This is a genomic window from Aurantibacter sp. UH7, assembly GCF_056839165.1.
In genome coordinates this window covers 1,153,431-1,211,101 of record NZ_CM166388.1, presented here as the reverse complement: position 1 = coordinate 1,211,101, position 57,671 = coordinate 1,153,431, and the positions used below count along the sequence as shown (strand labels likewise).

Genomic DNA, 57,671 nt, shown 5'->3' with positions numbered 1-57,671 from the left:
ATTGATCTTCCTCCGGGTACCGGAGATATTCACTTGAGTATTATGCAAGCAATGCCAATTACGGGTGCATTGGTGGTAAGTACTCCCCAAGAGGTCGCACTAGCGGATGCTAAAAAAGGAGTGGCAATGTTTCAACAAGATTCTATAAATGTACCTGTATTGGGTATTGTTGAGAATATGGCGTATTTTACCCCTGCTGAATTACCCGAGAACAAATATTATATCTTTGGTAAAGAGGGTGCAAAGCATTTGGCTGAAGACTTAAAGGTTCCTTTTTTAGGAGAAATACCATTGATTCAAAGTATACGTGAAGCAGGTGATGTTGGTAGGCCAGCAGCATTGCAAACAAATACAGCTATCGAAAGTGCGTTTGAAGAATTGACCAAAAATGTGGTTAGAGAAGTAGTAGGTAGAAATAAAAACCTGCCACCAACCGAAGCAATAAAAATAACAACAATGGCAGGTTGTTCTGCTGTTAAGAAAAAATAATATGACACCTGAAGAATTAAAACTAAATGTAGAAAAGGCGCTTGAAGAAATTAGGCCCTTCTTGCAAAGTGATGGAGGTGATATTTCATTAATATCAATTGATAATGAAAATTCTGTCAAAGTAAAGTTAGAAGGTGCTTGTGTTGGCTGCTCGGTTAACCAAATGACCTTAAAAAGTGGTGTTGAAATGACTATTAAAAAATATGCGCCACAAATTGAAGAGGTTATTAATTTAGAATAATCTACTTATTTAACATGTATTTTTCCAATATACCAAACTAATTTTTGCCATTATTTAATGTATTACTAAATGATTAAAACAGATATTTTGATAATCGGTGCTGGTCCGACGGGACTTTTTGCCGTTTTTGAAGCAGGACTATTAAAATTAAAATGCCACCTTATTGATGCTTTGCCGCAGGCAGGAGGGCAGTGTTCAGAAATCTATCCAAAGAAACCTATCTATGATATTCCTGGCTTTCCAGAAGTGCTTGCGGGCGAATTAGTAGATAATTTAATGGAGCAGATTAAAGCTTTTCAACCAGGCTTTACTTTAGGTGAAAGAGCAGAAACGATAGAAAAGTTAGAAGATGGCACTTTTGTTGTAACTACAAATAAAGGAACTAAACATCAAGCACCTATTGTTGCAATTGCAGGAGGACTAGGAAGTTTTGAGCCTAGAAAACCATTACTGGAGAATATTGAGAAGTTTGAAGATAATGGGGTCGCTTATATCATAAAAGACCCTGAAGTTTATCGTGATAAGAAAGTTGTAATTGCTGGTGGTGGCGATTCTGCACTAGATTGGAGTATCTTTTTAGCCGATGTTGCCTCTGAAGTGACTTTAGTTCATAGAAGAAATGAATTTCGCGGTGCTTTAGATTCTGTTGAAAAAGTACAGCATCTTAAAAATGAAGGGAGAATTAATCTTATTACCCCAGCGGAAATTATAGGTTTAAAAGGTGATACTGCTTTAGAATCGGTAATTGTTAAAAAGACTGGCGATGCTGGTAAAGAAATTGAATTAGAAGTAGATAGTTTTATCCCTTTATTTGGTCTTTCTCCAAAGCTTGGTCCTATTGCTGATTGGGGTCTAGATATTGAGAAAAATGCTATTAAGGTTGACAATACATTAGATTATCAAACCAATATTCCTGGTATATATGCAATTGGTGATGTTAATACGTATCCAGGAAAATTAAAGTTAATATTATGTGGCTTTCACGAGGCTACTCTTATGTGTCAAAGTGCTTATCAACGTATATTTCCAGATAAGAAATATGTTATGAAATATACAACAGTTGGTGGTGTTACCGGATTTGATGGTTCTAAAAAAGAAGCACCAAAAGCTGTTGTAAAAGCGATAGAATAAGTAATTTATAAGTACATAACCGAACGGAATAGAATGTCAGATATTAAAATTAAAATTACAGACCGAGATGGTGTAACGCATGAAGTTGATGCACCAACTGATATGAATATGAACCTAATGGAAATTGTTCGTTCTTACGAGCTTGCACCAGAAGGTACTATTGGTATTTGTGGCGGTATGGCTATGTGCGCTTCATGTCAATGTTATGTGAAATCTGGCCACGAATTACCTGAAAAATCTGATGATGAAGATGCAATGTTGGCAGAAGCTTTTAATGTTGAGGATAATTCAAGATTGGGATGCCAGATTCATATGACTGAAGACTTAGAAGGATTAGAAGTTGAGTTGGCGCCGGAATCATAATAAATGACAAGTAGAATAGTTTCGATTTTAATTATTCGTATTAGAGTAATTGAATAAATTTCAATCAAATTTTTTTCTACTTTTTCTTGATGTTTATTTAATACCTGTTTCAGGTATCAATAATGCTTCCTTAATAGCACCGCTCCAAATACGATAACCTTCCTTGTTTAAGTGTAAACCATCACTCATATACAATTCTGGTCTTGGTCTATTCTCCGATGTAATCATTGGGGCAAAAACATTTATAAATTGCGCTTTTAATTCTCCAATAATATATTTTGATAATAATAAATTGGTTTCTATTATTTGAGGGATCATAGCTTCACGCTCCATACTTGGTTTTAGGCTTATCAACGCTAAATTTACTTCAGGATACTTTTTATAAATCAGTGCTACTAATTCTTGGCAATCTGCTAAAACTTGCTGTGGAGATCTTCCTTCATTTAAATCATTTTCGCCAGCATAAAGTACAATTTTATTAGGTTGTACTGCTGTGAAAATTTTATCAAAGTAATGAATGCACCAGGGAAAAGTAGAACCGCCAAAGCCCAAGTTAACAATATTTAAAGGCGCTAAATCCTTTTTCATGCTAATCCATAATCTGATTGAAGAACTACCATAAAATGCAAAGAGCTGATTTTGATGTTCTAATTTGGAGACACGCTTATTTAATCTTTTAATTTCGTTAGACCACATCTCTGGTGGGTCACTTAAATTAGAAATGTTTGTTGCGTTATTCATCATATTATCAGCTGTTTCACGTGCTTCTTGTACATGTTTTGCGTACTCTTTCTGATATTCATTTACAAAAGAAACTAGATTATCTTTTTTATTAGTGGTTACACGTTCATTTAATTTGAACGATGGTAGAATCTTACAATAAAATAAATTATCTTTTATTCTATTATCGAAATTGACAACTACTATTGGCACAATTTTAGGTTGCGGATTCATGTTCATTGCTAAATTAAAACTACCTAATTTAAAGGGGCCTGGTGAGTTTTCAGTGCGATAAGAAGTCCCTTCTGGGCTAATAATAAGATTGTAACCTTGTTTTAAATAATCTTCAGCTTGACTGTAAAATATGCTGCGAGTTATTTTTTTGCTTTCCTTAGTTGATTTTCCAGATTCCTTCGTGTAAACATTTATATGACCTAACTTGTTGTAATAATTTTGATGTCCATATTCTTGTCCACGACCTATTCTAATGGTTCTAATGCCCGAATCATTATATTTATCCTGTAACACCATGGCACTAATAAAATGGGAATCTAATGTGATTTGAAAACTATTATTTAAGGTGTAATGTGTGTCGTTTGCTAAATGATTGTATATAAAAATATGTCCATTACCTTCAGGTAAATTTTCCCAACCGTCAATATGATAGTTTTGTTTGTTGAATAAACTTTTTGTGGCGATAGCACATTCTTTTCTTATTTCTAATACTGAATTAGAATGGTTATCAACTACGGTACTATAGATGTTTTCTAATCCTTTAATAAATTGTAATTCTTCATTGTCATCTTTTAATAATTCCAGGCTTAATGATGCAATATGCCTTTCTAATGAGGTACCTGTAGTTAACAACCTTTTCAATCCTTCATAGGCTATTTCTTTTGTGTTTACGTTTTTTAAAAGATGTATGCTTTGGTGTAATTTTGAATTTAAGGGTAATCTCGACTTATTATTTTCTATTAAATGAAAAACTGCTTGCAAGTTATGTTTTCCAAGAAGTCCTAAATACCTTAAGAAAGCAGCATTTATTTGATTGCCGATTAACCAAAGTAATTGTCTGTAAAATTGCTTTTCGAATGCAACGTCTAATGTAAAAAGGGAAGTAAGTGCTTTATGCGAAATAAAATAAAGTGCACTTTTTTTAACTGTAATGGCTGAACAAATATCTTTATCTCCTAAAAAACTGGACCAACCAAAAATAAAGCCTGGGTCTTTTATTGAACGTTGTTTAATCTCTATATTTCCTTCAATTCTTTTAATACTTACCTCTCCATGTATTAAAATAGATAACCCGTTAGTAAAACGGTCTTGAATATAAAGAAGTTCGTAGGGTTCATATTCTCGGCGTACGGCATGAGCTGCTATTTTTGATAGTTTTTTATCTGAAAATTGATCTAGAAACGGAGAACATCGCATTAGATTTATAATTTCGGCAGTATTCGTTTCAGGAGACATAAAAAACTCTCCATCATCTTCAAGGGGTTTAGAACGCACCGGTTGTAATAATTCTGTTTGTTTTAATAAGGCAGATTTGAGTTGGTGATATAAAGTAGAAGCTATACTTTTTAATAGTTTGTTTTCGCTGTCCTTAGTTATGTATGCTTCTAATGCTGTGATTGGGATTTCGAAAAAGGTTGCTCCATTTGAAGAGGTTACGGCTTTGTAGTGATACCTTTTAGGTATATATAAACCATCTACGCCCAATGTGCTTAATGGTTCTGATATTTGACAAACTAGAATGTCATTTTCCGGCTCTTCGAATTCAATATAATAATTGACTACCCCTGATAGAATCCAACGAAAGGTTTTAACCTTTTTATGAATATTAAAAAGGATATGATTTTTTTTGTAATTCTTAATTTTTCCATCAGGAAAAATTTCTTTTAGTTGTGCAATATGAGAATCTTGGTCCAAGCCTAAATTAATTTTAATTCAAACGAACTTGCTAAAATTAGTTTAGACTAGGAAGTATTTTGGTGTTTACTTAGGTAAAAATGTGATTTTAAAAATTGGGCTTAACTATTTTGTCAAAAGCATATATAAGCATATGAAATTATATTGATTTTCAGAAGCCTAAATATGTTTTAATTATAAATTAATCCTGAATATTTTAAATTCGAGCTTGATATGTGAACAAATTATGATACCTACCTTCTTTCGAGATAAGCTCTTCATGAGTTCCTCTTTCCGCAATTTTACCATCCTCAATTACCAATATTTTATCAGCTTTTCGAATCGTACTTAAACGGTGCGCAATTACAAATGTAGTTCTGCCTTTTGTTAGTTCTGCCAAACTTTTCTGAATCAAAGCTTCACTTTCGGTATCTAGATTTGAGGTTGCTTCATCCAAGATTAATATTTTAGGGTCTGCAAGAACTGCTCTAGCAATGGCAATTCGTTGCCGTTGACCTCCAGATAATTTTACGCCACGCTCTCCTATTAAAGTGTCTAGGCCATCATCAAAACGATCGGTGAATTCATTTACGTAAGCCGATTTAACTGCATTTTGCAATTCTTCTTCATAAGCATTAGGGCGTGGGAACAATATGTTTTCTCTAATTGTTCCTTCAAAAAGGAAATCATCTTGTAAAACAACCCCTAAATTTTGGCGAAAACTACTGAGGTTAACTTTAGATAAATCATTACCATCAACAGTGATTTTCCCTGATTGGGGGTTTAGAAAACTTGCAGCCAATCCTGCTATGGTTGTTTTTCCTGAACCTGAACTACCTACCAGAGCAACGACTTCACCCGATTTTGCGGTAAAACTAATGTCGTGTAAAACTTCTTTGTCCTCTTCATAAGAAAATGAGACATTATCGAAAGCCATATTTCCTTGCAGACCTTTTAATTCTATAGAGCGGTCCGTTTCTTCATTTTCAGAAATTTCATTCATTAATTCTTCGGTACGGTCTAAGCCTGCTAATGCTTCTGTTAGCTGACTGCCGATATTACTCATCTGTACTATTGGGGCTACCATAATGCCTAAAAGTACAGTGAACATTAATAAATCTCCAATGGTTAATTCGCCCTGAATAATTTTATATCCCCCAAAACCCATTACTCCTGTTGTAGCAATCCCAATTAAAAATGTAGAGGCACTGGTCATAAAAGCAGTTGTGGTTAAACTCTTTTTTACATTTTGAAAAAGTTCATCAACGCCTTCCTCAAATATTTTATGTTCTTGCGCTTCAGAATTAAACCCTTTTATCACTCGAATTCCGCCTAAGGTTTCTGTAAGTCTTCCTTTTACTTCGGCATTTATTTTACCTCTATTCCGGAAAATAGGTCTAATAATTTTAAAAGCTTTTAATGCGATTACAGCAAAAATCGCCAATGGTATAAAAGTGAAAAGGGTCATGGTCGGACTAATTCTTAATAATAGAACTAATGAAACTATTGCCGTAATTGTGCCCCCAACTAGTTGAACTAAGCCTGTTCCGATTAGATTTCGAACGCCTTCTACATCAGACATAATTCGTGAAACTAAGGCTCCAGATTTTGTATTGTCAAAAAATCGAATGGGTAAAGAGAGCACTTTTTTCTGTACTTGTGCTCGTAATTCTGAAATTAGAAATTGTGCTTGAACACTTAAAATCCGCGTTAATAGGAATGAGGTAACAGCTTGTACTAAAATGGCTAATATTACTCCACCTACGAGTAGTTTTAGCATTTCTACATCTTTATTTGCTATAACATCATCAATTAAATATTTCGAAGCAATTGGAGTAACAAAACTTGCTGCTTTACTTATTACTATTAATAACAAGCCAATAAAGACAAGATTTTTTTTAGGCCAAATAATGGTTTTAAATGCCTTTAAGATGCTTACTTTTTTATCTGCCATAATCAACTTTTCATTAATCAACAAAGTTAACCTAAAATAGGTGATTGAAGAATAATGCGTTTTGCTGTTAAAAATTAGTATTTAGTTTTAATCTCTGTTATTTTCACAAGATTAGAAATTCCTTTAAACATCAAATAATGATACCACATATGAGACATTTGAATTACATATTCTTTTTGGTAGCTATTTGGTTCGGTGAATTACCAGCACAAAAGGTTTCTAAAGAATCGAGTAAACCTAATATTCTGTACATTCTTACTGATGATCAAGGTTATCACGATGTATCTTATTATGGCACTAAGGATATCCACACACCTAATATTGATAGGATTGCTGCTTCCGGAATGCGGTTTGATAATTTTTATGCCAATTCTACAGTTTGTTCGCCAACGCGTGCTGCGATTCTTACTGGACGATATCAAGATAGAGTAGGTGTGCCTGGCGTAATTAGAACGTATCAAGAAGATAATTGGGGTTATTTAAATCCGGATGCAACACTTTTACCAGAAGAGTTAAACAGGGTAGGATATACCACAGCAATAATCGGAAAATGGCATTTAGGACTAGAATCACCAAATATTCCAACAGATAGAGGGTTTGACTATTTTCATGGATGGTTAGGTGATATGATGGATGATTATTGGAAACATCGTCGACATGATATTAATTATATGCGATTGAACGAAAAAACTATTGACCCCAATGGACATGCTACTGATCTCTTTACCGATTGGTCTGTAGATTATATTAAAAATCAAGCTAAATCAGAACAACCATTTTTTTTGTATTTAGCATATAATGCACCTCATTTCCCTGTTCAGCCGCCTAAAGATTGGTTGGAAAAAGTATTAAAAAGAGAAAAAAATATAGACCCAATTAGAGCATCGTTAGTGGCGTTTATAGAACATATGGATGAAGGAATAGGAAAGGTAGTAAACGCATTAAAAGAAAGTGGGCAATATGACAATACCATTATTGTTTTTACAAGTGATAATGGAGGCCACTTACCTAGTAAGGCTAATAACGGACCTTTACGCGATGGTAAACAAAGTATGTATGAAGGCGGTTTAAAAGTGCCTACATGTATTAGTTGGCCTGGAGTAATTGAAAAAGGAAGCGTTTCGAATAATAATTGGATGACTATGGATATTTATCCTACTTTATTAGAAATAGCAGGAACTAGACCTAAAGATAAAATTGAAGGACGTAGTTTATTGAATGAATTAAAAGGATCGCAATTAAATTTTGATTCGGAACGCTCTTATTATTTTGTTCGTCGTGAAGGTGGTACTTGGTATGGTGGGCAACCCATTTATGCTATCCGAAAAGGTGCATGGAAATTGTTGCAAAACAGCCCTTATAATCCATACGAATTATACAATTTAACAACAGACCCTCTCGAGAAAAATAATTTAATTGAAAAGGAGCCGGAGAAGTATAAAGAATTGAATGCTATTCTAATGAAGCATATTCAGGCAGGAGGTAGTGTACCATGGCAAAAAAGTAAATAGATCAGGAATTTGAAATATTCTTATTTAAATCCATTGCTTTAATTTCATTAAAAAAACTATATTGTGTTTCTTACAATAAACTCATAAAGTGCAACAAGAAAAGGCCTTAGCATTATTAAAATCAGGTAAAAATGTTTTTTTAACGGGTTCTGCCGGTACTGGTAAAACATATGTGCTCAATCAATATATTTCATATTTAAAAGAGCGTAAGGTTCCTGTTGCAATAACTGCATCTACTGGTATTGCGGCTACTCATATGAATGGAATGACCATACATTCATGGGCAGGTTTTGGAATAAAGGATCGCTTGTCGCGAGCAAATTTGGTAACCATGCGTACCAAGAAATACCTTAAAAAACATCTTGAAGAATCTATGATTCTGATTATTGATGAAATTTCAATGTTGCATAAAAAACAACTTGATATGGTGGATCAAGTACTTTGTTTTTTTAAAGAAGATGATAGGGCATTTGGTGGCATCCAAATTATTGTTTGTGGTGACTTTTTTCAGTTACCACCAATAGGGCGAAATGATGAAAGAAGTAAAGATAAATTTGCATTTATGTCGAAAGCATGGCTAGATGCTCGACTGAACGTATGCTATTTAACAGAGCAATATCGCCAAGAAGGGGATAATGTTTTGAATGAAATTTTGAACGAAATTAGGTCTGCAGAAATAACACATCGAAGTATTGAAATACTTAAAAATGCAGAAACAACTCAATTAAAGCAAGAAGAAGTACCAACAAAACTCTTTACGCATAATGCCGATGTTGATCAACTCAATTTAATAGAGTTAAACAAGCTATCTGGGAATGCTAAAAAATTTAAGGCTAAAACTAAAGGAAATCAGAAACTAGTTGAAACGTTAAAGAAATCTGTTTTGGCTCAAGAACATTTAGAACTGAAAGTTGATTCTAAAGTAATGTTTGTGCGTAATAATCCTGAACTGGGTTATGTGAATGGTACTTTGGGTAAGATTATTGAATTTAATTCTGAAGGTTACCCCGTAGTTAAAACAATACAAGGTAAAAGAATAACCGTAAAACAAGAAACTTGGGGAGTACACGATGATCATGGTAAAGTATTGGCAAGTCTTGATCAAATTCCATTACGCCTAGCTTGGGCGATTACCGTACATAAATGTCAAGGGATGACATTGGATTCTGCTATGATTGATCTTTCTAAAACTTTTGAAAATGGACAGGGTTATGTTGCCTTATCTCGATTAAAGGATATTGCAAATCTTCAGCTTTCGGGTTTTAATGAAATGGCGCTTCAAGTGGATGGTTTGGCTTTAAAGGCTGATAAACGTTTTCAAGAACTTTCTGAAATTGTTGATGAAGAAAATGATTTGAAGACCTTAGATGCTCAAGCTAAATTGTTTATAAAGAACTGCGGTGGCCTCACAGATGCTGATGATATTAAAAAACATTCGAATAAGGTAAAAGAGAAAAAACAAAAAAAGAAGTCGACTTATTTGATAACTCTAGATTATTTAAAAAAAGAAATGTCTTTAGATGCTATTGCTGATGAACGTGGACTTTCTCTAGGAACCATATCAGGGCATATTATTCGATTGCGAGAAGATTTTCCTAATGAAGATTTAGATTTTTATCGCCCAGATGAAAAATTAATAGAAAAAGTGGCAGGTGCAGTTAAAAAACAAAAAGATGGACCGCCAAGTCAAAAATATATTTTTGAGGCTCTGAATAGAAAAGTAAGTTACGATGATATTAAATTAGCTTTGGCTTTTATATAAGAAAAATTTACTCTTTTGTTACTATAAAAGTGGCGACCGAACCTTCTGATAATAACCATTTATTAGAATATATAATTCTTCCTTGGTCGTCATAAACATCTACTTGCGCTGTATTTGGGCTAGATGTACCCTCATTAAGGGCTTCAAATTCTATGCGATTAAAGCCTTCTGCTAAATCTACATTTACACCCTTAAAACCTCCGGTTAAGAGAATGTTTGCATCCACAACATGTCCATTGACAGATATTTTTACGCGGTCACCATCAACATACTCATGATCTCTACATACAATACCAATAAACTTTCCATTGTTTTTTATATCCCCTAAATATTGATTTCCAAAATGTTGACTTGTTCCTTCTTTATCGTAATTGTTTCTCACTTTAGAATCAATCTTCATTCCTTCGCCAGCTTGTACCAATTTTCTTTTTGGTAACATGCTAACAGGGTTTTTCTTATTTGATAAATCTTCATCAACAATCGGTTCTTTGTCAATTACGGAAGGTATGTTTAAAGAAGTTCCTTTTTGTTGTGTGCCTTTTTCATCTAATTTGTTGGCAGCTTCAATTTTTATAGGATTATTAACAGGTAGATCACCGCCTTGAGCAAAACTGCTGTATGACAGTAGTATAAAAGAAAATAAGAATAAATACCTCGCCGACATTTTTAGCAATTTATACGCCAATAAAGATAACAAATACCTTGCCACAGCAACTTAAAGCGTTGTTAAAACCATATTTTTTCGATGATTGTACTGGTAATAAGCTGGTGACCTTTTTGATTTGGGTGTATTGGGTCAGAATCATAACAATCAAATCGATTTTTAAAAAGTGGTGTATGTATGTCTATTTTCTCAATTACAGCAGCATGTTTTGTTGATAATACTATGTTTTCAAACTCTTTAAGTACTTCGGTTTCATATTCGGGATATGGATTTAAATACCCATAATCATCGATAGCGTTGGTTTGTATTTTTGAAACCACATCTAATGCTATAGGCGGTGGCGTTAATAAAACTACTCCTACCTTTTCTTTTTTCATTTGATCTAAAAAGGTTTCGAGACCTTCTTTATAAGTGTTAAATAATTTTTCTGAAGGTGGACCATAAATGCCACAATTAATACCATAGCAAAAGAATGCGATATCAATTGGTGCTTTTTTAAGTTCGATATCCAAGCGATCAAAAAGAAAGGGTCTCGGACCCGGGTGTACTTTTTCAGTGAGGCCTGTAATAGTTTCACTTGACCGCCCGTAATTCAAAAACTTTAGGTTTAAATCTGGTTTTAGGATATCAAGTTTATCTTGTAACATTTTTACATAACCATCCTGACTAGCAGTAATACTGTCTCCAAAACAACCGACAACTTGGTTTTTATCAAATGGCACCTTTTTGTCTTCTACACAACCAATTAATGTAGTTCCGGCGAATGCTAAAAGGGAATGCTCTATAAATTGGCGCCTATTCATAATAAGGTGTTTACTAAAGTAACGGATTGTTACTTGTTTTATTTGTGTCTAAAAAGTTAAATTAAAATGGAATCTATTGTGCATTGATTTTAATGTAATTCAAACATGGCTTCAACTTCAACAGGTATTCCACTAGGAAGAATCATGCCAACGGCGCTTCGTACGCCAACACCATTATCAGCACCAAAAACTTCAGACATTAACTCACTAAAGCCATTAATTACTAAAGGTTGGTCTCCAAAATCTGGAGTAGAATTTACCATGCCTAATGTTTTAACTATGCGTTTTATTTTATCTACACTTCCAAAATGTGCTTCTATAGTAGCCAACATAGTAAGTCCAACCTGTCGTGCTCCTAATTTTGCTTGTTCAATATTCATATCATCACCTGCACGACCGACCATTAAAGTGCCGTCTGTTTTCATTGGTCCTTGACCAGATATGTAAAGAAAATTGCCAACTACTAATACTGGTTTGTAGAGGCCAGCCGGTGGTGGAGCTGGTGGTAATATTAAGCCTAAAGCCTTGATTCTTTCTGAAGGAGTATGCATTATAAAAATTTAGATTATTGTATTTTTAAATATAACATATTGCAGGCTAAAATTAGTAGCTACTCGTATTTTTGATTTAAAAATGGCAAAAAAAAAGACCTACTAAGAGGTCTTTTTAATGGTTTAAAAATTGGTTAATTAATTTTCAGGAGAAAGATATTTGTAAACTAAACCGGCGAGAATAGCACCAACAATAGGGGCTACCCAGAATAACCATAATTGACCCATTGCCCATCCGCCGTCCGCAAAAAGGGCTTGGCTTGTACTTCTTGCTGGGTTTACTGAAGTATTGGTGACTGGTATACTTATTAAATGTATTAGAGTTAAACATAGGCCAATTGCTAAACCAGCTAAATACTTTGGAGCTTTGGAGTGTGTCGCACCTAAGATTACAAATAAGAATATAAAGGTCATCACAACTTCTGTAATTAATGCAGCTGTCATATTAAATCCGCCAGGCGAATGTTCTCCAAATCCGTTGGCTGCAAATCCTCCAACTTCAAAATTTACCTGATTGGTAGCAATTAAATACAAAATCCCGGCACCTGCAATGCCGCCAAGTACTTGTGCAACGATATATGGGATTAAATCTTTCGCATCGAATCTTCCGCCCATCCAAAGTCCAATTGATACCGCTGGGTTTAAGTGGCATCCTGAAATATGACCAATGGCATAGGCCATTGTAACAACAGTAAGCCCAAAGGCAAGGGCTACTCCTGCAAATCCAATACCAAGTTCTGGAAATCCTGCTGCGAGTACAGCACTACCGCACCCACCTAGCACTAACCAGAGGGTTCCAATAAATTCAGCTACTAATTTTTTCATCATTCGAGGGTTTTAATGGTTATTAAAATAATCATAACAATTTAATGTAAAAATAAAGAAATCAACAATTTATACAGATTAATATTAGAATATAATAAAATTTAAAGCTTTTCATTGTGTATTACTTTAAGGTTTAAAATTGAAAATGAACTACGAGTTTAAGAAATTTAACAAAAAAAAAGTTCCGTTAACGTTAACGGAATCATTATTTGTAGTAACTTTCTAGTGTTATTATCGAGCTTGAATCTGAGTATTGTGCTTTTTATGTAATCAAAAGCTAAATTTAGATTGTAGCCGAAATGTATAATTTAAAACCAATAAAAATGAAATCAACTAGGAGGTCTTTTATCAAGAAAACCGCTGTCGCTAGTTCTGCAGTAATTACTGCGCCGACGATAATTTCGGCAAGTGTTTTTGGTGCGAATGACCGAATTAATGCCGCAGTTTTAGGAGTTAATGGTCGCGGTAAAAGCCATATTAAAAGTCTTATGGTACAAGACAATGTTCGAATTACTCATTTATGTGATCCCGATATGAACTTGTTACGAGAGCGTCAAAAATCCTTTAAAGAAACCTATAATAAAGATGTGTCTTTAGAACAGGATCTTAGAAGGATTATGGATAATAAAGATATCGATGTTATAAGTGTTGCTACACCAAACCATTGGCATGCGTTGTCTGTAATTTGGGCCTGTCAAGCTGGTAAAGATGTTTATGTTGAAAAACCAGGTTCACATAATATATGGGAAGGTCGTAAAATGGTTGAAGCCGCGCATAAATACAATCGTATTGTACAACATGGTGTACAGTTAAGAAGTTCACCTGCAGTAAATGAGGCTATAGAATTAATGCGTGACGGCTATATTGGAAGAGTTTATATGGCTCGTGGTCTTGTTTTTCGTTGGAGAGGTGATATAGGTGATCAAGGATTTTCACCTGTTCCTAAAGGAATCGATTATGATTTATGGACTGGTCCTGCTCAAAAACGCCCTTTTACTAAAAACTTAGTGCATTACAATTGGCATTGGCATTGGGATTATGGTAATGGTGATGTTGGGAATCAAGGTATTCATGAAACAGATTTATGCATGTGGGGTCTGGATGTTGGACTTCCCACTAAGATTACTTCTATGGGTGGTAAATTTCTTTGGGATGATTGCAAAGAAGTACCTGAGGTTCTAACTTCTGTCTATAATTATCCAGAAGAAAGAAAAATTATACAATTTGAAGTTCGTCCATGGTGTACAAATACTGAAGATGGAGCAACTGTGGGTAATATTTTCTATGGTGATAAGGGTATTCTTGTTGTAGATGGATATGATAAATACAAAACCTATTTAGGTAAAGATCGAACTCCTGGCAAATCTGGAGAAGATGGTGGACCATCTGGTAGCGGAATGGATCGTGGCGATGGAGGTACAGATGGACATTTTGCTAATTTTATAGAAGCGGTAAAAACACGGGATTCTTCAATATTAAATGGACCAGTTGAAACGGCGCATTTATCATCAGGTTTAGCACATTTAGGAAATATTGCTTATCGATTGGATCGCGTACTTACATTTAATCCTAAATCAGAATCTTTTGTAGGTGATACGGAAGCTGATAAAATGTTGAGACGTAATTATCGACCAGGTTTTGAAGTGCCTGAAAATGTATAATTAGCCATTAAGCCTCGTATAAGGGGTATATAAATGGAAAAAGGGAAGAAAAATACATTTCTTCCCTTTTTGTTTTAATTATGAAAAACGAGTTTATTCTCCTAACTCAGTAATTTTCTTTTCATAAAGTTTTTTGCTTTCTACAACAGCAAAATTTAATTCTTGCATAATTCCATCTACGCGGCCTTCTATACTTTTCATTTGGTCGTTAATGTTATCAAAGGAATTTAATGCAGCAGCTACTTCCAAAGCTTTAACTACCTCTACAGCATCACCATGTAATAAGCGTAATTTTTCAATTGCCTTAGATGTATTGGTAAGTGTACCGTTGTATTTAGTACGGGCTTTTTCTATTGCTGAAAGCAATGTTTTTTTACTAGTTTCGTCACTTAAGCTATTGGTTTGTGTATCCATAGCAGTAAATAGATTGGAAGCATGTTCCTTGAGGTCTTCGTATTCTTTATTTAGATTTTCTACACGTTTATTTACCTTCTCCCAATCACCATAAACTTTTGCAAATTCTTTGTCTTCATTTTTGGTGTCTTCTAAGGCTGTTTTAAGTGCATTAAGCGTTTCTAATCCTTTATTAACATTTTTATTTGCTGTTTCTTTCTTTTTTTCAAAAGACGAAACTGATGATTTAAATTTATCTTTTAAACGTATTAAATCTTCAGGACTTTTATTTTTCCAACAGGATACAAATAATAAGGAAACTAAAGTAATAGCAATCGTCTTTTTTAGCATTTTGTAAATAGTTAAATGTGTTAGTGTAAGCCAAAAATAGTCAATTTTGAACTCTTGTAATTTCTTGCACTGATTGTAAATAGAGAAATGTAAGGTTGATTTTAGAATAAAAAATATTCCCAAATAAGGTTTCACTGTAGCATATTGAAGTTTTGGAAACTAATCTAACTGAGCTGATAAATATCATAGTAATTTTCATCTAAGTATTTTAATTTCAGATAATTAAATATTATTATCATGGAAGTAAAAAAGAATCCAAATGTAGATTTAAACAGAGATAGCAGTCTTTTTTTTGTAATTGGTTTAGCGCTAGTGCTTTTTTTAACATGGCGAGCTCTCGAATATAAGACCTATGAAACAATAGATACATTTGAAGAGCATTTGAATATTGCCGATGACTTAAAAGAAGATGTGCCGATTACTGAAACTATTAAGATGCCTCCGCCAGCAGCACCGCCTGCCGCTCCCGAGATTATTGAAATTGTAGAGGATGCTGAAGAAATTGAAGAAACCATTATTGAAAGTACCGAAATTAATCAAGATACAGAGGTGAGTGCAGTGATGGAGGTTGATGAGGTGGAGGTGGAGGAAGTTGAAGAAGAAATTACAGTGCCGTTCTCGGTTATCGAAAATGTGCCTGTATATCCTGGTTGTGATCATTTGACCAGTAATGATGAACGTAGAAAGTGCTTTCAGGAAAAAATTCAAGAACATGTAAGAAAAGAATTTAGATATCCCACTATTGCTATGGAAATGAATATTCAGGGTCGTGTTTATGTGCAGTTTGTGATAGATTCAAAAGGGAAAATTACTAGAGTAAGAATGAGGGGTCCTGATCAAAATTTAGAGCAGGAGGCCAAGCGTATAATAGTGGCATTGCCTAAAATGACTCCAGGGCAACAACGCGGAAAGGCAGTGAACGTGCCTTATAGCATTCCAATCAATTTTAAATTGGAAGAATAGAAAGGGCTTAATTCTAGTTTGTAAGATTCTAAAATAGAACTATTCTTATATCAGAGAATATTAATTCTTTGTTTTGTTAAATGAAAATTACTCAATTGTATTTTTGAGATTAATTATCAATGTAATCGGCTAAATTCTGTGGCCCTTCAAGTAATATGCGAGTTACTTTTAATGTGCCATCTTCTGTAGTTGAAATTTGCCACTTAATTAATGAAATTTGTCCATTTTCTATTTCAATACCGGTTATGCTCCTTGGGTGTACACAGCTGCCGTCATTAAATAATGGTATCTGTCCTGGTTCCGGAAATCTCGGTCGGTGTGTATGACCTACTACCGTTAGTAGTAAGTTTTTAGATAATATCCATTTCTTTAATCGACGTTCAATCTTTCTAAGTTCTGTATAGTTTTTAGCGGGACTAGTTGGATCAGCAATGCCCCATACTTGTAGAGGTTTCCATAAAACACGAACTAAAAATCTGCCCCAACGCCAAAAAGTATAATTCCACCAATCGGCCTGATGGCCATGTGTTAAGAATATTTCCTGATTGTTTTCTGCATGTTTTAAAATAATAGCTTCATTGTAAGTAATACCTTCAAAGAGTTCTTTGTCTTTATCATCAATAGGTTCAAAATAGCTGGAAAGATTTTTTTTTACATAGTTTGGGTCTTTATACACCATATCATGATTTCCCCAAATCATATGCAATCTGTTTTCTAAGTGAAATTGCTTAAGTAATTTGTAAACATTTTTATGTGCTTCAAAAATAGATTCAAAGTATATATTTTCCCATAACTCATCGCCATCACCTAATTCAAAATACTGAAATCCCTCTAAATAATAGTGTTTTAAGGCATGGAAGTAAATATTTCTGTTATTTGCGAATTCATCTGCAAAACTATTATCACCACGATGACAATCGCTAAAAAGAATAAATTTTGAATTGTCATCAAAGGGTACCGTTTTGGCATTTTCATAAGCGCGGGTTAATCTAGAATCCGATGACATGAATAATTTTTATATAAATATGCGAAAAAACGTGCGAAAAATATGGTATTTAATCATTTTAAATAAATCAAGTACACTTAATAAACTCCTAGTTTTATTGCGTAGACACCTATTAACTGTTGAAAAGTACTGATTGACGTACTTTAACATAATTATGTTAATTATGTTGTAATTTTATCCCAATCTTAACGTCAAATAAAGCATGGGATTTTTAGAAGCCAAAGAACTACCAATGCAGCAATTTGTAAGTTTCAATAAATTATTGAAACATTATGAAATTGTAGCAGAGGGAGATGATGAATTTTTAGCTGAAAGAGCTAAATACATCTTGAAGGCACAAAAACCTTATCCTGAATTAAGAGAGGGCTTTACTGATATTTCATTGTTGCAAAAACATGAGAGATTAATTCAGTTGATGTTACGTGATTCTTTTCCAGAAGTGTTAACCAAAAATGAAATTAAAGCAGCATCTCTGCCTTATGAGGATATCGTTTTTAATTCATCTGAACGTTTTCAACAAATAATAAAAGATGCGGGGTTAGATTTTATACCACGAATGCGTGAGTTGCCAGATGATGAAATGTACGTCTTAGCATGTTCCGTAATTCTTAATTTTTATTATGGAATTAATGTTGACTTTAAAAGACCATTTTTCTATGATATTCCAGATGCAAATGGAATAATGAAGCATTATCGTATTTTGTATAATGCAGATTTTATTGAGATACTACCAACTGATAAGGCTTTGAAACTATCTAAGAGTGATATTGAAGAATTATTAGATAGCTATAATGATGTGAAATTATGGAAAGAGAAAATTCCACCAAATAGTTTTATTTCAAGAGGTTTTATTGTTATGAATATGTTCGATGTTACTACCGAACATTCTATTTCTGAAATTAAGTCTAATCTTATATCAAAAGATACTGGTAGCGATAATGTTATTTTAGAAAAATTCACAGAAACATTCCGTTCATTTTTTAATTTAAAGGGTGTTAATGCAAGTTTCGTTGTTTATAATCCATTAGATAACCAATTTGAGCACGTTCTTGGTAAAAATGCTAGAAGTGTTTTATTACAGAATCAAGATTTTGTTTCATGTCATACTGTATTATGTGACGAGTCTTATCAGACCTTGTTAGGCGACAATCAGTATTTGGCAATTTCTGACGTTGATAGGATGTTTAACTCTACGGAGGGCGCTGTACTTTATAAAAACCTAAAGGAAGAAGGTTTTAAGAGTGCTATTTTCGCTCCTATAGCTAGTGATACTGAATTGTTAGGCGTTTTAGAAATAACATCGCCAAACAAAGGAGAGCTTAATAGTATAAATGCACAAAGGCTTGATCAAATTATGCCTTATATTATTTCGGCAGTACTTCGTGCAAAGGCAGAAGAAGAAAATTTGATAGATGCCGTAATACAAAACGAATGCACATCTGTTCATTCTTCAGTTTATTGGAAATTTCAAGAGGAAGCTAAGAAATTTATAAAAGAAAGTAATTTAGGCTTACAACCATCATTTAATGAAATTGTTTTTAATGACGTTAGCCCGTTATATGGTCAAATTGATATACGCGATTCTTCAAAAGCTAGAAATGAAGCAATACAGCGTGACCTTATGATTCAATTGTCAACAATAAGTAGTGTGTTAACAGCGGTTTGGCAACAAGCTAAGTTGCCTATTTATGAAGAACTAATTTTTAGAGTTGGTAATCATCTAGATGAAATCAAAGAATCTTTGCATACAAATAGTGAACAGGCAATTTATAATTTTGTTAATAAGGAGGTCATTCCAATTTTTAAACATCTTAGAACTCAGAATACTAATGTAGCATCACTTGTAGAGGATTATGAAGCAATGATTGATGAGGAAACGAATTCTTACTATGATCATAGAAAAAACTATGATAAAAGTGTGATGATTATTAATAAAAAATTGGCTTCTGTAATTGATAAAAAGCAGCTAAAGGCACAAGCCATGTATCCTCATTTTTTTGAGCGATATAAAACCGATGGTGTTGAACATAACATGTACATTGGTGATAGCATTACTGGTAGCCGAAGCTATGAACCATTGTATTTAAACAATTTGCGTTTATGGCAATTGCAAGTTATGTGTGATATGGAAAATACACATTACCGCTTAAAACCAGATTTACCAGTGCCATTAGATGTAGCTTCTCTAATTTTAGTTTATAATACCTCTTTATCTATTCGTTTTAGAATGGATGAAAAGCAATTTGATGTGGACGGTACTTACAATGCCAGGTATGAAATCATAAAAAAACGTATCGATAAATCTTTTATAAAAGGTACTAATGAAAGACTTACTCAAACTGGTAAAATGGTTATCGTTTATTCTCAAAAAAGCGATGAACTAGAATATTTAAGATATATCAAGTTTTTAAAATCAAAAGGTTACTTCACAGGTAAAATAGAAATTGTAGAATTACAAGGGTTACAAGGTGTATCTGGATTAAAAGCAATACGGGCCGAAATCTTATACAAAAAAAATAAAAAGTCGGAAACAACGTATACTTATGATGATTTAATGGAAGAGCTGAAAGCCTAATTACTTTTATTTTCAATTACAATTGTAATTACAAAAGCAATTTGATTCTACGTACTTGAAAAATCGGCAAAGTGAAATGAGATGCCAAACGCCAGAACCGAGATAATTATACCTACCATAAATACGGTATAGGTCCAACGTAGTATTTTATACTTTCTATTCAATACCAATCCCAAAAAATATAAATCCTTTGTAAGCGAACTGTAGATATATTCTTTGTCTTTTACCAATTCTTGAATTGCCCACTCGTATTCAGCTAAGCTCATTTTATGAAAATTTCCAAAAAACAACAGATTCACCTTTTTGTCTTCTACGTCTTTTTTTGTGAACTTACCACTGGTAATATTTGGTCTTGTGGCTAAAACAGCCATGACCATTGAGACTACACTAAAAATCACAAAAATTGCGGAAGGGTATATAAGATAAGCATTTGATGGATTATCTAATTTCGGAATTAAATTAGCCAATGCTACAGAGATAATAATAGCATTTACAGAAAGTAAAATATTAGCCTTTGTATCGGCAATATCACTTAATGTAATATGATTTTTAAGTGTTACTCTAAACAATGTTTGAATACCCCGATCCGGACTTTCATTTTTATACTTTGCCTTTAATTGTTCTTTTTTGGCAATTGCTTTTTCGTTCTTTTTATCTTTTATAAGCGTCTTTATGTTTTGATTCTTCGTTTCTTGCCAGTTTTCTTTAGCATAATCGGTATAAAAAGAATGCTCATTTTCTAACATATCTATATTAACATCACGCCATTTTTTACTTGAAAATTCGGCTAAACCTAATAATGCTAATTCTTCTCTTAAATATTCTGTAGTTTCAAAATAGCTTCTTTGTCCGAAATGAGAACAATCGGCATCTCGAATTATTTGTTCCGAAAGTGTTTGAGGTTTGTAATTTCTTTTTGTTGCTAGAATAATTTTTTCAACCTTTTTTATGCCTTCAGAATCATAGCCATTATCTACTAGAAATTTGTGGGCTATTTTACAACTACTTTCTTCATGGTCGTTTGGTCCCATTGTATAACCAGTATCATGTAACCAAGCGGCTATTAATAGATGTTCTTTCGTGGTGTCATCTAATTTATTAGCAGCTATTAATTCTTTAGTACTTTTAACAATACGCTGGGTATGTTTTAAATTATGATATAAGTATTTTGAATCAAGCTTATTTGATAATAAATTGCTAGAGAACTGTTCAGCTTTATCAATTATTTCGGACATAATATATAGTTGAAACATCCAAATTACAAAATTTTAAATTTGAAGAATGATTACGCAGTATATTTAATTGTTTTTCATGTATAGTTGATGTTGGATGATTTCGCTTTAATAGTAATTATAATAATTAATTACGTCTAATACTTTTGAATAATCAGTTCTATGCGGTTATTTTGTAGTTTGCTAAAAATTAGAAAAGGCAACCAACTATTCTATATGAAGAATTTCTACCTTATTATTTTGTTTATGCTTTTTTTGAGTAGTTGTGCTACTCAAAAGACAAAATATGCTCACGAAAAATTGGAGATATTGGATAGTAACATAACCAAGCCTGTTCATGCTTTTTATCTTATAGGTGATGCAGGTAAATCGCCTATGGGAGGATTAAATAAGAATCTGAAGCTTTTTAAAGAGCGATTGAAAAAAGCTGATGAAAATAGTACCGCTATTTTTCTTGGTGATAATATATACCCTGCAGGATTACCTTCTGAGAATCATAAAAATTACCTTAAAGCTAAAAATAGTTTGGATGCTCAATTAAAATCTTTAGAAGATTTTAAGGGAAAGTCACTTTTTATACCAGGAAACCATGATTGGTACTCTAATGGGCTTGAGGGCCTTGAGCGTCAACAAGATTATATACAGGATAAACTGGATAGTAAAGATGTGTTTTTTCCTGAAGATGGTTGTCCAATAGAAAAAATTGAAATCAATGATAATGTTGTTGTAATTGTTATTGATACAGAGTGGTATTTAACAAATTGGGACAATCATCCAAATATGAATGACCATTGTGAGATTAAAGACCGTGAAAAATTCTTTGAAGAAATAGAAGGTTTAATTAAAAAGAATGCTAACAAAACGACCTTAATCGCGGCACATCATCCAATGTCCACTTATGGAAACCATGGTGGTCAATATTCATTTAAGCAACATATGTTTCCAACAAATTCTAATTTACCATTACCCATTATTGGTTCGGTAATAAATTTATTAAGGAAAACAACTGGAACTTCACATCAAGATATATCGAACAAGCGATATAACGAAATGCGAAGACGATTAATTACGTTGGCACAGTACTCAGAAAAAGTAATATTTGTTTCGGGTCATGAACATTCGCTTCAATATATAGTTGAGAATAATACTCCACAAATTATTAGTGGCTCTGGCTCCAAACAAGAGGCTACTAAGTTGTTGAATGGGAGTCAGTTTTCAACAGGTGAAATGGGTTACGCAAAATTAGAGGTATATGAAGATGGTTCCTCTAATGTTTATTTCTATGGAGTAGATGATAATGATAAAGAAGAAGATTTGTTTGCTACAAATGTTTTAAAGGCCGATAAAAAAGGAATTGGTCAACACTTTCTTAAAAACTTTCCATCAACAGTTAAAGCATCAATTTATACTAAAGAGGAAACAGATAAAAGTGGGTTGTTTAAGTGGTTTTGGGGTGATCGTTATCGCGATATATATTCAACTGAAGTCACAGCTCCAACAATTGATTTAGATACCTTATTTGGAGGTTTAAGAGTAATGCGAAAAGGTGGAGGACATCAATCAAAATCTTTACGGTTAGTTAATCCTGAAGGGAAGGAGTACGTAATGCGAGCACTTAAAAAAAGTGCAGAGGTTTATTTACAAGCTATGGCCTTTAAAGATCAATATGTAGTAGGAGATTTTGAAGGGACCTACACAGAGGAGTTGTTGTTAGATTTTTACACAGGATCTCATCCTTATGCACCTTTTACTGTTGGCACATTATCTGATGCCGTTGGCATATATCATACCAATCCTATATTGTATTACATTCCTAAACAGGATGCCATTGGTGATTACAACGATGAATTTGGAGATGAGCTTTATATGATTGAAGAGCGAACTGATGATGGTCATGGCGACCAAGCTAGTTTTGGGCATGCAAATAAGATGATTAGTACGGATGATTTGCTTAAAAAATTGCGTAAAGATGAAGAATATACTGTAGATAAAGCCGCATATATTCGGGCACGTTTGTTTGACATGATGATTGGTGATTGGGATCGCCATACCGATCAATGGCGATGGGCAGAGTTTGAGGATAAGCAGAAGGATGAAGTTGTTTATAAACCAGTGCCACGCGATCGAGATCAGGTTTATTCGGAAATGGGAGATGGTTTCTTTATGAATTTGGCGACAAGGGCAATTCCTGGTTTGACTTTAATGGAAGGATTTAATGAAAAAATACGAAGCGTAAAAGGTTTTAATGGTTCACCGAAAGCATTTGCTTTAGACATGGTGTTGTTGCCTGAAACCGAATTAATAGAATGGGAAGAACAAACAGCCTATATTCAAAAAAATATTACTCCTCAGATTGTTGACTCAGCTTTTGAACAATTTCCGGAGGAAATACAAAATGAACGCCTAGCGATCATAAAGAAAAAACTTTTAGCCCGTAAAAAAGGTTTATTACAAACAGCTAGAGAATATTATAATATACTAAATAAGTACGCTATAGTTGTGGGGACCGATAAGGACGATTTATTTTCCATTACAGGATTGCCAACTGGAGAAACAGAAGTTGTTGGTAATCGAATAAAGAAAGGTGAAAAAGGAAAACAGTTTTTTAAAAAAACGTTCAATCCTAAAATCACCAAAGAAATATGGATATATGGTTTAGATGACGATGATCGGTTTGATGTTAGTGGTATAAAATCGAATAATAGCAAAATTAGAATTGTTGGTGGCCATAATAATGATATTTACAATATTGTGGACAGTAAAGGTGTTAATATCTACGATCAAAAATTGAAGAACAATACCTTTGAGAATAAAGAAGGTGCTAGAATTCGGTTAAGTAATGACTACGAAACAAACACCTATCAACCCATTAAACTAAAAAGTAGTGCGAACCAATTTGTACCTACAATAGGTTCAAATCCGGATGATGGCTTTAGAATTGGTTTTTCTAATGTGTATACTAAAAACGGATTTAAACAGAATCCTTTTACAAGTCAACACACTATAAATGCAGCTTTCTACTTTGCGACTCAAGGTTTTGATTTTGGTTATAAAGGTGAGTTTGCGAATGTTTTTGGGAAGGCAAATTTCGAGTTCGATGCGAAGTTTACTAGTCCTAATTTTAGTATTAACTTTTTTGGTTATGGTAATGAAACAGAAAATTTTGATGATGATTTAGAGCTTGATTATAATCGTGTAAAAATTGAAAAAATTCGTTTGGCTCCTTCAATAGTATGGCGCGGAGATATGGGGTCAAAATTTCGTACAGGTATTACTTATGAAAGTATTGAAGTTGAAGAAACAGAAAACCGCTTCGTAAATACATTCTATGTGGCTAACGGAGAAGAAAATCAAAAAGATTTTGTAGGTGTTGAAAGTGAGTATGATTATTCGAATACAGATAATGCTGCGTTTCCAACTATAGGTATGTCAACATCACTGCTGCTCGGATATAAAACGTCTGTTTCTTCAGAAGGAGAAAATTTTGGTTATATAGTTCCTAGTCTTTCTATTGATCATAAACTGATACCAAACGGTAGACTTGTATTGGCAACAAAATGGAAGGCGCATTTTAATTTGGGAGATGGGTTTGAGTTTTACCAAGGAGCGAGTATTGGTGGGGTTGATGGTCTTCGTGGTTATAGAAACCAACGTTTTACGGGTAAAATTTCATATTATCAAAATACCGACCTTAGATATAGTTTACGTAAAATAAAGACTGGAATTTTACCAATGTCTATGGGGCTATTTGGTGGTTTTGATTACGGCAGAGTGTGGATTACTGATCAAGATTCTAATCAATGGCATACCTCATATGGGGGAGGATTTTTCTTGAATGCAGTAGATATATTGTCTTTGAATTTTGCGTTATTTAATAGTGATGATGGTCTGAGATTTTCGTTTGGGCTAGGTTTTGGCTTTTGATTATTATTTCGTTGATGCCATATCTGAATCAGTAGTCATTTTAAGATTGTCTAAAACAAACTGTCCTAAATCACGACCTTGTTTTACTCCAACTTCTACTGCAGCTCTGTAATGGATACCACCATACATTCTACTAATGGCCGCTTCATTCGCAGCTGCGTTAAACGATTCAAAACTACGAACAGGTAAACCATAAGGTAATTCGGTATCATCGTCAAATGAAAAATTGTCGCCGAAAATTTCAGTTAGTGCGGTTCCCGCTGCACCAGAAACAACACTATGTCCACTAGTGTATTCTGGAAAAGGTGGTGTCTGTAAAATTGGTTGCCAACTTTCATCAATATGCTGATTAATTAGTGTCTCGGGGCGTATTAAATTGCTTCTATACTTTTCATCCCAACAACTAATAAAAGCATCAGCAATAGCCATTGAGGTTTTTGTGTAAGCATATAAAGTTTTGTCAAAATCACTGTTTGTTTTTCTGCTAGCAATTTTGGTTATTCCAATCCAATGTGCACCTGGAGTTATTTTTTTTGTCGCAAACATTAAATGTCCTCTTGTTACAGAAACATAGGGGTTACAGTCCCAAAATTGTGCAATTGCTACGCCGTCTGAAGTATCACCTTCTTTGGTGATTTCATTACTTATATTGTACACCTCTATAAGTTCTTTATAAAAATCTGAATCTTTTTCCAATGAAAATTTTGGAGGAGGAATTGGTTTAAATTGTGAAGCCGAATCTATAACAAAAGGTCTTATTTTATCCCAATGTGGTTCTATCCCTTCATGATATGCTGGTGGTGTTGGTTGCCATCTTGTTTCGTCCTCAACATCCACTGTAAATTTAGGCATGGTGCGTGTTTGGGCATAATTATCCTTACCCATCCAATTACCAATATGATCCGCCACCTCAAGGCCATAAGTTTTTGAGGTGTTAAAGAGTGTTGGATTTTTAGAATTCCAATTATTATATAGGCTGTCGCGTAAAGCTTCCATTCTATCTTCCGAAAAAATTAGTCTTTTACTAAGTTCCATATGCGCAACAAGCGCAGCCATTTGGTAATTAATAGTTGTATTTTCTTTGGGTTTTGGTATTGCTTTTAAATCTGTAACCTGTGTTGCTAATGAAATATATTTTGGGTTTTCTAGGGCAATAATTTCATAGGCTGCAATATTAGGATAAGCAAAAATTCGGCTTGCTACTGGAGGCGAAAAAATATCGTGAATCATTATTTCTATAACTTTATCTACAGATGCATGAAGTTCTTCAGGAGAAATAATAATAGATTCTTCTTTCTTTTCTTCTTTACAAGACAAAAACAGCATAACTGTTGCAAGTATAAAAATATTTTTCAACATGACTTATAAAAATTTTTAATCTAAAATAATATAAATGGGCACCTATTGTTAGGAGTTAATTTTGCAATATTACATTAAAATACGCGGTTGTCAAGTGGTCTTATTGTTAAATGCTAAAGTATGAGTTGTAGGTTATCTATTAATTCGATTAAAACGAGGCCCTATTTTTAAAAATGTGGTCAGAAATAACAGTGATTTCCTAGATTTTAGTAAATAATCCGATATATTTAGCCTAACAATCAAACCAAAAATTATATGTTCGGAATACTTTCATTTGTAGGCTTTACAGTATTAGTTGCTGTCATTGCCTATTTAGCAACGAGATCAACAAACGAAAAATCTTCTGATGGATACTTTTTAGGTGGTAGAAGCCTAACAGCAGGCGTAATTGCTGGATCTTTGTTATTAACAAACCTGTCAACCGAACAAATTGTTGGTCTAAATGGCGATGCGTACCGAGATGGAATTCTTGTTATGGCTTGGGAAACGCTAGCAGCAATAGCAATGGTTATCTGCGCTATTTATCTTTTACCACGCTATTTAAAAGGTGGAATAAGTACAATTCCTACTTATTTAGAGCGTAGGTTCGATACCACAACAAAGGCGATGACGTCGGGGTTGTTTCTTAGTGGTTATGCAATTGTGCTTTTGCCTATCGTACTTTATTCAGGATCTTTAGCGATAAGCGGAATGTTTGATTTACCAGGAAAATTGGGAATCTCGGAATGGGCTTCAATATGGGTTTGTGTATGGAGTATTGGTTTAATTGGTAGTGTTTATGCCATTTTTGGGGGACTAAAAGCAGTTGCTGTATCAGATAGTATAAATGCCATTGGTTTGTTAATAGGTGGCTTATTAATTCCTGTTTTTGGATTATATGCAATTAGTGATGATAGTAGTATTTTAGGAGGACTTTCGAAATTAACGGCTGAACACCCTGAGAAGTTTAATGCAATAGGTTCCGAGTCTTCTAGTATTCCTTTCGCAACGATATTTACAGGAATGGTATTGGTTCAATTATTCTACTGGGGTAGTAACCAACAGATTATTCAAAGAGCATTGGGTGCTAAGAATTTGGCTGAGGGTCAAAAAGGTTTATTGTTGGCGGCATTTTTTAAGATTTTAGGCCCTATAATAGTTGTTTTACCTGGAATTATTGCTTTTCATATGTTCGACGGACAATTGGAAAGAGCGGATCAGGCGTATCCGAAGCTGGTGGCAGAGGTTTTACCTCCTGCATTTGTTGGTTTCTTTGCAGCTGTTTTATTTGGAGCTATTTTAAGTTCTTTTAATAGCGCTTTAAATAGCTGTGTAACGTTGTACGGTATTGATATTTACAAACAGTACATTAATAAAGATGCAAACGAGGCCCTGGTGGTGTCTAAAGGAAAAAAGTTTGGTATAGGTTTAGCAATATTTGCAATGGTATTGGCGCCCTTTCTTTACTATGCATCAAGTGGATTATTTGGTTATTTGCAACAAGTAAATGGCGCGTATAGTATTCCGATTCTGTCTGCAATTGTTATTGGTTTTCTAACGAAGAGAGTGCCTGCAATTGCTGCTAAAGTTGGTATAGTTTTCGCTTTTGTAGTTTATGTTGCCTACATTATATTGTCTAGAGGCTTTGACGTAGAATGGTTGCCACATATGCTACATATGCAAGCCATTACTTTTGTGTTAACAATAATTTTAATGTTGGTTATTGGTAAAATGAAACCAAGAGATACCGATTATATTCAAGAATATACAAACGAAGTTAATATCACTGATTGGAAATATGTAAAACCAGCAGGACTACTAATTACTTTAGTAGTAATAAGTACTTACATTATTTTTAGGTAAGTCTGGCTTTTATATAAACCAAAAAAATCCAACATCTATGATGTCGGATTTTTTAGATTATATAAAGAAATATTATTAATCGTGTTTAAATATGCTGATTGATAATATTTTCGAAAAGCTCTTGTTTACCACTTTGTAAATCAAGCTCTCCGTTTTCTTTTGCTATTTCATAAAGATCGTTGAAATCTAATTTACCATTTTCAAAATCACTTCCTTTTCCTGTATCAAAAGAGCTATAACGTTTTTTGCGAAGCGACTCATAAGAAGATGAACTTAGAATTTTATCTGCAGTTAGTAAACCACGAGCAAAAATATCAATACCGCCGATATGTGCATGGAATACATCATCCATATCAGTTGAGTTTCTTCTAATTTTGGCATCAAAATTAACACCACCACCTTGTAGCCCACCAGCTTGTAAAAAGGTAATCATTGCTTCTGTAATTTCGGTAATGTTGTTTGGAAATTGGTCAGTATCCCAGCCGTTTTGATAGTCACCTCGGTTAGCGTCAAGACTTCCTAACATTCCATGAGCAGCAGCAACTTCCATTTCGTGTTGCATAGTATGGCTTGCTAAAGTAGCATGATTGAACTCTAAGTTTAATTTAAAATCGTCTTGTAAACCATGTTCATTTAGAAAACCTACAACCGTAGCCGAGTCAAAATCATATTGATGTTTCATTGGCTCCATTGGCTTTGGTTCAATAAAGAAATTACCTTTAAAACCTTGACTTCTTGCATAATCGCGAGCCATGCCTAAGAAACGCCCCATATGGTCTAATTCTCTTTTTAAATCTGTATTTAAAAGAGACATGTAGCCTTCACGACCGCCCCAGAACACATAGTTTTCACCATTAAGTGCAATAGTTGCATCCAAGGCTAGTTTTATTTGTCCACCAGCGCGCGCCAAAACATTGAAATCGGGATTGGTAGATGCCCCATTCATGTATCTCGGATTTGAGAAACAGTTGGCTGTACCCCATAAAAGTTTTACGCCTGATTCGGCTTGTTTTCCCTTTAAAATATCAACAATTGTTGCTATTCTTTTTTCAGATTCTGCAAATGTTGCTCCTTCTTGTATTAAATCAAAATCGTGAAAACAATAATAATCTACACCTAGTTTAGTGATAAATTCAAAAGCTGCATCTGCTTTTGCTTTCGCCGCATCAATTGCATCAGAAGGTTGATCCCATGGAAAGTTTTGAGTGCCAGGTCCAAATGGATCTGCCCCTTGTCCACAGAATGTATGCCAGTAAGCTACGGCAAATTTAAAATGCTCGCGCATTGTTTTACCAGCTACTACCTGTTCCGGATTATAATATTTATAAGCAAATGGATTATCAGATTCTTTACCTTCAAATTTAATTTCGCCTATACCTTTAAAATATTCTTTGTCTCCTATGAGCGCCATATTAGTTGTTTTTAAGTAGTTGTTCTAGTTCTTTTTTCCATTTTTGGTATGCTGTGTTATACATGCCTTTATTATCCGATGGCTTAAAACCCATCACAAAATCATTATTCATTATTTGTTTGCCAAAGGTGTCAAAATCACCATTATACAATGTACATGCTCTTGCTGCGCCAATGGCCCCTGTGGTTTTGTATATTTCAATTTCTTGGCCTATAAGGGTGGCTATTGTGTTGGAAAAGATGTCTGAACGAAAAAGATTATCATTTCCTGCTCGAATTACTTTGGGCTTTATTCCGTCTGAAGACATGATTTCCATTCCGTAAACGAAAGAAAAAGCAATACCCTCCAATGCAGCTCTACACAAATGTGCTTTTGTATGATTGTTTAAATTAATATTAGACATTTGCGTGCCTATTGTTTTATTATTCAACATACGTTCTGCACCATTACCGAAAGGATGTACAGTTACACCATCGGAACCAATAGCAATTGTAGCAGCTAAATCATTCATTTCTTCATACGAGGAAACATCTAAGTTATTTAATAACCATCGATATTGAATACCTGATCCGTTTATACAAAGTAGCTTACCAATTCTTGTTTTTTGCCTATTGTAATTTACATGCGCAAAATTATTAACTCTAGTGCTTTCTTTGCTAGAAAGGCTATCTGTTATTGCATAAACCACTCCTGAAGTTCCACCTGTTGCAGCTACCTCACCTGGATTAAATACATTTAAAGAAAGTGCATTATTTGGTTGGTCACCAGCTCTATATAAAATTGATGTGCCTTCAGCTAAACCAGATTCTAAAGCACCTTGCTTGGATACTTTACCTTGGATGGCGAATGTGTCTTTTATCTCAGGAACTAGTGATTCATCAATACCATAATATTCTAATAGCCAATCTGCAATTTCATTTTTTTTGAAATCCCAAAAAATTCCTTCAGAAAGGCCAGAAATAGTGGAACAAATTGTATCGCTTAACTTATAAGCAATATAATCACCAGGAAGCATAAATTTATGAATTTGAGCATAAATATCAGGCTCATTATCTTTTACCCACTTTAGTTTTGAAGCCGTAAAATTTGATGGTGAATTCAATAATTCTTCCGAACATTTTTCATTGCCTAATGTATCAAAAGCATTTTGGCCTATTTCAACAGCTCTACTATCGCACCAAATAATTGAATTACGCAAAGGTTTGCCTATATTATCTACAATTACCAAACCGTGCATTTGATAAGAAATACCTACTCCTTTGATTGAGGAAGCATCAATCTTGTTCTCAGAAATTAGTCTTTTAGTAGCATTACAAATATGAAGCCACCAATTGTCTGGGTCTTGCTCGGCCCAACCATTATTTATTGCAAGCATTTCCATTTCAACACTTGGTTCACTGACTACGGCAATAGATTTTCCGGTGGCTGTTTCTACTAAGGCTGCCTTTATTGATGAACTGCCAATATCATAACCAATTGAGTACATATAATTTTACTATTATTAGAAGGTTCAAGATATCGTTTTAGATGCATTGAACCAAGGAAATTTAGGTTTTTTGAGGATGATTAACCTTAATGTTTATCATGCTTTCCTCATTTAAATGTGTTCATTTAATTCTTGTTTATCGGCATAAACACTTCAGCTTTCCAATGTATTTCATCGGCGCCAACATTTGGGTTATTATAAAATAGCTCAATTGGTTTAGCGTCGATATCAATTTTATTGTTTTTAGCATAATCTATAAGAGCATACCACGCTCTATCAGATGTAATATAATTACCATTGTATTCTGCTTTTATAGCTTGCTTTTTTTTAATTTTTTTATACTCAATATCAGTGTTGGTAGGTAAGTTTTTAGATTTTAAAATGGGTTGGCCAAAATTGTAATGTATGCTGTCATTTTCTTGATTCCAGTACGTTATTTCAATCATTGGTGGACCATCTAAAGTAGCTCCATTATTAGCTAATTCATTTGTGAGGTATGTGAAATTTCGCATCATGCCATCTGCCTTTTCATTTTGTTTTGATTTTATTGCAATATATGCTAAGTATTTCTCTGGAATGTCCTCTTTTCCTTTTATGGTAACCCTAATTTTATTTGTATGTTCTTTTAGGTTCCTCATAAAATCTAATACCGTGTTCTCTGATCTTTTTTCAAAATCTGTATTAGTAAATGGAATTTTAATCCTATTTATTAAACTATTTTTCTTATCGCTTACTCTTACTGTGACAGGTGTAATAGAGTCAATAGTATTACCAATAGACCATTCATATATATGCGTGGAATCGTTGAATTTTAATTTTTGTGTAAGATGATGTAAATCTCCAATTTGTTTAATGTCTTCTACTTTTTGGATGCTCTTAGTTCTTTTTAAATTGTCATCCCAAAGTTTTAAAGTCTGATTAATAATGCCAACCGAAGCCTTTGATTTAAAGCGAATAGTATAGTCAGCAGGATTGATAAACAAATACCAGATTAGCGCTGCCATAATTGTAAAAAGGAAGATGTAGATTATCTTTCTCATGTTATTTAAGTCTAAATAATTTTAGTTTTTATTTATTTGATATATTTCTAATGGACCATCATTGTAAATGACCATTAAATACGGTTTTTTATTAAAGTGTAGAATGTGAAGATGTCGTATTGTTTTTTGTGTAAATTCTAGTCCTAGCTGATTACCTAAAGTATACTCATCTTCATTTTTAATTATTGCTCCTGAAAATGAATCAAACCGACCATGAAACGGTTTAACACCAAAATAATTACCACCAGTTAAAATCTCAATTTTACCATCTCCATCGAAATCAAAAGAAACAAAATCTAGTATCGGTGCAACCTGCAATTCGTTTTTAAATGGTATAAATGTAAAACTACCTTTTTCATTTTTTAGGTAACCAGAAGCCAAGGTGTTTACTTCTAAAATTATTGTTTTGGATAATTGATTTTTATCGAAAATTTCTTCAATAGTCTTACCAGCAAAAGAAGTGTAAGTGTTGAATTTTTTACGTAATGAAACAATTTGACTTGCTAAACCATTTAAATTTTCTAACGGATAGTAGGATCCATTTTTAGCAATAGCCGTAACAGTCTCAGTTTGACCATTATTGTCAAAGTCATTATAATATAACCGAAGTGGGTAATCGGCAGTAGCTTTCAATTTGGAGTTTAATCCCCAGTTGCCCAAAAGAAAATCAGTATCACCATCTTCATCAATATCAAAAGGATGAATAGACTGCCATAATCCAGTAATATAAGGTGTTTCTATTTCAATGAATCCACCCTTTGTGTTTTTTAAAAATTTTGGTGAAGACCATTCTCCAACGGTAATAAGATCAACTAATCCATCAGAATCGAAATCAAACCAAATGGCATCAGTAACCATATCTTCTAACTCGAAATTTTCATCAATGGAGAAATTTCCATTTCCATTTTTTAATAAATATGATTTAACCTTTTTGCCAAAACTACCGGTAATTGATTGACCACCAATAAAAACATCTAAATCTCCATCATTATCATAATCGAAAGGAGCAACGACAGATGAATTTTGGAATAATTCTGGTAAATCTTCTTTAATAAATTCCGATTCCGTTTGCGTATAATAGCTATCGTTTAATACTTTGGAATTTCCAAAGAAATCACCACCTCCAGAGCTAATTATAATGTCATTTATATTGTCACCATTAAAATCAGCAATACTAGCAGAAATATTTTCTTTAATTGAGTCTTTGAAAATATTATTTAGTTGTGAAGAAATATATAGGCTGTCATTATTGATAAATATTTGTGATGGAATGAATTTAGAACCTCCAAAAAACAAGTCTTCTTTTCCGTCATTATTTAAATCTCCTTCTGCGAAAGCGGGTCCGCGATCTGATATTTTATATGGAATTAATTTTTCTCTATTAAAATCTAAATAGCTGTCTTCATAATGAGTGAAATTTATACCAAGATTTGTGCTATCTCTCTGAAAAATCTTTTTTACTTCAGGTCTTAATCTATTATAAGCAAAGGTGTTTGTGTTTTTAATAGAAATATTTAATGTTTGATTCGTATTTACATTGTTTAATACTTGATAAGTTTTGTTAGGCCAAATAATTTTAACTGAGTCTATTTTGTTTGAATTGCCAACTCCAAAATGAACAATAGGTTCTGAGGAAGACTGAAAACCGTGGGAAGTAAAGAGTTCTCTACTTTGTAATTTAGTATTGTTGTAGATGAATACTTTAGTGCCTAGGGCAAATTTGTTTTTCTCTGAAAAATTGAATCTTAATTTTAAGTAATTCGATTTTTCATTGGTTTTGTTTTCGTAGATAGTCGCAGGAGCATTTAGATTACTTACCACTAAATCTAAATCACCATCGTTATCTAAATCACCATATGCAGAAGCTGCTGAAGCTAAGGTGTCTGTAGCCGCCCATTTTTTAGATTTGTCTGAAAAACCTAATTTACCATTTCCTTCAAATAAATAATTATAATGTGTACCCGTAGGCATCATTTTGAGGGCCTTTTTGTCGACCAGTTTAGTGTTGTTTATTTTACTTGTGATTTGTTCGTTTGAAATAAAATTGATAAAATCTAAGTCATTTGGCCTTTTAGGAATTCCGTTTGCAATGAATAAATCTTGCTCACCATCTTGATTGTAATCTCCAAATAGTGCACTCCAGCTCCAATCAGTCGCAGCTATGCCACTCATTAATGCAGTTTCTGTAAAGTGTCCGTCTGGTCTATTAATGTATAGCATGTTACGGGTGAATTGATATTGATAACCGTATTGCTCTATTCGCATTTTTTGTGTTTGCAAATTATCATCGCCCTCAGAAGATTTAAGAGGAATTTCTTCTTCAGGAAGCATGTCTAAAGAGATTAAATCAGGGAAACCGTCATTATTAATATCGGCTACATCATTACCCATAGAAAAACGACTTGTGTGCCCAAAAGAATGACGTAAACTTTCAGTAAATGTGCCGTTTTTATTATTTAAATAATAGTAGTCATCTTCATGAAAATCGTTGCCAACATAAATATCTGGATATCCATCTAAATTGAAATCCGAAATAGATAAGCCTAATCCGTAACCATTTATGCCGCCAAAAATTCCGGCTTGCTCACTAATGTCAATAAATTTTCCATTTTCGTTCTTTAAAAGCTTGTCGCCTGTCTCATAGTTTCTTTGAAATCTTAAATCTGCTTTGCCATATGAATCAGCTGTGTGTACAGCATGGTTTAATAAATACAAATCTAAATCACCATCCAAGTCAAAATCAAAAAATGCAGCTGAAGAACTATAGGTGTCAAAGTCAAGACCGAACTCAGTTGATTTTTCTGAAAATGTACCATCCTGGTTATTGATAAAAAGCTCGTTATGGCCATTAAAACCGTTAATGCCTACTACGGCACATACGTAAATGTCTAACCAGCCATCACCATTCACATCGGCCATTACTGTGCCTGTATTCCATGTACTATTACCTTTAACTTTCGCTGTTTCGGTAATATCTTCAAATTTTAAATTGCCTTTATTTAAATACAATTTATTTTCTACCTGATTACCTGAAAAATAAATATCTGGTAAATCATCATTATTTATATCACCTATTGCAACCCCGCCACCGTTATAAAAATATAAATAATCTAAAATATTAATATCATCAGATTCGGTAAGTGTGTTGGTGAAATTAACCCCAGTTTCGGAAGCAGCTGGAAGATTAAAAAGTTCTTCTTTATCAGAACAACTTGATATAAATAAACTAACACAGAAAAGAAAAATTAGTTTATTCATCTAACGCAAATATTTTAGGTTTACTTTCATTGATAGCAGTTACGATAAATCGCTTACCATTTTTGTCTTTTACCTCCGCTAAATGTTTAATTTCTTCACGAATGTAAAATCCACTTTTATTATAGTTTTGCCATTTAAAATCTAGTTTTCCATCACCTAGCAAAACATTACCATAATTAGCATCTAATCGAGAATATTGCGGTTTGAATTCGAAATTGTTACCACCCATAATTAAATCTAGATTACCATCATTATTGATGTCAATACAATCGATACTGCAAATACAAGAAAATTGAGATCTGGCAGGAAGTTTTTTAATTGTGAACTTACCATTGCCCTCATTTACTGCAATAACAGAAGCTGCAGTGTTAACCATTTTTACAATTGATTGATTAATTACTTCTTCAGAAAATAACTCTTGAATAGTACGTTTGGCATAATCAGAAGCTTTTAAGTTTTTGTTTTTAAGTGAAGTTAATTGTCCAGTAATTTCCTTTTTCTGAAGTATTGGATAATCTTCACCATCCTTGCCTAAAGTAACTATTTGTTCAATAGTACCATTATTGTCAAAATCATTAATCCATAACTTCATTACTTGCCCATTTTTTGGCATATAATGTAAGTTTTCACCTTGGTTACCTAAAACTAAATCTAAATCTCCGTCTTTATCTAAATCTGCTGCTTCTACAGTATTCCACCACCCATTTAAGCTATCAAGAGATGAATTGAACTTTTGTAATCTTCTACCTGAATTTCTATATATTTCAGGAGTGCCCCAGTCAGATACGGTAATCAAATCTTGTTTTTTATCACCGTCCATATCAGCCCAAACTGCATGAGTAATCATACCGGCATCTTTTAAATCATAAGCTTTTCGTTCTGTTGCATCTTCTAATTTTCCATCTTTGTTTTCGAGTAATAAATGATTTGGACTTAAACCATAAATACCTACAACACTTCTGGACCCAATAAATACATCAATATCACCATCTTCATCAAAGTCTTGGGTAGCAATGGTAGAAATATTTTTGAAGGTAGAAGGCAGTTTTTGACCCGAATCTGTATAGTTACCCTTACCGTCATTCAAGTACAAACGTGTTATATAATCTTTTTCATTACCAACTTCATTACCAGCACTACCAACTATAAGATCTAGATCTTTATCTCCATCAGCATCGAAAAAAGCTGCAGCTGTATCTTCAAAGTTTTTATCCTTTAGAAAAACCTGCTGGTTAGTTTTATAAAACTTGCCATTACCTTTATGTCTGTATATAGTACCTGTCTGATTTTTGGATCCTCCTATAAAAACGTCTTCATTGCCGTCATGGTCAATATCACCAACTGCCATAGCCGGACCTTCTTGAGATAATTTTTTATAGATAAGTCCTTCATAATCAAAATCATTATAGTTGTTTTCTTCATGCACAAGAAAACTGCTATTGTCTAATTCGTTTAAAAGTTTCTTTTTTAAACTTGCGCTAGGTACTTTATATAATTCAATTGCTTCTGATTGTTTGAGTGTTACTGTCTGATTGGCCTTAACCTCTTTTAATAGTTGGGTTTTGTCATTAGGCCAAATAATTCTTATGGAATCTAGAACATTGATTTTTCCTAAACCTAGGGTCATTTTGTAATCAACAGAAGATTGAAACCCTCTAGATGGCATTAATTCTTGGTTAACAATATTGTCGCCAAAATAAAATTTAGCCAATGCGCCAATGGCAAATGGGTTTTTATCAACTCCTCTAAATTGAAGTTGTATGAAATTGTTTTCTAGGTTTTTATTTGCATTATTACGATAAACAAATGACTCTGTATTTACATTATTTATCACTAAATCTAAGTCTCCATCATTGTCTAAATCTCCATAAGCAGCGCCATTAGATCTAGTTGCAAGTTCAAAACCCCACTCTTTGTTAGCGTTTTTGAATGTTAAGTCACCATTGTTTTTATATGCGTAATTGGGTTGTGGTTTTACTGGCATTTTATTGATAATTGAATCGATAGATTCTTTCTTACCTGTAAGTGCCATTTTTTGAATAATCTCATTCGCAAAAAAATCAACGAAATCTAAATCAGTTAAGTCGTGATTTATTCCATTTGTAATAAAAATATCTTTTAGGCCATCATTATCCATGTCAAAAAGTAGGCCTGCCCAACTCCAATCTGTTGCATCTACGCCACTATAATATGCTATTTCTGAAAATGAACCGTTGCCATTATTTAGTTGAAGTGTGTTTTGAATGTATTGTTGCGAGAAATCTTTACTTCGTTTTAAGTTATAGACATTATAACCTTCAAATTCCATAACCGATTTCACACGTTCTTCGGCCTCAGGTAACATATCAGTAATAAATATATCATTATGTCCGTCATTGTTAATATCTGCAATATCAATACCCATTGCGGACAAACTTAGGTGCGAAGTGTAATCTTTTATTTCTTCTTTGAATGTGCCATCTTTTTGATTAATATATAAATAGTCTCTTTCATAAAAATCATTTGACACATAAATATCTGGATATAAATCTTGATTAATATCTGTAACTAAAACACCTAATCCAAAGCCAATAAGACTTCCATAAATGCCAGATTTTTCGCTTACATCAATAAATTTTCCATTATCATTTCTGAGTAACATGTCGCCAACTCCGCGAAAAATATGTGGGACTCCCTCCCAGTCTTGAGCACGCACATCGCGTTGTTCTGCATAGCCTAAACTACTTACAGGAATATTACTGTTGTTTAAAATATACGCATCTAAATCTCCATCTTTATCATAGTCAAAAAATGATGCGTGAGTAGTAAAACCGGTTTTAGCTAAGTTATATTCTGCTGCTTTCTCAGTAAATGTAAGGTCACCATTATTAATGTAAAGATCATTGTCATGGTTGTTTCCTTTCATATTACCAGCATTACTAACGTAAATATCCAGTAAACCGTCGGCATTTATATCAACCATTACTACACCAGTAGACCACGGTTTGCTGCCTTCAATTCCAGCGGAAGCTGATATATCAATGAATTTAAAATCACCCTGATTTAGATATAGTTTATTTGCTTCTTTGTTACCTGTTAAATAAATATCGGCGAGTCCATCATTATTAATGTCACCAATGGCAACTCCACCACCGTTGTATAAGTTTCGATATTTAAAAATGTTGAAGTCTTTTTTATTTTCTACTTTGTTAATGAAATCTATACCCGTTTCATCTGAACTCATTTGGGTGAATAATGTATCATTCACTTGTAAGTTTTTTTGTTTTTTTTCTGAACAAGAAAAAGTAGTCAACAGAAGTAATAGATAAAATAAGATTTGCGTATATCTATACATTATTTTTGTTTTTTAAGGAGAATAGGCGATTTGTTATTTCGACCAACTATAAAAGATGATTCGCCAGTAATTGTAATATTATTTATGGTTCTAGTAACGCCGTCGATAGCGAGAGTTTGATGTTGCTCCCAAGAAAAATTTCCGTCATTGTTGTTTTGCAAAATTAGTCCATGACAACTATCAAGCCTACCAAGTTGCGTGCTAATTTGATAATTATTACCGGCCAGAATTAAGTCTGTGAAATTATCATTGTTAATGTCATCTAAAGCTATAGCGTTAATTTGGGAAGATTGCGCAATTCTCGGTAATGCTATTTTAGAAAAGACTCCTTTACCATCATTTAGAAATACACAACTTTGTAGTTCGTAAACATGTTTTTTATCAGATTCATGTAGGTTTTTTTTACCGAAAAGATCATCTATCGAAGCTTTTGCAAATGTGTTGTACAAGAGAAATTCTTTATTGAGAAAAGGCAATTGTTTTGCTAAATCATCTTTTGAAGCAAAGGTGGTTTCCATATCATTATGAAAGTATGTAACTAATGATTCGGTACTACCGTTATTATCGAAATCATTTCTATAAAGGGTGATTGGTTTATCTTTTGATGCTTTGAATGCAGAATTTAATCCCCAATTACCACAAATAAAATCGATGTCTCCATCATTGTCTAAATCTTTAATTTTAATTGTATTCCACCAGCCGTTAGTAAATTTAAGACCTTTATTTTCTTGTAAAATTAATTGTTCTCCGTTATTTATAAAAATGGAAATTGGCATCCAATGACCAACAACAATTAAATCTGTTTTGTTGTCACCATTTAAATCAGTGAAGACAGCATCTTTAATGTTGCCAATTTTTTCTAACCCAGGAGCAATCTGTGTTGTAGTATTCCTAAAATTTCCTTCCCCATCATTTAACAAGATATATTGCTTTGGAGTTAAACCAAATTCTGTAGGAACTTGGTCAGATGCTAAGAAAATATCAATGTCTCCATCATTGTCAATATCAATTGTTTCAATTTTGGATACATTTGTTTCAATGTTTTCAAATGTATTTTCTTTAAGTTGATATATGCCGTTAGTATTAATATAAAGCCGCGGTTTAATTGCATTTCCAGAAGTGAATTCATTGCCTCCGCTACCCACGATTAAATCTAATTGGTCATCATTATTCGCATCGAAAAATACACTTGCCGTATCTTCATTAGTACTGTTTGTTATAAATAATTCTTTTTGTGTGGAGATGAAATTTCCTTCTTTGTTTTGTAGAAATAATTCGGAAGGTTGTTTTTTTGCACCACCAATGAAAACATCATCAAGCCCATCTTTATTTATATCACCAACGGAAATACAAGGTCCATTATTTGAATTGGCAAATGGAATTAAAGGTTTACGGTCAAAATCTAAAGTTGCTTGATCTTTATGTAAAAAATCTATTAAGCTGTCATTTTTTGAATAGATATTTTGCGATAGTTCGTTTGCTACTACATTTTGGTTTTTTGCATTTTCATTAGCTACTGTAATAGATGTGTTTGTTTTTAAAGATTTAAGTATTTCTAACTTACCATCTGGCCATAGTACTTTTAAAGAATCTATAGTACTATCTAATCCTAAACCTATATGAATAGCAGGAGGGGAGGTAGATAAGTAACCTCTGGTAGGGTAGTTTTCTTTGGTTATTTTATTTTTAGAATATGAAGTTACTTTAACTCCAATTCCAAAGCGATTGTTTTTTGGACCCGTAAACTTTATGTTTAGATAGTTGCCTTCTTTCGATTTGTTTTCTAAAATAAATGCTTCTTGATTTACATTGTTTACTACAATATCTAAATCTCCATCATTGTCTAAATCGGCATGTATAGCTCCGTTACTAAAAGATGGCTCTTCTTCTAGCCAAGTTTTTGAAACATTAGAAAAACTTAAATCACCATTGTTTTTGTAAAAATAATTTGAGGTCTTCTTTTCGGGTATTTCTGTAATTAACGGTAAATCTGTTTCTGTCATTCCTGCATCAATTCTTCTTTGAATATCTTCGTTGGAAATGAAATTAAGATAATCCATATCATTAGTAGCTCCCTTTATTCCATTAGAAATGAAAAGGTCATTAAATCCGTCGTTGTCGAAATCAGCTATTAAAGGACTCCAAGACCATTCTGTTGCCGCAATACCACTTAAAAAAGCAATTTCTGAGAATTGATGACCGCCTAAATTTAGTTGTAAGGTGTTTTGCATATACTGTGGTGCATAACCTTTATTCAAATACTGATTGTATATGGAATACGAATATTCTAGTCCTGTACTTTTGTATGTTTCTAGATTTTCGGGTAGCATATCTAAAGAAAGAATATCCATAAGCCCGTCATTATTAATGTCAGCAATGTTGTTGCCCATAGAGAAATGTGATGTATGACCTATGCCATTTTCTTTCAGTGAGATTTGTTCTTTAAAACTGCCATTTTTTTGATTAATATATAAATAGTCATTTTCGAAAAAATCATTTCCTACATATATATCTGGGTAATGATCATTGTTTATATCGCTTACGGAAATGCCTAAACCATATCCTATTTCACCTTGAAAAATGCCAGCTTTTTCACTAACGTCTACAAATTTTCCATTCTGGTTTTCGAATAAAATATCTCCTGAGATTGGGTTGTAGCCTTTGCGTTTTAAACCAAAGCCATAGTTATTGTTAGGGTGAACTGAATGATTCATTAAATACATATCAAGATCACCATCTAAATCATAATCAAAAAAAGTAGCATTAGTACTTAATCCTGAAAAATCTAATCCATAACTTCTGGCTGCTTCTTTAAAAATTGGAATACCATTAGAATTATTTCCTTGATTAATATATAACAGGTTACGACCTTTAAGAGCTCTGTACTTAGAAGCTTTACAAACATAAATATCTAGGAGTCCATCGTTATTTATATCTACATGACTAATGCCTGTAGACCAAGTTTTTACTTCTGCTAAACCTGCCTTTTTTGATATTTTTTCAAATTTTAAATTTCCCTTGTTTAAGTATAACTCATCATGCACTTGATTTCCTGCAAAATATAAATCGACTAAACCATCATTATTGAAATCAGCAGCAGAAACACCAGCACCATTGTAATAATACAGGTAGTTAAGAATATTTAACTCAGCAGTTGGAGTAAGTTGATTATTGAATTTCACATTTGAAAATGCAGAATCAACCTGAACAAAAAGAGTAGTATTCTTTTTGCATGAGATAATTAAAAATACTAGAAGTATAAATACTTTAGTTGAGTTCATGTTATGGTTGAAATTATACTGTCTTTAATTCTACTTTAACAACTTAAAAATGGAGGATTAACTTTTCTAAATTAATATTTTGAAAGTTACTTTTTGCTAATAAAAGAAAGTTGTTTATAGGGTATCTAAATTTTAACATTAAAGATTATTCAGACTCTAAATAATAAAACCCACTCAATTGAGTGGGTTTTAATATTTGCTAAAAAATATATTTAGTATTCAGGATTTTGAACCAAATTAGGATTGGCCAAAATCTGTGGTAATGGTATCGGAAACAAAAGACGTTTTGGGTTTTCTATTGCAGAAGATCCTTTAAACTCCCAATCTCTCAGGTATTTTCCAAATCGAATTAAATCAGTACGTCTTACTAATTCTAAATACAGTTCTCTACCTCTTTCATCCAATAAATCGCTTTCAGAAACAGAAGCCAGTGGTTGCGCATCTCTAATAGCGCGCAATTCATTTACCATAGCTAGTGGGTCACTGCCACTTCTTAGCATAGCTTCTGCTTTCATTAAATGTGCGTCGGCATATCTAAATTGTATTTTATGTTGTGTGCCGGTTCCAAATCTAGGATTATACTTTATAATACGAACACCTGTCTGCTCATTATTATTAATAAGGTTTTTTGCCCCAGAACCGTCGGTGAAGTCTCTTTTGTATTTTAAATCAGCACCTTGTCTATCTTGTATTTTGCTACCATCTAAATCGTACTGTTGGTTAATTAAAAACCCAAAACCAATGTTAGATCCAAATTCATAACCTGATGCCGCATCTTGATCTGAAGTGCCAGCAAAAGGCAGTCCTTCTGGTGGTGTACCACCTCTTCTTTCTTCTTGACCATCTAAACGTGTTAAATCAGTTTCTACTCGATTTATTTCAGGATCTCCTTCAAATAAGTCATAGTATTCAGCCAAAGTACTGAAACCATTCCAACCACCACCTCCGGCTAGACCGAACGCGTTTACATGTAATGGTGCATATACTACATTCTGTACTGAAGATTCAGTAAACCAAATTGTTTCAGAATCTGCATCTTTCTTGAAAATATCGAAATATCCTTGTTGTAAAGCATAACCATTAGCAGTAATATCATCAACTAAACTAATTACAGTAGTTAAGTCTGCTGGATTAGCAGTACCTCCTCCTCCTGTTAATTGATTGTCATAGATATGTCTGTTCAAAAGTATTCTTGCCTTTAAAAATTTAGCAGCTGATGTGGATGGCTTAATCAAATCATCACCGGCTCCTGCAGGCGTGTTAGATAAACCAGCAATACATAAGTCTAGGTCAGCCAAAATAAAGTTGACAGCGTCAGCACCAGATAATACCTCAGGTATTTCTGTACTTGGTAATTGCGTATCTCTAAAAGGCACTTGTCCAAAGAGATCCAAAGTAATCCACATGCTATAGGCTCTTAAAAACCGTGCTTCTAAAACATCCGTTGCAGAGGCAGCACTTCTTTCGTCTATAATGAAAGATGCAGATAGTTGATTTTTAGTCCATTGCTCAAAAGGGCCAATAATATCAGCTTCTTCTAAACCCCATTCGTGCTGGTGAAGTTTTCTCCAACGACCGTTATCTCCCCAATCAGCACCCCTTGTTGGTATTAACTGTGCGTCTGTGGTTACTTCAAATAAAGCATAAGTGTTTGCTTGGTCTGAAAGGTTTCCGCGAATATCACCATAAAGTGCCTCCAAAGCGGAAGATGGATTTTCTAACCCAACAAAACCTTCCGTAATAAATGAGTCGGTTTCTTCAATTTCTAAATCGGTACACGAAACTAACCCTAAGGTTGTAAGCAGTGATAAACCGAATATTTTTAATTTATTATTTTTCATTTTTCTAACTTTTTTTTAAAACGATGCGTTGATACTAAATGTAATAGTCATTGGGTTAGGATATGCTGCCCAATCTATACCACGTGTTGGTAAGTTGGCTGCATTTAAATTACCAGTTGCAACACTAACCTCAGGATCTGCACCGCTATAATCTGTTATTAAAAATAGATTCTGTCCAGTTAATGATAATCTAAGATTGTCTAAAAAGCCTTCTCCGCTTAATGGAACAGTATAACCAAGTGAGGCGTTTTGAAATCTAATAAAATCACCTTTTTCTAAAAATCTTGAAGATACTGCTGTAGAAGCACCAGGGTCTTCACCCTCACTTAATACATTAGCTGTAACGTTACGTGCAGTTCCTAATTGACCAGCATTTAACAAGGCATTTGCAGTATTATTATATACTGAAAATCCTGATTGAGCTGAAAAGTAAGCACCTAAATCCCAGTTCTTAACTTTTAAGTTTAGCGATAATCCGGAAGTAAAATCTGGTAAACCATCTTCGTCTACCCATGTTTTGTCCGCATCAGGATCACCGACGCCGTTTCCATCTACGTCAGCATATATTGGATTTCCTGTAGCATCTAAACCTTCAAATATAGCCATGTAATAAGAGAATAATGAGTAACCTGATTCAAAGCGCTGAGCAAAAGCACCTGTTAAGCCAGGACCATTAATTGGACCGGAATTAATTGCACCTGCAAAATCTCTAATTTCGTTTTTGTTATAGGCAATATTAAACGAAGTTGTAAAAGTTACATCTTCAGTTTGAATGAAGTCATATCCTAACGCTAATTCAATACCTTGATTTACTACTGTGGCATCTACATTTGAAAATTGAAAAGGTGTAGTTGCCGGTAAAGCAGGAGGTGTTCTTAAAAGAAGATCCTTAGTATTTCTTTGATATACATCAATACTTCCATTAAAACGTTCATTGTTAAATCCAAAATCTAATCCAACATTAAAATCAGTAGTAGACTCCCATTTTAATTCAGGATTATCTGTGGCAACTATAGATAAACCATTTTGATTGATGGTATTATCGTTATTAATGCCTAAAGTACCAAATCGTTGTCTTGCAACAAAGTTACCATAACCCAATCCATCTTGATTTCCAGTGATACCTGCACTTACACGAAGTTTTAAGGTTGAAACATTTTCACCTATAAAATCCTCTTCCCCTAATTGCCATGCGAAGGCCGCTGATGGAAAATAACCGTACTGATTTTCTGGGCCAAAACGAGAAGAGCCATCCGCTCTAAGTGTACCAGTAAATAAATATTTGCTAGCAATACTATAATTTACTCTTCCAAAGAACGATTGTAACTCATCAGTATTGTCAAAAGTATCTGCTGCAACAGCTTCAACACCTCTTGGATTGTTATAAGGTATGTTATCAGTTCCTGAAGTTGGAAATAGTCTATTTATAAATAAACCATTGCCGTTAGTATCATAATAATATTGTTGGTATTCCCCTGTGGCTCCATATTCGGCGTCATTTACAGCATATTTTAAATCTTCAGCCATTTCGCTAAGCACATTCGATTGAAATCCTCTTCCTTGCGCTTTTCTTTCAATCGTTCTAAAATCTTGATATGCATAACCTGCTACAACATCTAAATTTGAATTTTCAAACTCCTTATTATAACTCATGGTGAATTCCAAGGTTTTATTTTTACGTTCTAAAGTGTTGAACGTTCCAAAACCATTATCTACAATACCAGCAAAGAATAGATTTTTACTTAAAACAGAAGTGTTATTACTGTTAGATGTATCGTAGCCTGTATTTACTTTTGCCGATAAGTTGTCGGTAATTTTATATTCTGCAGATGCATTAATAAGAAAACGATCTGTGTGTGTAATGTTTTCTGTTTGTTCCAATGAATTTAATGGGTTAATTGAAATACTTCCATCCGGTCTAAAGAACTGATCTGCTGGCCATGTAGGGTTTGCGGCATAAGCAGCTCCTAATATATCTCCACTTGCACCGGCAGTATTATTTAAAGGTGGCTTCTGTTGATTCACTCTAGAAACTGATGTTTGAAGTCCAATTAAAAGTTTATCCTCAAGAAATCTTTGATTTAAATTTAAACGACCAGTAATTCTTTCAAAATCAGATTTTTCCATTATACCTAATTGTTTTTGGTAACCAAAAGTCGTTCTAACATTACCAGAACCATAATTATGAGAATAAGAAAGGTTTTGATTTGTAGATGCAGTACTTCTTAAAACAACATCTTGCCAATCTGTATCCGAGCCAAAATTATTTACAACTGGATCACCACCGTAATCAGGTAAAGCATTTAAATACTCTTCGGTAGTTAAAAGGTCAAACTTTCTAACAGGAGTTGTGTAAGTTACATTTGAAGAGAATTCCCATTTTCCACCAGATGAACCTTTACCACTCTTCGTAGTAATAATAACAACACCGTTTGCACCACGAGAACCATAGATGGCTGTTGCAGATGCATCTTTAAGTATACTCATACTTTCAATGTCATTCGGATTTAAAAAACTTAAAGGGTTTCCTTGTTCACCACTATTAGCAGTATTACTAACAGTTCCTTGTGCGTCAGTGCTTTCTCCAAATAACGCAACGCCGTCTACAACGAATAAAGGATTGTTATTTGCACGAACAGAATTTGCACCTCTAATGTTAATGTTAATGCCACCACCTGGTTCACCGCTCGTTTGTTGAATGTTTACACCAGCAGTCTTACCTTGTATTAATTGTTCTGGGGAACTAATAACACCACCATTAAAATCTTCAGAAGTAACAGCAGAAACCGATCCTGTCGCATCTTTGACTGTAGTTGTACCATAACCAATAATGATAACCTCTTCTAGAGCTTGTGCATCTTCAGATAAGGTTGCGTTTATTGTAGTTTGAGTGCCAACAGCAATGTCAACACTTTTATAACCTATATAACTGATGGTTAATACAGCATCATCATCTGGAACGTTAATAGTGTAGTTTCCGTCAAAATCTGTTTGGGAACCTGTGCTTGTGCCTTTTACTATGACACTTGCTCCGGGCAATGGACCACTATTATCAGAGACAGTACCTGTCACTTCTTTTTGAGCCTGCAGTTGACCGAAGCACAAGAACGCTCCGATTATTAGCAAACTTCTTAATAAAACGATTTTCATAAAGAGTTGTTTTAAGTTGAGTTAAATTATTAATAAGGTTAAAATTATGTAAAATAAATGTTAAATTCGTAATTGTGCCCATTTCAGATGTTACGCAAACGGTTTCGTGTTAATAACTTCTTAAATATCATTTTTTTATTTTATACTATTTAAAATTTTCGAATTGTAAAAAATAGGGTGTGAATTATACTATTTTCGTAAATTCAGAAAATATACCTTATTAATCGCATTTTATAGTTTACTATAATTGGGTAAACAATAATGGCGGGAAAATCAGGTGTTTCCAGTGGTTTTACTATATTTATTGAATAAGTCAAAATTTGAATTTTGAAACAAAAAGTAACTTTAAAAAGTATTGCTCGTGAGTTAGATGTTTCTATATCAACAGTCTCTAAAGCACTAAAAGATAGTCCTGAAATTGGAAAAGAAACAAAAGAGAAAGTGCAAGCTTTTGCCAAACTCTACAATTACAAGCCAAATAATATGGCTATTAGTTTAAAGAATAGACGTACTAGAAATATTGGAGTGGTTATCCCCGATATTATTCATCATTTTTTCACCACTGTTATTAGAGGAATTGAACAGTATGCTAATGAGCGTGGTTACAGCGTTATTATTTGTATTTCAAATGAGTCTTATGATAAAGAAGTTTTTAATTTAGAAGCCTTGTCTAATGGCAGTGTAGATGGTTTCATAATGTCTCTATCAGCAGAAACTCAAAAAAAGAATAATTTTAAACATTTAAGCGGAATAATTAATCAAGGTTTTCCTCTTGTACTCTTTGATCGTGTGACTGATAATATTGATTGCGATAAAGTAGTCTTAAATGATTGTGAGATTTCTTATGAAGCAGTGTCAGGTTTTATTAAAGATGGCCGTAAAAATATAGCCTTGGTTACAACAGATAGTTATTTTAATGTGAGTGAAGAAAGAGGTAGAGGATATGAAATGGCACTAACTGAGAATAATATTCCTATAGATGAAAAATTAATATTAAAGTTGCATTATAAAAATCAGGATGAAAAAGTAATAGCTAATTTTTTTAAAACAAATAAAATTGATGCCGTGTTGTGTGTTAATGAATTGTTCGCAGCTATTTGTATGGGCATTGTTCAAGACGATGGTGTTAAAATTCCAGAAGACATTGCTTTTGTTGGTTTTACAGACGGTATACTTTCGAAGTACAGTAAGCCTAGTATGACAACTGTTGCACAACATGGAGATAAAATGGGAGAGGTTGCTGCTCGCCTTCTAATTAATAGGGTTGAATATGAAACTACCGATGACAGTCGTCGACCAGTTTATGAAACAGCGGTTGTAAAGGGTACAATTTTACAACGAGGATCTACCAGTAATTTGATTTCTTAAGTTTTATGTAAAATTCGGAGTGCTAATATACACCTTTCAACAAAATTATATTTTAGCTAAACACAACGGTTCAACTGAATTTTGTGTTTCACTTGAACCATTATTTTTTAAATAGAAGTTTTATTAATGTGAATCACGCGTTACTACACTACCTGATTTGCCTTTTAGAAAATCAAGATCTACACCTTTGTCAGCCTGCTCAGCATGGTCGATAAACATTTTCACAAAGCCACGATTAATTCCTAAATCTTGAGGTTTCCATTTGGCTTTACGTTCAGCTAGTACTTCATCAGAAACATGTAACGTTAATTTTCTATTGGCAACATCTAATTCAATTTCATCACCAGATTCAATTAATCCAAATGCACCACCGACTGCTGCTTCTGGTGCTACATGTAAAACTACAGTACCGAAAGCAGTACCACTCATTCTACCATCAGAAATACGAACCATATCAGTAACTCCTTTTGCTAATAATTTTTTCGGCAACCCCATATTTCCAACTTCTGGCATACCGGGGTAACCTTTAGGTCCAACATTTTTCAATACCATTACCGAGGTTTCGTCGATATCTAAATCAGGGTCGTCAACACGTTCTTTATAATCTTCAATATTTTCAAAAACGACAGCTTTTCCTTTATGTTGCATCAACTCAGGCGTTGCCGCAGATGGTTTTAAAATAGCACCATTTGGACACAAATTACCTCTTAAAACTGCGATGCCCGAGTCATCTTTTATTGGTTCTTTTGTCGTGCCAATGGTTTCACGATCATAGCATTCTATATCTTCCGTATTTTCACCAATTGTTTTACCATTTGCAGTAATGGCACTATTGTTTAAATGCTCTCTAAGCTCTTTAATTACAACGGGCAGGCCTCCTGCATAATAAAAATCTTCCATCATAAATTTACCTGAGGGCTGTAAGTTTGCTAATAATGGAATGTTAGCAGAAAATTTATCAAAGTCTTCAAGGGTTAAGTCAACACCAACACGTCCGGCTAGTGCTAACAGATGTACTACAAAATTAGTAGAGCCACCAACCGCTGCATTTACCATAATGGCATTTTCAAACGCTTCGCGAGTCATAATTTTAGATAGTGTTAAATCTTCCTTTACCATATCAACAATACGTCTGCCTGATAAATGTGCGAGTACCTTTCTTCTAGAATCTGATGCAGGTATTGCAGCATTATGGGGTAATGTAACTCCAAGTGCTTCAACCATACAGGCCATAGTGCTAGCTGTACCCATTACTGCACAATGTCCATCACTTCTACACATCATGGCTTCAGCAAGTCGAAATTCATCGTTATCCATTTTCCCATTCCGATTGGCTTCACTAAATCGCCATATATCGGATGTTGCAATTTTTTTTCCTTTATAATTTCCGGTTAACATTGATCCCCCTGAAACAAAAATGCTAGGAATATCTACACTGCAAGCACCCATTAAAATTGAGGGTGTTGTTTTATCGCATCCACCTAAAAGCACAACGCCATCTAAAGGATTGCCACGTATACTTTCTTCGGCATCCATACTTGCTAAATTTCTAAAAAGCATGGCCGTTGGTTTCATAATTGTTTCTCCCAAAGACATAACAGGAAATTCTAATGGAAAACCACCAGCTTCCCAAACCCCACGTTTTACGTGATCCGCCAACTCTCTAAGATGACCATTACAAGGTGTTAATTCTGACCAGGTATTGCAAATACCAATTACTGGTTTGTTGGAAAACTCATCGTCAGGATGACCTTGGTTTTTCATCCAGGCGCGATATATAAATCCGTCTTTACCAGTTTTTCCAAACCAACCTTGACTGCGAAGTTCTTTCTTATCACTCATATGTAAAATACATTTTTCTTAATCCGTCTTAAATATAAGAACTGCTAGCGGATTTTCCTTTTTCAATAAAATATTTAATTGATAATTTTTCGGATTGTATGATTACTTTTATAAAAAAAATAGTCATGCGTAATATCTTTTACCTTTTTTCAATAATCTTTTTAATTCAATCATGTGTTATGGCGCAAAAACCAAAAGTAATAGGACATAGAGGTGCCATGGGGCATGTAACCGAGAATACATTAGAATCCATTCAAAAAGCTATGGACCTAGGTGTTGATATGATTGAGATTGATATTTTTAAAATTAAAAGTGGAGAGCTAATTGTATTTCATGATGATACAGTTAATCGTCTAACAAATGCAAAAGGTGATATTGAAAGTTTTACTTTAGAAGAATTGAAGCAATTAAAACTAGAAGGAAATCTTAAAATACCTACGCTACAAGAAGTGTTAGATGTAATTGATAATAAAGTTGAACTGAATATTGAACTTAAAGGTTCGAATACTACTGATCTTTTAAATAAAATGTTGGATAGTAATATTCGGGATAAGAACTGGACCCTAAATAGTTTTATTATTTCAAGTTTTAGATGGGATGAATTAAGAGCGATGCGAAAATTGAATGATGATATTAGAATAGCTATTCTAGTAGGGGATGAGATTACTGAGGCAACAGTGGTTGCCAAAGAGTTGGGTGCAGAAGCTATAAACCCACATTTTAAAGCACTTACCCAGCAAAATGTAAATGAGATGCATGCGGCTGGGTTTAAAATTTATCCTTTTACAATTAATAAACCTAAAGATATTGCAACAATGAAAAAATTTGGTGTTGATGGTATTATTACAAATTACCCTGAACGAGTACACTAATGTTTGATCTTATAATAATTGGTGGCGGCGCTGCTGGCTTTTATGCAGCGATACAAGCTGCTGAAAACAACCCCAAATTAAAAATAGCAATTCTTGAAAAAGGTAAAGAGGTTTTAGCAAAAGTTAAAGTTTCTGGTGGAGGTAGATGTAATGTTACCCATGCGCAATTTGATCCAACTGAATTAGCCAAAAATTACCCTAGAGGTGAAAAGGAGTTAATTGGTCCTTTTCATAAATATTGTAGTGGAGATGTTATGTCCTTTTTTGAAGAAAAGGGAATTGCCTTAAAAATTGAAGATGATGGTCGAATGTTTCCAACAAGTAATTCTTCGCAAACAATAATCGATTGTTTTTTATCGGAAGCGAATAGATTAGGTATTCAAATTTTAAAACATAGTGGTGTTACTAATTTTGAATTCAAAAAGGATTGGGAAGTAGTTACTATTAAAAAAACATATCAATCTAAAAAGCTACTAATAGCAGCGGGTAGTAGTTCAAAAATTTGGAAAAAACTTAGGGAGCTAGGCCATTCAATTGTGGAGCCTGTGCCATCACTTTTTACATTCAACATAAAAGACCCTAGAATTGAAGGAATTTCGGGGGTGAGTACGAATGCTCGAGTAGCAGTTTATGATATAAACCATGTAGATGCTAAGGTTACTATAAAATTAAGCAGTCAAAAAAAAAGAAAACCATTATTAATTGAAGAAGGACCTTTGTTGATAACGCATTGGGGTGTAAGTGGACCTGCAATTTTAAAACTTTCGGCATGGGGTGCACGCCTCTTAAGTTCTTTAAATTACAAATTCATGGTGCATGTAAATTGGTTGCCAGACCATTATAATGAGTCTGTTATTCAATTGCTTACTGAGATAAAAGAAGTGGAAAGAAAAAAAACAGTATTGCGAACCAAGGCAGTTGATGTACCAAGAAGATTATGGACAAACTTAGTGCGTGCTTCGGGAATAACCGAGGACGAAAAATGGGCCGATGTTACTAAAGTAAAGCTTCAGAAACTAGCTGATCAATTAACAGATTGTCGATTACTTGTTGATGGTAAAAGTACTTTTAAAGAGGAATTTGTTACTGCCGGGGGAGTTGAACTTAGTGAGATTAATTTTAAAACTATGGAAAGTAAATTGGTATCTAGTTTATACTTTGCAGGTGAAGTGATAAATGTTGATGCAATTACTGGTGGCTTTAATTTCCAAAATGCATGGACCACAGGTTATTTAGCAGCCCAGGGTATCACGAATTAATTGGTTCATTTTTTTTGATATACGTGTATATAGTCAATTCGCATTTGTTGTGGAAAAACGGTATCATCAACTCCTTCAATGCCTCCCCAAGTGCCACCTACCGATGCATTTAGTTTTATGTGAAAAGCTTGGTCAAAGGGCCACTCATCTATAGTTTTATTCTCATTCGAAAAGGAATGATATATCTGGTCGTCAAGTAAAAAATCAATTTTTTCTTCTGTCCATTCAATTGCATAAATATGAAAAGTGTCATAAGGATCGTCAATGAATACAGCCTTTCCGATATGCGTCCCTTTATTATGATTATAGGCATCGGTGTGCACGGTTCCATAAATTGAATCTCTTGTATATCCTACATGTTCCATAATATCTATTTCACCACATTTTGGCCAGCTTACAGAACGTAAGTTATCGCCAAGCATCCATATTGCAGGCCATTGGCCCAAACCTTTCGGTAGTTTGGCACGTACTTCTATCTTACCATATTTCCAAGAGACTAAACCCTCTGTTGAAATACTGCCCGAAGTATATTCTGCAAATTCTCTATTGTTTTTCCAATTTGTATTCGTCACAGCAACAAAATCATTATTAGATATTTGTTCCTTGTGTGCTTCAATTATTAGGTTACCATCTTCTTGTCGTACATTTTTTAAGCTATCAGTAAAATATTGAAGTTCTTCATTACGAATAAATCCAGTCTCATATATCCATTTTGTAGCATCAGGTTTTCCAATTTTGTCGAAATTTTCTTCCCAGACCAATTCATAAACCTTTTCGGTAGTTTTGGATTCCTCTTCAATAGCAAGGTTGTCATTTTTACATGATAACATTAAAGTAAACATTCCTATAGAAAAAAACACTAATGATTTCATTACCTGGATATTGAACTTGATTATTACTTTTTTATATCATACTTCTAAGTTAGTAATTTGATTTTTTAAGCATTAATTTTTCAATCTTTGTGAAGAATAGAATTTAAAATGAACAAGTATATCGTTTTGCTTAGAGGAATAAATGTTAGCGGTCAAAAGAAAATTATTATGGCCGAGTTACGCATTATGCTTGAGCGCAAAGGCTTTATTGATGTGCAAACCTATATTCAAAGTGGCAATGTTGTTTTGCAATGTAATGTTGATGATAAAAATAAAGTTGCTTTAAAAGTGAAAAAGGGTATTCATGAATCTTTTGGTTTTGATGTTTTTGTTTTGGTGAAAAAGTATGCTGAATTAAAACAGATTTTTGATGATAATCCATTTACAAATGCGAGTGATATTGAAAACAAGAAAATTTATTTTGCCCTACTAGAAAATGAAGCAGCGCCTGAAATAGTAGAGGAATTTAGAAAAATGGACTTTGTAAACGATCAATTTTTAGTTAAAAGTAATTGTGTTTATTTAAAATATCTTAATGGTGCTGGAAAAGCCAAACTCACTAATAATTTAATAGAACGGAAATTGAAAGTTTCGGCTACATCTCGTAATTATAGAACAATGGTTAAGCTGTTAGAAATGTCTAAGTAATTTAGAGTCTGCCAAAAATTTAGAGATAGCAAAAACTTATCTTTGCCAAAACAAATTTAGAATGACCGAGCAAGATTTTATTCCTAAAACATACACGGCAACTATTATAGATGGAGAAACTTCTTGGAAATCACCAAGTAATATAGCCCTTGTTAAATATTGGGGTAAACGAGCGAAGCAGATTCCTGCAAACCCTTCAATAAGTTTTACACTGGATAATTGTGCAACAACAACTTATCTGAGTTTTGTGAAGTTATCTACAGCGAATAAAGATTTTTCTTTTGATATTTTCCTTGAAGGAAGTAAAAAGGATGATTTTAGGCCTAAAATCACTACTTTTTTTAAACGAATAGAAAAATACCTTCCCTTCCTTTCTGAATATCATTTTACTATTAAAACTTCAAATTCTTTTCCGCATAGTAGTGGTATAGCTTCTTCTGCATCAGGTATGAGCGCTTTGGCTTTATGCCTAATGGATATCGAAAAACAACTGAATCCAGATATGAGTAACGATTATTTTACTCAAAAAGCCTCGTTTTTGGCGAGATTGGGTTCTGGTAGTGCTGCAAGAAGTATTCAAGGGCCAATAGTACAATGGGGTAAGCATAACTCTACCGAAGGTAGTTCCGATTTATTTGGAATAAATTATCCTTATAAAGTACATAAAGTGTTTAATAATTATTGTGATACTATATTGTTGGTCGATAAAGGACAAAAGCAGGTGAGTAGTACAGTAGGACACGATTTAATGCATAATCACCCATTTGCTGAACAACGATTTAACCAAGCAAATGAAAATTTATCGAGATTAGAAGCAATTTTTGCGGATGGAGACTTAAATGAATTTATAAAAATTGTGGAAAGTGAGGCGTTAACATTGCACTCCATGATGATGACGAGTCATCCTTATTTTATACTTATGAAGCCTAATACGCTCGAAATCATTAATAAAATATGGGCTTTTCGAGAACTTTCTAATACTAATGTCTGTTTTACATTAGATGCAGGTGCTAACGTACATGTGCTTTATCCAGCATCTGAAAAGATGATAATAGACCAATTTATTAAGAATGAGTTGGTTGCATATTGTGAAAACGGACAGTATATTTGTGATCAAATTGGATTAGGAGCAAAAAAAGCGTAACTTTTTGTCAGATTCTCGTCTAATTAGCGTTAGGTAATTATATGAACTTAAGATTTCATGCCAACCATTAATAAAATAACACCCCATAAATGAAAGGTCCCCTCTTTTATTCAAAAATATTACTCTTCGGAGAATACGGAATTATCAAGGATTCTAAAGGTCTATCTATACCTTATAATTTTTTCAAAGGCGCCTTAAAGGCTGATGATAATACTTCCGAAGTTGCTAAAAAATCTAATAGCAGCTTAAGAGAATTTGTTGGTTATCTTGAAATGATTCAAAAGAATAGCCCTGAATTGGTTTCTTTTGACTTTAAGTCTTTAAAAGCAGATGTAGAGTCAGGAATGTATTTCGATAGTTCAATACCACAGGGTTATGGTGTGGGCAGTAGTGGTGCGTTAGTAGCTGCTATATATGATAAATACGCTCAGAATAAGATTACTGTTTTAGAGAACCTGACACGGGAAAAATTATTAGTGTTAAAGACTATTTTTGGAAAAATGGAGTCTTTCTTTCATGGAAAATCTTCAGGTTTAGATCCTTTAAATAGTTATTTAAGTCTTCCTATCTTAATAAATTCAAAAGATAATATAGAATCTACAAGCCTTCCTTCTCAGAATACAGAGGGTAAAGGAGCTGTGTTTTTGTTAGATAGTGGTTCAACAGGTGAAACAGCGCCTATGGTGCAACTTTTCATGGAGAAAATGAAGCAAGAGGGTTTCCGAAATATGTTGAAAGATCAGTTTATTAAACATACCGATGCTTGTGTAGATGATTTTGTAAATGGTAATGTGAAATCACTTTTTGGTAATTTGAAACAGCTTTCTCATGTTGTTCTTGATAATTTTAAACCAATGATACCAACTAAGTTTCATGAACTATGGCAACGTGGTATTGAAACAAATGAATACTACCTTAAACTTTGTGGTTCTGGTGGCGGAGGTTATATTTTGGGCTTTACTCAAGATTATGATCAAGCTAAAAAAACCTTGAAAGACTACAATTTAGAAGTGGTTTATAACTTCTAAACTCATTAAATGCTTACGAGAAAAAACAAACTCTTACTGCTAAAGTTATTGAGTCTGTTTTCTGTAGTTAGAGGATACAACATCTTAATGATTGCCTTGGCCCAATATTTGGCTGCGGTTTATATTTTAGCACACCATTTACCAGTAAGGAAGGTAATTTTCGATTTAAATCTTTTTCTAATAGTTGTAGCTTCAGCACTTGTTATCGCTAGTGGTTATATTATTAATAACTTTTACGATGCAGAGAAGGATCTTATAAATAAGCCAAGAAAAAGTATGTTAGACCGCTTGGTAAGCCAAAGGTTTAAATTAACTACTTATTTCATTCTCAATTTCTTAGCAGTCTTTGCAGCTAGTTATGTTTCGTTTAGAGCTGTGCTTTTCTTTTCAGCTTATATTTTCGGTATTTGGTTTTATTCACATAAGCTTAAACGAATTCCGTTTGTAGGTAATTTTGTTTCCGCTACGCTCTCTATAGCACCTTTTTTCGCGGTATTCGTATATTATAAAAATTTTGAAAATGTCATATTTGTTCATGCTATATTCCTTTTTCTATTAATACTTATTCGAGAAATGATTAAAGATTTAGAGAATATTGCGGGTGATTTAGCACAGAATTATAAAACTATTCCGATTATTTATGGTCATCGTTTCTCAAAGTATTGTGTAAGTTTTTTAGTTGCATTAACTATAATTCCTTCCTTACTACTCATAAAGTATTTCGATGTTGGCTATATGTATATCTATTTCTTAGGCTGCGTTGCGTTTCTTATACTTTTTTTAATTATGCTTTGGAAAGCCAAAACTAAGCTTCATTATGTAGGTCTGCATAACATACTTAAGCTCATCATCATTGTAGGAGTTTTTAGTATTCTTTTAATTGATGTTGATATGATTATTAACCGCTTTCAACAGTGGAATATCATCTAGAAATATTGATGAGCATTCGCAGTGAATTGCCCTTGTAATGGTAATATTAACCGTTATAATACAGAGATTTGCACTCATATGTTAAAAGATTAAAGCTACCTTTGCAAAAAGTTTGAATATGGGTAAGTCTGAATCTAGCCAGAATAAAAAAACATCTGGAAAAAACGCAGGTAGTTTTAGGAAGAAAAGTTTTATTAAGCCAAAAAAACAAGGGAATGCAGCTCCTGTAATAAAGCAGCCTAGTAATCCTGATTTAGTTCGTTTGAATAAGTATGTTTCCAATTCTGGAGTTTGCTCACGACGCGATGCCGATATTTACATCTCTGCTGGTAGCGTTACGGTTAACGGAAAGACTATTACAGAAATGGGTTATAAAGTTAAATTGACTGATGAGGTTAAGTTTGATGGTCGATTACTGAATCCGATTAAGAAAGAGTATGTACTTCTTAATAAGCCAAAAGATTTTACTACAACTGTTAGAGATGCAAGAGGAAGACGTAATGTTTCTGGCTTGATTTCTAATGCCTCAAAAACACCCTTATTACCTGTTGATAAAATGGATAAAGAGGCAACAGGCCTGCTTTTGTTTACAAATGATGGTGATTTAACGAAGCGTTTGAAAAGTCCTAAAAATGGCCTTCGTAAAATATACCATGTAGTGCTTAATAAGGATCTTCGA

At 33.6% G+C, this 57,671-nt stretch carries 39 protein-coding genes (2 of these 39 cut by a window edge); 19 read left to right on the top strand and 20 right to left on the bottom strand.

Annotation, left to right across the window (positions count from 1 at the left end; translation table 11 throughout):
• From UH7x_RS05240 to UH7x_RS05225, 4 genes are all read left to right on the top strand, one after another.
• Window positions 1-489, top strand: partial view of an Mrp/NBP35 family ATP-binding protein gene (locus UH7x_RS05240; protein ID WP_482362670.1) — the 3' portion only. It extends 651 nt beyond the left edge of the window; the window shows 489 of its 1,140 coding nt (coding positions 652-1,140); the start codon falls outside the window, past its left edge; the stop codon is at window positions 487-489.
• Window position 490: 1 nt separating this feature from the next.
• Window positions 491-730: a NifU family protein gene (locus UH7x_RS05235; RefSeq protein ID WP_482362669.1), complete on the top strand. Its 240-nt coding sequence runs from the start codon at window positions 491-493 to the stop codon at window positions 728-730.
• A 69-nt stretch (window positions 731-799) separates the two neighbouring features.
• Complete coding sequence (locus tag UH7x_RS05230; RefSeq protein ID WP_482362668.1) at window positions 800-1,861, top strand: NAD(P)/FAD-dependent oxidoreductase; 1,062 nt, start codon at window positions 800-802, stop codon at window positions 1,859-1,861.
• Window positions 1,862-1,894: 33 nt separating this feature from the next.
• Window positions 1,895-2,224: a 2Fe-2S iron-sulfur cluster-binding protein gene (locus tag UH7x_RS05225; RefSeq protein ID WP_482362667.1), complete on the top strand. Its 330-nt coding sequence runs from the start codon at window positions 1,895-1,897 to the stop codon at window positions 2,222-2,224.
• Window positions 2,225-2,317: 93 nt separating this feature from the next.
• Here UH7x_RS05225 and UH7x_RS05220 read toward each other — a convergent pair whose 3' ends face one another.
• A complete protein-coding gene (locus UH7x_RS05220; RefSeq protein ID WP_482362666.1) occupies window positions 2,318-4,873 on the bottom strand; it encodes a GDSL-type esterase/lipase family protein in 2,556 nt (851 codons plus the stop codon).
• Between the two features lie 196 nt (window positions 4,874-5,069).
• On the bottom strand, window positions 5,070-6,806 hold the full coding sequence (locus UH7x_RS05215) for an ABC transporter ATP-binding protein (RefSeq protein ID WP_482362665.1): 1,737 nt from the start codon (window positions 6,804-6,806) through the stop codon (window positions 5,070-5,072).
• A 137-nt stretch (window positions 6,807-6,943) separates the two neighbouring features.
• Between UH7x_RS05215 and UH7x_RS05210 the strand changes: the two genes are divergently transcribed.
• Window positions 6,944-8,317, top strand: a complete 1,374-nt coding sequence (locus UH7x_RS05210) for a sulfatase family protein (RefSeq protein WP_482362664.1) — start codon at window positions 6,944-6,946, stop codon at window positions 8,315-8,317.
• Window positions 8,318-8,405: 88 nt separating this feature from the next.
• Complete coding sequence (locus tag UH7x_RS05205; protein WP_482362663.1) at window positions 8,406-10,079, top strand: AAA family ATPase; 1,674 nt, start codon at window positions 8,406-8,408, stop codon at window positions 10,077-10,079.
• A 7-nt stretch (window positions 10,080-10,086) separates the two neighbouring features.
• Here UH7x_RS05205 and UH7x_RS05200 read toward each other — a convergent pair whose 3' ends face one another.
• The 4 genes from UH7x_RS05200 to aqpZ all read right to left on the bottom strand — a co-directional run bounded on the left by UH7x_RS05200 (window position 10,087) and on the right by aqpZ (window position 12,922).
• Window positions 10,087-10,743 carry a hypothetical protein gene (locus UH7x_RS05200; RefSeq protein ID WP_482362662.1) on the bottom strand — a complete coding sequence of 219 codons (657 nt, stop codon included), beginning with the start codon at window positions 10,741-10,743 and terminating at the stop codon, window positions 10,087-10,089.
• Between the two features lie 62 nt (window positions 10,744-10,805).
• Window positions 10,806-11,546 (bottom strand): GDSL-type esterase/lipase family protein, encoded by a 741-nt coding sequence (locus UH7x_RS05195; protein WP_482362661.1) that lies wholly within the window; start codon window positions 11,544-11,546, stop codon window positions 10,806-10,808.
• An 89-nt stretch (window positions 11,547-11,635) separates the two neighbouring features.
• Window positions 11,636-12,097 (bottom strand): RidA family protein, encoded by a 462-nt coding sequence (locus UH7x_RS05190; RefSeq protein ID WP_482362660.1) that lies wholly within the window; start codon window positions 12,095-12,097, stop codon window positions 11,636-11,638.
• Between the two features lie 138 nt (window positions 12,098-12,235).
• Window positions 12,236-12,922, bottom strand: a complete 687-nt coding sequence (gene aqpZ, locus UH7x_RS05185) for an aquaporin Z (RefSeq protein ID WP_482363579.1) — start codon at window positions 12,920-12,922, stop codon at window positions 12,236-12,238.
• Window positions 12,923-13,245: 323 nt separating this feature from the next.
• Here aqpZ and UH7x_RS05180 point away from each other — a divergent pair, with 323 nt between their 5' ends.
• Window positions 13,246-14,583 carry a Gfo/Idh/MocA family protein gene (locus tag UH7x_RS05180; protein ID WP_482362659.1) on the top strand — a complete coding sequence of 446 codons (1,338 nt, stop codon included), beginning with the start codon at window positions 13,246-13,248 and terminating at the stop codon, window positions 14,581-14,583.
• Window positions 14,584-14,676: 93 nt separating this feature from the next.
• Here UH7x_RS05180 and UH7x_RS05175 read toward each other — a convergent pair whose 3' ends face one another.
• Window positions 14,677-15,327: a hypothetical protein gene (locus tag UH7x_RS05175; RefSeq protein WP_482362658.1), complete on the bottom strand. Its 651-nt coding sequence runs from the start codon at window positions 15,325-15,327 to the stop codon at window positions 14,677-14,679.
• A gap of 237 nt (window positions 15,328-15,564) precedes the next feature.
• On the opposite strand from UH7x_RS05175, the gene UH7x_RS05170 reads away from it, so the two are divergent.
• Window positions 15,565-16,290 carry an energy transducer TonB gene (locus tag UH7x_RS05170; RefSeq protein WP_482362657.1) on the top strand — a complete coding sequence of 242 codons (726 nt, stop codon included), beginning with the start codon at window positions 15,565-15,567 and terminating at the stop codon, window positions 16,288-16,290.
• A 109-nt stretch (window positions 16,291-16,399) separates the two neighbouring features.
• Here the strand turns inward: UH7x_RS05170 and UH7x_RS05165 are convergent, their stop codons facing one another.
• On the bottom strand, window positions 16,400-17,296 hold the full coding sequence (locus tag UH7x_RS05165; protein WP_482362656.1) for a metallophosphoesterase: 897 nt from the start codon (window positions 17,294-17,296) through the stop codon (window positions 16,400-16,402).
• Between the two features lie 202 nt (window positions 17,297-17,498).
• Between UH7x_RS05165 and UH7x_RS05160 the strand changes: the two genes are divergently transcribed.
• A complete protein-coding gene (locus UH7x_RS05160) occupies window positions 17,499-19,871 on the top strand; it encodes a GAF domain-containing protein (protein ID WP_482362655.1) in 2,373 nt (790 codons plus the stop codon).
• Between the two features lie 47 nt (window positions 19,872-19,918).
• Here the strand turns inward: UH7x_RS05160 and UH7x_RS05155 are convergent, their stop codons facing one another.
• Window positions 19,919-21,106 (bottom strand): Pycsar system effector family protein, encoded by a 1,188-nt coding sequence (locus UH7x_RS05155; protein WP_482362654.1) that lies wholly within the window; start codon window positions 21,104-21,106, stop codon window positions 19,919-19,921.
• A gap of 213 nt (window positions 21,107-21,319) precedes the next feature.
• On the opposite strand from UH7x_RS05155, the gene UH7x_RS05150 reads away from it, so the two are divergent.
• Window positions 21,320-25,027 carry a metallophosphoesterase gene (locus UH7x_RS05150; protein WP_482362653.1) on the top strand — a complete coding sequence of 1,236 codons (3,708 nt, stop codon included), beginning with the start codon at window positions 21,320-21,322 and terminating at the stop codon, window positions 25,025-25,027.
• Between the two features lie 3 nt (window positions 25,028-25,030).
• On the opposite strand, the gene UH7x_RS05145 is transcribed toward UH7x_RS05150, so the two are convergent.
• The gene (locus UH7x_RS05145; RefSeq protein ID WP_482362652.1) at window positions 25,031-26,386 is read right to left on the bottom strand and encodes a vanadium-dependent haloperoxidase; all 1,356 of its coding nucleotides are present in this window, start codon (window positions 26,384-26,386) and stop codon (window positions 25,031-25,033) included.
• Window positions 26,387-26,641: 255 nt separating this feature from the next.
• Here UH7x_RS05145 and UH7x_RS05140 point away from each other — a divergent pair, with 255 nt between their 5' ends.
• The gene (locus tag UH7x_RS05140) at window positions 26,642-28,228 is read left to right on the top strand and encodes a solute:sodium symporter family transporter (protein WP_482362651.1); all 1,587 of its coding nucleotides are present in this window, start codon (window positions 26,642-26,644) and stop codon (window positions 28,226-28,228) included.
• A gap of 85 nt (window positions 28,229-28,313) precedes the next feature.
• Here the strand turns inward: UH7x_RS05140 and xylA are convergent, their stop codons facing one another.
• The 8 genes from xylA to UH7x_RS05100 all read right to left on the bottom strand — a co-directional run bounded on the left by xylA (window position 28,314) and on the right by UH7x_RS05100 (window position 47,029).
• The gene (xylA, locus tag UH7x_RS05135; protein ID WP_482362650.1) at window positions 28,314-29,639 is read right to left on the bottom strand and encodes a xylose isomerase; all 1,326 of its coding nucleotides are present in this window, start codon (window positions 29,637-29,639) and stop codon (window positions 28,314-28,316) included.
• Between the two features lies 1 nt (window position 29,640).
• Window positions 29,641-31,125, bottom strand: coding sequence for a xylulokinase (locus UH7x_RS05130; protein WP_482362649.1), 1,485 nt, complete (start codon window positions 31,123-31,125; stop codon window positions 29,641-29,643).
• Between the two features lie 125 nt (window positions 31,126-31,250).
• Complete coding sequence (locus UH7x_RS05125; protein ID WP_482362648.1) at window positions 31,251-32,165, bottom strand: GyrI-like domain-containing protein; 915 nt, start codon at window positions 32,163-32,165, stop codon at window positions 31,251-31,253.
• Window positions 32,166-32,186: 21 nt separating this feature from the next.
• The gene (locus tag UH7x_RS05120) at window positions 32,187-35,423 is read right to left on the bottom strand and encodes a VCBS repeat-containing protein (protein ID WP_482362647.1); all 3,237 of its coding nucleotides are present in this window, start codon (window positions 35,421-35,423) and stop codon (window positions 32,187-32,189) included.
• A complete protein-coding gene (locus UH7x_RS05115; RefSeq protein WP_482362646.1) occupies window positions 35,416-38,757 on the bottom strand; it encodes a VCBS repeat-containing protein in 3,342 nt (1,113 codons plus the stop codon). Before UH7x_RS05115 ends, UH7x_RS05120 begins: the two co-directional genes overlap by 8 nt.
• Complete coding sequence (locus tag UH7x_RS05110) at window positions 38,757-42,038, bottom strand: VCBS repeat-containing protein (protein WP_482362645.1); 3,282 nt, start codon at window positions 42,036-42,038, stop codon at window positions 38,757-38,759. The genes UH7x_RS05115 and UH7x_RS05110 overlap by 1 nt, the downstream gene beginning before the upstream one ends.
• Before the next feature lie 212 nt (window positions 42,039-42,250).
• The gene (locus tag UH7x_RS05105; RefSeq protein WP_482362644.1) at window positions 42,251-43,879 is read right to left on the bottom strand and encodes a RagB/SusD family nutrient uptake outer membrane protein; all 1,629 of its coding nucleotides are present in this window, start codon (window positions 43,877-43,879) and stop codon (window positions 42,251-42,253) included.
• A 15-nt stretch (window positions 43,880-43,894) separates the two neighbouring features.
• Window positions 43,895-47,029, bottom strand: coding sequence for a SusC/RagA family TonB-linked outer membrane protein (locus UH7x_RS05100; RefSeq protein ID WP_482362643.1), 3,135 nt, complete (start codon window positions 47,027-47,029; stop codon window positions 43,895-43,897).
• 327 nt (window positions 47,030-47,356) lie between these two features.
• Here UH7x_RS05100 and UH7x_RS05095 point away from each other — a divergent pair, with 327 nt between their 5' ends.
• Window positions 47,357-48,397: a LacI family DNA-binding transcriptional regulator gene (locus tag UH7x_RS05095; protein ID WP_482362642.1), complete on the top strand. Its 1,041-nt coding sequence runs from the start codon at window positions 47,357-47,359 to the stop codon at window positions 48,395-48,397.
• A gap of 123 nt (window positions 48,398-48,520) precedes the next feature.
• Here the strand turns inward: UH7x_RS05095 and UH7x_RS05090 are convergent, their stop codons facing one another.
• The gene (locus UH7x_RS05090; RefSeq protein ID WP_482362641.1) at window positions 48,521-50,239 is read right to left on the bottom strand and encodes an IlvD/Edd family dehydratase; all 1,719 of its coding nucleotides are present in this window, start codon (window positions 50,237-50,239) and stop codon (window positions 48,521-48,523) included.
• A 125-nt stretch (window positions 50,240-50,364) separates the two neighbouring features.
• Between UH7x_RS05090 and UH7x_RS05085 the strand changes: the two genes are divergently transcribed.
• Window positions 50,365-51,111: a glycerophosphodiester phosphodiesterase gene (locus UH7x_RS05085; RefSeq protein WP_482362640.1), complete on the top strand. Its 747-nt coding sequence runs from the start codon at window positions 50,365-50,367 to the stop codon at window positions 51,109-51,111.
• Window positions 51,111-52,370 (top strand): BaiN/RdsA family NAD(P)/FAD-dependent oxidoreductase, encoded by a 1,260-nt coding sequence (locus UH7x_RS05080; protein WP_482362639.1) that lies wholly within the window; start codon window positions 51,111-51,113, stop codon window positions 52,368-52,370. The genes UH7x_RS05085 and UH7x_RS05080 overlap by 1 nt, the downstream gene beginning before the upstream one ends.
• Before the next feature lie 5 nt (window positions 52,371-52,375).
• On the opposite strand, the gene UH7x_RS05075 is transcribed toward UH7x_RS05080, so the two are convergent.
• The gene (locus UH7x_RS05075; protein WP_482362638.1) at window positions 52,376-53,242 is read right to left on the bottom strand and encodes a glycoside hydrolase family 16 protein; all 867 of its coding nucleotides are present in this window, start codon (window positions 53,240-53,242) and stop codon (window positions 52,376-52,378) included.
• 108 nt (window positions 53,243-53,350) lie between these two features.
• On the opposite strand from UH7x_RS05075, the gene UH7x_RS05070 reads away from it, so the two are divergent.
• The 5 genes from UH7x_RS05070 to UH7x_RS05050 all read left to right on the top strand — a co-directional run.
• A complete protein-coding gene (locus UH7x_RS05070) occupies window positions 53,351-53,890 on the top strand; it encodes a DUF1697 domain-containing protein (protein ID WP_482362637.1) in 540 nt (179 codons plus the stop codon).
• Between the two features lie 61 nt (window positions 53,891-53,951).
• Window positions 53,952-55,034, top strand: coding sequence for a diphosphomevalonate decarboxylase (locus UH7x_RS05065; protein ID WP_482362636.1), 1,083 nt, complete (start codon window positions 53,952-53,954; stop codon window positions 55,032-55,034).
• Window positions 55,035-55,123: 89 nt separating this feature from the next.
• Window positions 55,124-56,062, top strand: a complete 939-nt coding sequence (locus tag UH7x_RS05060; protein ID WP_482362635.1) for a mevalonate kinase family protein — start codon at window positions 55,124-55,126, stop codon at window positions 56,060-56,062.
• A 9-nt stretch (window positions 56,063-56,071) separates the two neighbouring features.
• Window positions 56,072-56,992: a geranylgeranylglycerol-phosphate geranylgeranyltransferase gene (locus UH7x_RS05055; protein ID WP_482362634.1), complete on the top strand. Its 921-nt coding sequence runs from the start codon at window positions 56,072-56,074 to the stop codon at window positions 56,990-56,992.
• 118 nt (window positions 56,993-57,110) lie between these two features.
• Window positions 57,111-57,671, top strand: the 5' portion of a protein-coding gene (locus UH7x_RS05050; protein ID WP_482362633.1) for a pseudouridine synthase. It continues 282 nt past the right edge of the window; 561 of the gene's 843 nt are visible here — the first part of the coding sequence; its start codon is at window positions 57,111-57,113; its stop codon lies off the right edge, out of view.

Coding starts and splice junctions, on each gene's coding strand:
- UH7x_RS05110 (WP_482362645.1), bottom strand. CDS start 42,038: ATGAACTCAACTAAAGTATTTATACTTCTAGTATTTTTAATTATCTCA.
- UH7x_RS05225 (WP_482362667.1), top strand. CDS start 1,895: ATGTCAGATATTAAAATTAAAATTACAGACCGAGATGGTGTAACGCAT.
- UH7x_RS05140 (WP_482362651.1), top strand. CDS start 26,642: ATGTTCGGAATACTTTCATTTGTAGGCTTTACAGTATTAGTTGCTGTC.
- UH7x_RS05090 (WP_482362641.1), bottom strand. CDS start 50,239: ATGAGTGATAAGAAAGAACTTCGCAGTCAAGGTTGGTTTGGAAAAACT.
- UH7x_RS05080 (WP_482362639.1), top strand. CDS start 51,111: ATGTTTGATCTTATAATAATTGGTGGCGGCGCTGCTGGCTTTTATGCA.
- UH7x_RS05070 (WP_482362637.1), top strand. CDS start 53,351: ATGAACAAGTATATCGTTTTGCTTAGAGGAATAAATGTTAGCGGTCAA.
- UH7x_RS05180 (WP_482362659.1), top strand. CDS start 13,246: ATGAAATCAACTAGGAGGTCTTTTATCAAGAAAACCGCTGTCGCTAGT.
- UH7x_RS05200 (WP_482362662.1), bottom strand. CDS start 10,743: ATGTCGGCGAGGTATTTATTCTTATTTTCTTTTATACTACTGTCATAC.
- UH7x_RS05145 (WP_482362652.1), bottom strand. CDS start 26,386: ATGTTGAAAAATATTTTTATACTTGCAACAGTTATGCTGTTTTTGTCT.
- UH7x_RS05100 (WP_482362643.1), bottom strand. CDS start 47,029: ATGAAAATCGTTTTATTAAGAAGTTTGCTAATAATCGGAGCGTTCTTG.
- UH7x_RS05155 (WP_482362654.1), bottom strand. CDS start 21,106: ATGTCCGAAATAATTGATAAAGCTGAACAGTTCTCTAGCAATTTATTA.
- UH7x_RS05130 (WP_482362649.1), bottom strand. CDS start 31,125: ATGTACTCAATTGGTTATGATATTGGCAGTTCATCAATAAAGGCAGCC.
- UH7x_RS05175 (WP_482362658.1), bottom strand. CDS start 15,327: ATGCTAAAAAAGACGATTGCTATTACTTTAGTTTCCTTATTATTTGTA.
- UH7x_RS05215 (WP_482362665.1), bottom strand. CDS start 6,806: ATGGCAGATAAAAAAGTAAGCATCTTAAAGGCATTTAAAACCATTATT.
- aqpZ (WP_482363579.1), bottom strand. CDS start 12,922: ATGAAAAAATTAGTAGCTGAATTTATTGGAACCCTCTGGTTAGTGCTA.
- UH7x_RS05075 (WP_482362638.1), bottom strand. CDS start 53,242: ATGAAATCATTAGTGTTTTTTTCTATAGGAATGTTTACTTTAATGTTA.
- UH7x_RS05190 (WP_482362660.1), bottom strand. CDS start 12,097: ATGCATACTCCTTCAGAAAGAATCAAGGCTTTAGGCTTAATATTACCA.
- UH7x_RS05235 (WP_482362669.1), top strand. CDS start 491: ATGACACCTGAAGAATTAAAACTAAATGTAGAAAAGGCGCTTGAAGAA.
- UH7x_RS05085 (WP_482362640.1), top strand. CDS start 50,365: ATGCGTAATATCTTTTACCTTTTTTCAATAATCTTTTTAATTCAATCA.
- UH7x_RS05210 (WP_482362664.1), top strand. CDS start 6,944: ATGATACCACATATGAGACATTTGAATTACATATTCTTTTTGGTAGCT.
- UH7x_RS05055 (WP_482362634.1), top strand. CDS start 56,072: ATGCTTACGAGAAAAAACAAACTCTTACTGCTAAAGTTATTGAGTCTG.
- UH7x_RS05170 (WP_482362657.1), top strand. CDS start 15,565: ATGGAAGTAAAAAAGAATCCAAATGTAGATTTAAACAGAGATAGCAGT.
- UH7x_RS05105 (WP_482362644.1), bottom strand. CDS start 43,879: ATGAAAAATAATAAATTAAAAATATTCGGTTTATCACTGCTTACAACC.
- UH7x_RS05125 (WP_482362648.1), bottom strand. CDS start 32,165: ATGAGAAAGATAATCTACATCTTCCTTTTTACAATTATGGCAGCGCTA.
- UH7x_RS05115 (WP_482362646.1), bottom strand. CDS start 38,757: ATGTATAGATATACGCAAATCTTATTTTATCTATTACTTCTGTTGACT.
- UH7x_RS05230 (WP_482362668.1), top strand. CDS start 800: ATGATTAAAACAGATATTTTGATAATCGGTGCTGGTCCGACGGGACTT.
- UH7x_RS05060 (WP_482362635.1), top strand. CDS start 55,124: ATGAAAGGTCCCCTCTTTTATTCAAAAATATTACTCTTCGGAGAATAC.
- UH7x_RS05150 (WP_482362653.1), top strand. CDS start 21,320: ATGAAGAATTTCTACCTTATTATTTTGTTTATGCTTTTTTTGAGTAGT.
- UH7x_RS05165 (WP_482362656.1), bottom strand. CDS start 17,296: ATGTCATCGGATTCTAGATTAACCCGCGCTTATGAAAATGCCAAAACG.
- xylA (WP_482362650.1), bottom strand. CDS start 29,639: ATGGCGCTCATAGGAGACAAAGAATATTTTAAAGGTATAGGCGAAATT.
- UH7x_RS05120 (WP_482362647.1), bottom strand. CDS start 35,423: ATGAATAAACTAATTTTTCTTTTCTGTGTTAGTTTATTTATATCAAGT.
- UH7x_RS05195 (WP_482362661.1), bottom strand. CDS start 11,546: ATGAATAGGCGCCAATTTATAGAGCATTCCCTTTTAGCATTCGCCGGA.
- UH7x_RS05160 (WP_482362655.1), top strand. CDS start 17,499: ATGGGATTTTTAGAAGCCAAAGAACTACCAATGCAGCAATTTGTAAGT.
- UH7x_RS05065 (WP_482362636.1), top strand. CDS start 53,952: ATGACCGAGCAAGATTTTATTCCTAAAACATACACGGCAACTATTATA.